Here is a 57,671-nt window from a genome sequence, read left to right on the forward strand (position 1 = left end):
GTGGTTTGTGTTTATAAATATGGTTGAAAATGTAAACCGCCGTCTCAAATTCTATACGCAGTTCACTTTTCTTTGGCACGCTTCTTATGCACATCCGTGAACATCAGCATGTCTGTGATTCGGTTTGAATTTGCATCATCAAAGCCAAGTGTTTGTTCTCTCTCTTCTGGGTTTACCCATGTACCAAATAACAGATCCAAAATCGGTAATCCGTAATTTTGGGCATGATGTCCATATGCATGATGAACTGTGTGCATTTCTGGTCTTTGAATAAAGTAACCAATCCATGTTGGCGTTTTTTGGTCGCTATGCAAAAACAGATCAAACACTCCTGTTAATACCAGCGCAATTGCTGCAGCAAATGGTGAAGCACCTAGCACCATATAGCTAGAAAATGAACTTATTAGGATGGCGGCAGCTGAATCTAGCGGATGTGCAAAAAATGCCGTTAACGCTTCTACGCGTTTTGCACTGTGATGAAGTTGATGAAAAACTCGCCATAAGAAATCAAAACGATGCGTTGCCCGATGCCACCAGTAAAAGATAAAACTGGTTAGCGTAAAACTAGCTAAGCCTACAATGGCATCTGGCCACTGCTTCGCAGCTGTCACTAAGGCATGTTCTTTAATTTGCCCTTCAAATAGATAACCAATGCCCAATGTAGTAAGTACAGTGAAAACCCCCAGTCCGCTAGAAATGATTAACCAACGCCGATCGCAGTAGTTCTTAGATGCAGGGGCAATCACTTCTCTGCAAAAAATGGCAACAAAGATCAATGCGATTAGTGGATAGGTATAAAACTCAATCATTTTTTGGGGAAATAATTACGTGAGATTGGTGACTATTTTAGCGGTTACAAGAAATATGCTGTTGATCTTTTTTGATGTCGGCTTTGGATGAAAACAATCTTTCTAGCACCAATTAGAGAAGACTTTTAATTTTTTATTCAACTAGCCTTCTTCTTGATCCCCTTCCCCTCAGTATCAGCGCGACTAATCAAGATTCTCAGAACAAGATAGATCATTCCTTCGTACGCCTTAGAACTGTGAAAAACAGTTTTTCAAAGATTTAGTATTAGATTTTCTTATGCAAAGTCTGCTGGCGTAGTCAATCTCTAGAATCCTTAAAAAAGGAGCGAGAACCATGCTTGACGTATACAGCATTCACAAAGCAGCACCAGTGCGATGGAAAAATGGCTTAGGAAAAACCAGATTACTCTTTAGTGGTAATTCTAGTCAATCGACCAGCGTCAGAGTCAGTCTCGCATTCTTTAATAAGACCGTTGAGTTCTCTCAGTTTCCAGGTATTCACCGGACAAGCATCTTGCTGAATCACAGTGATATTCAACTTGATTTTGAAGATGGTGAATCTGCAAAGCTCAATTACCTCACTCCCTTTCGCTATAAAGGTGATCGAGCATTGTTGGGTAATGTGATATCTGGTGAACCCAATATTTTTAATGTGATGTCGGAGTCAGAAGCGATTCGGACAGACGTTATCACCATTGAGAATGTTGGTTCGCTCGGCCCTGGGAAGTTCGTTTGTATGACATTAAATGACATTGAAGTGAACTGTGATGGAGAACTTAAGCAAGTGACGGCAGGCAATATGCTGATGATTGAAACTAATCAAACCGCTGAGATTAGATCAATTGAAGACAGTAAAAAATCACGATTGATTGTTGTGACCATTTAAAGGATTACAGAAATGAAAGTTCTGGTTTGCGTTAAAAAGGTAGTGGATTCGAACGTTAAAATTCGCGTTAAGGCCGATGGCTCTGGCGTGGATGTGAATGGCGCAAAAATGAGTATGAATCCATACGATGAGATTGCTATTGAAGAAGCCGTTCGTTTGAAAGAAAAAGGGATTGCAACTGAGGTGATTGCGATCACTTGTGGTGATCAAGGTGCGACAGAAACATTACGTAATGCTCTCGCCATTGGTGCGGATAGCGCAATTTTGGTGGATTCTGGAAATGATCTTCAGCCATTAGAGATTGCTAAAACCTTATCTAAAGTAAACGCTACTTTAAACGCAGATCTGATTTTCTTTGGTAAACAAGCGATTGATGATGACTCTAATCAGACAGGCCAAATGTTTGCTGCATTAAACGACTTCCCACAGGCAACCAATGTGTCTGAAGTTTCTGTTGCGGATGGATTCGCGACGGTTAAACGCGAAGTTGATGGCGGTATTGAAAACGTCAAACTTCAGTTGCCAGTCGTATTAACCAGTGACCTACGCCTAAATGAGCCTCGCTTTGTTACGTTGCCAAATATTATGAAGGCGAAAAAGAAAGAAATTAAAGTGATTGCGGCGGCTGATGCTGCGATTGCTAGCACCCCTCGCCTAACGGTGAAAAATTATTTCGAACCGAAAGGTCGCGAGCCAGGAATTATCTTGTCTTCAGTGGAAGAGCTGATCGAAAAAATCAAGAAATCCTAATTTTTATTCCGAGTCGAGGTGAAAAAAATGAATGCTTTAGTTATTGCAGAAGTAAAAAACAAAGAAGTAAAACTATCAACCCACGCTACGATTAGTGCTGCACTAAAAGTTAGTTTGCAAGTGGATGTGTTGGTGATTGGTGATGATGTTGCTTCAGCCGCCTCTTCTGTGGCTGCTTTGGCTGGCGTGCGTAAAGTACTTACCGCTACAGACGGAAAGTTTAAGCATTTGCTAGGTGAAGACGTTGCTGCTGTTGTGGTTTCTGTTGCCAGTAATTATCAATATATTTTTGCGCCAGCGAATGTATTTGGTAAAGACTTTATGCCACGCGTGGCGGCTAAACTTGATGTTAGCCAAGTTTCTGATGTGGTCGAAATTATTGATGCAAAAACCTTTGTGCGTCCGATTTATGCAGGTAATGCATTTATTACCGTTGAATCCAATGATGCGATCAAATTAATTACTGTCCGTACAACGGCTTTTAGTACTGAGTTGGCTGCAGGTTCTGCAGCAGTTGAAGCGATTGCCATCCCTACCCTATTTGCTAAAAAAGAAATTATATCGATTGATGAAATTAAGAATGATCGTCCAGAGCTAAATACCGCAAAAGTGGTGGTATCTGGTGGGCGTGGGCTAGGTTCTAAAGAGAACTTTGATGGCTTGTTGCTTCCGCTTGCTGACAAGCTAAAAGCGGCATTAGGCGCCTCTCGTGCGGCGGTAGATGCCGGTTATGTTCAGAATGATTTACAGGTAGGTCAAACCGGTAAAATTGTTGCGCCAGAGCTTTATATTGCGATTGGTATTTCTGGTGCGATTCAGCACTTAGCGGGTATGAAAGATTCGAAAGTGATTGTTGCGATCAATAAAGATAAAGATGCGCCAATCTTTTCAATTGCAGATTATGGTTTGGTTGGTGACTTGAATGAAGTCATCCCTGCCCTGACGGCCAAGCTGTAAGGAGCATAGCATGAGTGAGGTAATGGAATATGATGTAGTGATTGTGGGGGCTGGTCCTGCGGGGCTTGCTACTGCAATTCGGCTAAAACAATTAGCAGAACAGCAGCAAACCGATATCAATGTTTGTATCCTTGAAAAAGGCTCGGAGCCAGGAGCGCACATCCTGTCTGGCGCCGTTATGGATCCTCAAGCATTGACCGAGTTATTGCCTGATTGGGAGGTTCAAGGGGCGCCTCTCAAAACTAAAGTATCTGCTGATGAGTTTCATTTTCTAGGCCAAAAAGGATCATACAAGTTACCTCACTTCTTGCTACCAAATTGCTTTCATAACGAAGGTAACTTTATTGTTAGCTTAGGGGATGTGACCAAGTGGTTGGCAACCCAAGCGGAAAATCTGGGTGTTGAGATTTTTTCTGGCTTTCCAGCACAAAAAATTGTGTATGGAGAGCAAGGTGAAGTAATTGGTGTGGAAACAGGTGCTTTTGGTATTAATAAAGATGGTACTGAAAGTGATGCATTCCAGCCTGGCATGGAAATTTATGGCAAATATACGGTCTTTGCTGAAGGCGCGCGCGGCCACTTAGGTAAAGAACTAATCAAGCAATTTGCGCTGGATAAAGACGCTGATCCGCAAAGCTATGGTTTAGGGATTAAAGAAGTTTGGGAAATTGCGCCAGAAAAACACCAAGAAGGTAAAGTGATTCATACGGCTGGCTGGCCGCTAGATCGTCATACTTACGGTGGTGCATTTTTATACCATGCTGGTGACAATAAAATTTTCATTGGTATGGTGGTTGGGTTGGGGTATGAGAACCCTCACCTTTCTCCATTCGAGGAATTTCAGTCACTAAAAACCCACCCGATGATTGCGAAGCTGCTTGAAGGGGGGAAACGAATTAGCTATGGCGCAAGAGCAATTGCAGCAGGTGGTCTAAATAGTTTGCCTAAGCTGTCGTTTCCTGGTGGAGTGTTAGTAGGATGTGATGCAGGCTTTTTGAATGCCTCTCGTATTAAAGGGAGCCATGCAGCCATTAAGAGTGGTTCGATGGCAGCAGAAGCCATTGCCAGTGCGTTAAGCCAATCACGCCAACGCGACGAACTAAGCGACTATGAAACCAGCTTTAAGCAATCTTGGCTTTATACCGAGCTTCACAAGGCTAGAAACTTTAAACCTTGGATGAATAAAGGTTTAGTCATTGGCACGCTAATGGTTGGCCTAGAGCAAAAGGTTTTGGGCGGTAAATATTTCTGGACGATTCACTCCCGGACAAAAGACGCTGCAAAACTCAAAAAAGCGTCCGACTTTGCCAAGATTGAGTATAAAAAACCAGATGGCAAACTCACCTTTGATCGATTGTCATCGGTGTATTTATCGAATACCAACCATAATGATAATCAACCGGTACATTTGCGACTGACTGATCCTAAAATTCCGGTCATGCATAACTTAGCGCATTACGCTGGCCCTGAAAGCCGTTACTGTCCTGCGGGTGTGTATGAGTTTAGTGAAGAGTCTGGTGATAAAAAATTGGTGATCAATGCACAGAACTGCTTACACTGTAAAACCTGTGATATTAAAGACCCTCTACAAAATATTACTTGGGTAACGCCAGAGGGCGGCGGCGGCCCGAACTATACTTCAATGTAAGTCTAAAAGCTGGATAGCGATAAAAACGCCTTGGTGTATGTTGCCAAGGCGTTTTGTATTTAGGGAAGTATCTAGATGATTGATAGCGATTGTTGGGCAGCTTCAATCAATAACTTAAGTGTGCGTTTCACTGATGGCGCTAAGGTGGAATTGAGTGCATAAGGAAATTGTTCACTCATATAGATTCGCTGGCTCATTTCCAGTTGTATCGCATGAATATTGTTTTCTGGTGATCCGTAGTTTCTGGTAATAAATCCACCTTTAAATCGCTGATTGGCTACGTAGTCTAGGGATAGTTCTTTTGCCATGTCTAAAACAGATGCTAAAACCCTGCCGTCGCATGACTTTCCATCCGCAGTGCCAAAGTTAAAGGCCGGTAATTGCCCTTCAAACAAAAATGGAAGCTCACTGGCAATAGAATGTCCTTCCCATAATAAAACATGGCGATGGATGGATTTTAAGCGATTCAGCTCGTCTTGAAGGGCTTGGTGGTATGGGGTCCAAAAATCATAGATGCGAGATTGGATCTCGCCTTCGGTCAGGATCGATGCATCTTTATACAGCGGTGCCCCCATAAAGGTGGTAGCAGGACATAAACCCGTTGAGTTTTTTCCTGGATAAAGGTTCTCGTTCTGATTGCTGCGGTTTAAATCAATCACATAGCGCGAATAAATTGGCGTAATGATCGAGGCGCCAATTTCTGAGAAAAAGTCATAAATCTCGCCTAAATGCCAGTCTGTATCCGGTAGGTATTTTGCGTCATCTGTTAGCTGTTCGCGGATTTCATCGGTTAACCGCGTACCAATATGCGGCAATGAGATGAGAATGGGCGCTGTGCCTTGCGTCAAATGGTAGCTCTTCATGGTTTCCTCCAAAAAATAAGAATTATTGTTTTGAGGGGGGCCAGAGGTCGCTGCATAAAGTTATCTTTAGTTTAGGATAAGCTTTGCTTATGCAGTCGGCCTAAATACAAGGTAATCCTATGATGGCACCAATCTAATAGGAGATTGGTATGAACCAGAATTACGATTACATTGTGATTGGCGCAGGGGTGATTGGTACTTCTACCGCTTTTCATTTGGCAAAACTTGGAGCAAAAAATGTACTGCTGATTGACAGAGGCCAAGTGGGTGAAGGAACAACCTCTCAGTCTTCTGGTATTTTAAGAACTCACTATTCAGTGGTTCAGAATGTGGAAATTGCTAAGCATTCTTGGAATGTATTTAAAAATTTCAGCGAATATCTGGATGACCCAGAAGCTTCTTGTGGATTAGTGAAATGTGGTTACATGATCACTTCTCCTGATAATGACAAATTATCTCCTTTAAAAGCTGCGTTAGAAGCCCAGCGCAATATGGGTATTCAAGTCGATTTTCTTTCGCAAGATCAGGCAAAAGAACTACTACCAATTGCCCAGTTTGGCGATTCAGCTCTAATTGGTTATGAACCTGAAGCCGGTTTTGCGGATGCGTATTTGGTCGCTAGCTCATTTGCTGCCGGTGCTCGCAAGCGTGGTGTTCATGTCAAACAAGGCGTTGCAGTGACTGGTTTGATTAAGCAAGGCAATAAGGTGGTGGGGATTAACACGACCGAAGGTGATTTCTTTGCTTCGCACATTGTTAGTACACAGAATATTTGGTCTGGCGTCTTGAAAGAATGGACAGGTATTGATATTCCGCTTGTACCAGAACGCCATGCTGTGATGTCGCTAGAATGTTCTGGCGCAGCATACACCTATGACATGCCGGTTTATAAAGATTTGGGTTCTACAGGTATGCTGTATTGCCGAAGCTATGGTGGTAACCAGATGCTAGTGAGTGAAGGTATTGTTGGGGATTCACTCAATAATCCTGAAACAGAACAGGCTGATATTCCACTCGATTACGTGGTTGAGGTGGGCGCGCAAGTGGCAGAGCGTTTCCCAGCATACGAAGCCGCTGGTTTAGCGTCTTCTTGGACCGGTGTTTATGATGTAACGCCAGACTGGAACCCTGTAATGGGATTCTTGCCAGGCATCGAGAACTTTACTTGCGCATTTGGCTTCTCTGGTCACGGCTTCAAGTTATCACCGGGTGTGGGTCAATTGTTAGCGCAACAGGCAATGGGTCTTGATACAGAGATCGATCTCGCACCATACGCTTATGATCGCTTTGCAAAAGGCTCTTTGTTGACTGGTAAATATGGTTTAGGTGCAGTTTCTTAATCAGCAATTCTCTCCTTACTCTGCTGATTGTGCCCGGGTGTCGTACTCCGCCCGGGCATTTTTTTATGCTTAATGCACTTTAATCTTTTTAATGGCTAAAGAATGTTGATAAACGACATACACGGTTGGAAATAGCAATATAAATTCTGCTACTTCAACATCTACTTCTACGCCTAAATGATGTAGTGCTTTTAAGCCGACACCAATCAGGTTAACGATGTAATAGCTAATTGCCGCTACTGACAACCCCTCTACAGCTTTTTGCATGAGTAGTTGCGAGGTTGCCGTCTTATTCATCCCTTCTAGCAGTGAGTTGGTTTGCTTTTCTTGCACCAAATTCACTCTTGTTCGTAGTAAATCTGCCGCTCTGGAAACGTTCTTCGCTAATTGTTCGTGTCGGACGACAATCGTTCTGCAAGTATCGATGGCGGGTTTTAACCGGCGATCCATAAATTCGCCAACGGTTGGGTAGCCTTCTATGCGCGTTTCTCGCAACTCTTGAATCCTGGAACGAACAATATCATCGTAAGCAATAGAGGCAGAAAAACGTGAGCTGTGATGGTAGTACTTATGAATTTTTGCAGAAAGACTGGTTAATTGGATGAGTAGATCAGCATCTGTTGTGGATTGTCCAGAATCAATGAGTGAAATAAAGTTAGATAATTCAGATTCTAAATAGAATAATTCTTGCGCCATTTCTCTTGCAATTGGTAAGGCCAATAGCGCCATCATTCGATAATCTTCAATCTCTAATAAACGTTGTACGGCTCTGCCGAGCTGTCTTTCTCGGAAATCAACATCGTAAACCACCATATTGGAAAATCCATCTGTATTGACTTTCCAATCACAAAGTACCTCTCCTCCACTCAATATATGCGAGTTCACTAATAAGCGGCCATTAAAAATCGAATGAATAAGGGCCTCTTTATCCGAATGGTCAGATTGATTTAAAGCAAAGACTCTTACAGCACTGATAAGACTTGTTTGAATTGAGTTAAACCAGTCGGAAGGAAGCCAATCTGAGAAATTGCCCTTAAATGTACTCGAAGAACTTTCCTTTAATGGGAATACAAAAGAGAAACTAGAAAATTCTGTATGTCTTGACCACTTTATCGTGAATGCATTGGTTTCAAAGAAAAATGCCGAATAAATAATAGGTGGAGGAGTAATCGATAGAGAAATACAGAGTTCATCTAGTAAGCGTCGATGCACTTCTGGGTTCTCTGAATTAAATATTCCTAAGTGAATGATGACGGAACGTTGAGAAATTTTTAGAAACGGCCTTGCATGGACTTCATTGGCTAATTGCAAACGAAGTGGATGATTTTTTTGTGAGGATAATTCCATGATTCATTTCGAAGGAATGTCTCTTGTGTTTGTTATGTGACGATTGAGGAAATGTAGGTAGGTAAAACAGATGGAGATTATTCGATGCCCTACTCTCTCATTGGTTTGTATTAAACAAACTAATACTAAGTATAAGTACGCATTGCTCTGAGGGGTTTCAAAATAGCGGTGATCTATTCTACGCAAGAGCTAAAAACCGATCGTACTTGAGCGTGGTTTTTTTAAATATTTTTGTTTGTTAGTGGAGTAATTATGAACTCTGTACCAACTATCCCATATCCTAAAAATGACCCGGAACTTTCTTTCAAAGAAGGCCTACCACAAACGGTAAAGCTGAAAGAACAGTTAGCCAATACAACGGTTGTCGATATCCCTGCCGTGATTGGTGGCGTGAAATACTTCTCTGAAGACATCATCGAGGTTCGCCCTCCGCATGATCAGAATCGCGTGATTGCACGTATTCATCGCCCTAACAAAGAGATGATCGAAAAAGGGATCGCTGCATGTGCAGATGCTTCTAAAGAATGGGCAAACACATCATTTGCTGATAAAGCTGCCATTATGAATCGCGCAGCTGAAATCATCGACAAGAAAAAGCGTATTGAAATTGCTGCGGCAACCATGTTGGGCCAAAGTAAAACCATCGACCAGGCAGACCCAGATAGCGGTAATGAACTGATCGATTTCTTACGCTTTAATGCGTACAACGCACAGCGCGTATATGCAGATCAGCCACTAACAGTGCCAACCGCATTAAACCGTATCGACTGGCGCCCGCTAGAAGGTTTCGTGTATGCAATCTCTCCATTTAACTTCACTGCTATTGGCGCGAACCTAACAACTGCTCCGGCCATGATGGGTAACACCGTATTGTGGAAACCAGCAGAGAAGGCCTCTCTTGCTAACTACATTTTCTATCAAGCACTAGAAGAAGCTGGTCTACCACCTGGCGTGATCAACTTTATGCCTGGTAAAGCAAGTGAAGTGTCTGCTGCAGCATTAGGCTCTAAAGATTTGGCTGGTATTCACTTTACTGGCTCATCTGAAGTGTTCCAAGGCTTGTGGAAAGGTGTTGCGGAAAACCTATCTCGCTTCAAGAGCATTCCTCGTATTGTTGGCGAAACCGGCGGTAAAGACTTTGTCCTTGCTCACGCTTCTGCTGATGCTGATGTTGTTGCTATCTCTCTCGTTCGTGGCGCTTTTGAATATCAAGGTCAGAAATGTAGCGCGGCATCTCGTGCTTATGTTTCTGAATCGCTATGGCCAGCAGTGAAAGAAAAAATGCAGGCAATGTTGGCCACACTAAAAGTGGGCGATGTTGCAGACCTATCAACTTTCATGGGCGCGGTGATTAGCAAAGAATCTCACGAAAAGCTGACTGCACGTATCCAGAGCGCAAAAGACGATCGCGAATGCAAGATTGTTTATGGCGGTAAAACATGGAAAGAGCCCGGCTTTTTCGTTGAACCAACAGTCATCGAAGTCAGCAATCCAAAGCACAACCTCATGGAAGAAGAGCTATTTGGCCCAGTGCTCACCGTGTATGTCTTTAAAGACGAAGCATGGGATGACGTATTGCAACTAGTAGATAGCACTAGCCCATATTCATTGACTGGTTCTATTTTCTGCACCGATCGCTACAAGCTGGTGCAAGCAGAAAAAGCGCTAGTAAATTCAGCCGGCAACCTCTACATCAACGACAAGCCAACCGGCGCCATGATTGGCCAACAACCATTTGGCGGTACTCGTGCAAGTGGTACGAATGACAAGGCTGGCTACTGGCTGAACCTAATGCGTTGGGTGTCTCCACGTACCGTAAAAGAGTCTTATTTTGTCGATCCAAACTGGGTTTTTGGTCAATAACTAGTAGGTACAGAAATGACTAATATCGTCTCGTTCAAAAGTGTCCAGAAGACATACGACGGAGAAACTCTCGTTGTAAAAAATCTGAATCTGGACATTAAACGAGGGGAATTTCTCACCATGCTTGGCCCTTCGGGGTCTGGCAAAACCACTTGTTTGATGATGTTGGCGGGATTCGAGACCGCCACTCATGGTGAGATCCTCTTGGAAAATCGGCCAATTAACAGAATCCCACCAGAAAAACGCAATATCGGGATGGTGTTTCAGAGCTATGCGCTATTTCCACATATGTCGATTGCCGAAAACTTAGCGTTTCCACTCAAGCTAAGAAAAGTTTCTAAATCCGACATCGACAGCAAGGTTAAGCGTGCACTAGCGATGGTCAATATGGACCGTTTTGCTTCTCGTATGCCAGGCCAACTCTCTGGTGGCCAGCAGCAGCGTATTGCGGTTGCTCGTGCATTGGTGTTTGAACCATCGATTGTGTTGATGGACGAGCCATTAGGTGCGCTAGACAAGCAACTACGTGAACAACTGCAGTTTGAAATTAAGCGTATTCACGAAGAAAGCGGCCTGACAGTAGTGTATGTCACCCACGATCAGAGTGAAGCGATGACCATGTCAGATCGCATTGCGGTCTTTAACAATGGTGTTATTCAACAGTTAGCAACGCCAGCGAAGTTATATGACTCACCTGAAAATGCATTTGTCGCCAATTTCATTGGTGAGAATAACGACATTACTGGGGTTGTTCGCCGTATTGAGTCAGGAAATTGCATCGTAGATTTAGATGGCCACGGACAAATCCATACAGGCAATTTTTCTAGTGTCTCAACAAATGAAAAAGTCTCTATTTCTGTTCGACCTGAAAAGGTGTTGATTGGATCAGATATGGGGTCTGTTTCAAATCGTTTTACTGCAAAAGTCACGGATCTTATTTATTACGGAGATCACACACGCGTCATTATGAATGCATGTGGAAAAGATGGCTTTGTAGCAAAAATTGCCAATAACGGTAACCCAATTAATTTCGGAATTGGCAGTTCAATTGAAGTAGGTTGGTCGGTTGATGGTTGTTGTGCTTTGAAGTAGTTATTTACTTGATAGAGGAAGAGTCATGAAAAATAGCGGCTTAGAAAAATTCTTGCCAACTGTATCTGACAATCAAAAAAGTACTTTAAAGGTTGATCCTCTTTTCTGGGCTGACAATGCAGGCGCACTGAATCAGAAATTTGCGGTTTGGCTTGGTCGTAAGTAATTAAATACTAATTGAGGGGGGCGGTGCCTACCGCAAAACTGATGAAGATGATTGATAGTCCATTAGCAGAAAAATTATATGCATCAGAAGCTAAAGTGCTTAAGAGGAACCTACGTAGATCTGAGCGCTTTGGATTGCTTAGGGCACTGCTTCTTATTTTTCCATTGTTTGTCTTTTTATTACTGACCTTCATTCTTCCGATTGGCAGTTTATTAATGAAGTCGGTGACCGATGATGTAATTCCGACCGAGTGGCCAGCACTAACGCAATCGCTTGGCGCATGGGAACCCGCTAAAAAGCAATTGCCAGACAACCAGACCTATCTGAATCTGGTGGCTGACATGAAAAAGTCAGTGGATAACGATGGGAATAGCCGTGTAGCTAGTCGGCTTAACTTCCAGCAATCTGGCATGCGTTCATTAATCATGAAAACGGCTAGACATTTAGATAGTTTAGACCTGACTAACCCCAAACAAGCGTTGATCGATACCGATGAACGCTGGGGACAAGTCGGCACTTGGACCATTATCAAGTTTTCATCTCGTAGCCTAACGTTTGATTATTTCTTAAATGCGTTTGATTACTCAAGAGATGAATTTGGCAACGTGGTTCACAACGCACCTGCTGACAGTCTTTATCAAGATGTCTTTGTTCGTACCATTGTAGTGAGTTTAACCGTTGCTGTGTTGTGTGTGCTTATTGCTTACCCTGTGGCTTCATTTTTAGCCGCATTGCCAAGCAAATACAGTAATCCACTCATGATCTTGGTGTTATTACCGTTCTGGACTTCGTTCCTTGTACGAACCACCGCTTGGATTGTGATGCTTCAAACCAACGGGCCAATTAACCAGTTCTTACTGGAATTAAGTCTCATCGCCAAGCCACTAGAGCTGATCTACAACCGTTTTTCAGTACTAGTTTCGATGACTCATATCTTACTACCCTACTCTATTTTGTCGCTCTATAGCGTGATGAAGGGTATTTCGCCGGTGTATGTGAAAGCTGCTCGTTCACTTGGCGCGGGCCCTATTAAAGCATTTTTTAATGCGTACTTTCCTCAGACCCTACCAGGGGTGGTTGCTGCAGGTATTTTGAGCTTTATCTTATCGATTGGTTATTACATTACGCCAGCCCTCGTCGGTGGTGCGGATGATCAATTAGCCAGTTATTACATCGCTAACCACGTCAATACAACACTGAATTGGGGCTTAGCTAGTGCACTTTCTGTACTGCTACTAGGTGGGGTGATGGTGCTTTATATCGTCTTTGTCCGCATGACTGGCGGCAAGGGCCTGAAACTAGGATAAGAACATGATGAATTTTCCTGCGTATACAAATTTCTGGGGAAAGCTAGCCAAGTACCTACACGTTATCTATGCCTTGTTGGTGTTGGTATTTTTGATTATCCCCATTATTGCGATTATTCCTTTGTCGTTTAATTCGGAGCCGTATTTTACCTATCCAATGCCTGGGTTTAGTTTGAAATGGTATGAAGCATTTTTTACCAGCCCAATTTGGATTGACTCACTAAAAAATACGCTGATCGTTGGCGTTATTTCAACCTTGATTGCCACGGTACTGGGGATTATGGCTTCTTTAGGTTTAATGCACCCAAGGCTACAGCGCCTCGCATGGCTTAAAGGGGTGCTGATGTCCCCAATGATTGTTCCACTCATCATTACAGCAGTTGGGGTCTACTTCGCCTTTAGTCCAATTGGGCTATCAAATAGCTTAACTGGCTTGATCTTAGCGCATGCGGCATTAGGTGTTCCGTTTGTGATTGTGACCGTTACCGCGACGTTAGCTGGTTTTAACGAGACGTTATCTCGTGCTGGCCGGATTTTAGGGGCTACACCACTCCAGTGTTTCTTCAAAGTGAAATTACCTTTGATTGCTCCTGGGGTAATTTCTGGCGCACTGTTTGCCTTTGCCACCTCGTTTGATGAAATCGTTGTAGCGATCTTCTTAACGAGTGCAGATCAACGCACGGTACCACGCCAGATGTGGTCTGGTATCCGTGAGCAACTTAGCCCGACGATTCTTGCAGTAGCGACCATCTTGATTGTGATGTCGACCATTATGTTGATCACCCTAGAGCTACTCAGAAGACGTACCGAACGAATCAGAACCGGCAGCCTGTAATTGATTAAGGATTGATGATGACTATTTCTGCAATGAGCAACGGCGCCGAGCTTGGTTTGCTCAAAGGTAAAATTGCTTTCGATAATGCTCAAGAAGAAGAGCTGATTATTAATCGTTTAATGAAAGAAGCAGAATTTTCTGCTGATGAAATTACCGATATTCAACTATTAGCAACAAAGCTGGCAGAGGGTGTGCGGGATGCTCGTACGACTGCTGGTGGCATTGATTTGCTGACACAAGAATTCTCGCTAGATAGCAAGGAAGGGATTGCGCTGATGTGTCTAGCGGAAGCAATGTTGCGCATCCCTGATACGGCGACGCGCAATAAGCTGATCCGCGACAAGATTGTTGATAACGACTGGAAATCCCATCTAGGCAAATCGCCATCACTGTTTGTCAACGCGACCGCATGGGGCCTATTGGTTACCGGCAAATTGCTTAAGAAAAATGACCACGCTAAATTAGCTGAAGCGCTGACTAGTGTGATTCGCAAAGGTGGAGAAGCGGCAGTACGTGCCGGTGTGGCTTACGCGATGAAGCTATTGGGTAACCAGTTTGTGACTGGTCAATCCATCGAAGAAGCCATTAAAGTGGCTAGCAAACGCGAAGAGCGTGGCTACAAGTATTCTTACGATATGCTGGGTGAAGCTGCCCTAACGGTAGAAGATGCAGACCGTTATTTCCGTGATTACTACCACGCTATCGAAGAAATCGGTAAAGCGGGTGGTGGTCAAGGCCCGATTGAAGGCCCTGGGGTATCCGTCAAAATTTCTGGCTTGCATCCACGCTATGAAGTAATGCAGCACGAGCGCGTCATTGAAGAAATGTACCCTAAGCTGCTTCAACTCGCGCAGTTAGCAAAGCAATTTGATATTGGCTTTCACCTAGATCAAGAAGAAGTGGCTCGTTTTGATCTGACCCTAGAGATGCTAGAACGCTTAGCCAATGAACCAAGCCTTGCAGGTTGGAATGGCTTGGGGATTTCTTTACAGGCGTACCACAAGCGTGGTCGCGCAGTGGTTGATTTTATCATTGCATTGGCGCGTGCTTCTAAACGCAAAATCTTAGTTCGCTTGGTGAAAGGCGCTTACTGGGATTCTGAGATCAAACGCTGCCAAAGCGAAGGATCCGTAAACTACCCCGTGTTTACCCGCAAAGTACACTCTGATGTGAGCTATGTTGCTTGTGCCCGTGAGTTATTAAAGGCGCAAGATGCGGTCTTTCCTCAATTTGCTACACACAATGCGTTTAGTATTGCTGCCGTATTCAGATTAGGCGCAGGTAATCAGTTTGAATTCCAATGCTTACATGGCATGGGCGAGAGCGTTTACGACCAAGTGGTTGGTAAAGATAAACTGGGCAAAGCTTGCCGTATTTATGCGCCAGTTGGTCCGCATGAAACATTGCTTGCCTACTTGGTTCGCCGCTTATTAGAAAACGGTGCAAACTCCTCATTCGTTAACCAGATTGTTGATCCTGCAGTCTCTATTGCCGAGATCGTTGCTGATCCAGTTGAAAAAGCAAAACGTACTAAAGGGTACTCACATCCTAAAATTGTGATGCCGCCGAATATTTTGCCGGGGCGCAAAAATGCGAACCCGCTTAATTTTGATTCTCCAGAATTTAGCGATGCATTTAGCAAACTAGCATCTGGAAAACGTTGCTTCAATTTTTGTGGTGAAGGTTCTGCTGCGAGTACTGTTGCTTTCAAAGCACCCAATTCGCTACAAAATATCGCTTATGAAGTGGATATCCCTTCCGCTGAGATTAGCCTTAGCCAATTGAATCAGTTTGTTAGCGAAACCAGTGTCGAAAAATTATCGTTAACGACAAAATCTGAAATTATTCGCCGATTAGCTGATGCGATTGAATTAACACCAGAAGTGCTAGGTAGCATTCTTGTTCATGATTTTGGCCGTACCTTAGCAGATGCTGCTATCGAGGTAAGAGAAGTTATCAATGTAATGCGCTTGCATGCGACACAAGCCGCCACTGACCAACAGTTGGTTACGCAAGTCTCTAAAGAGGCAGTGAGTGTGGTTTGGGCTTCTTTATCAGAAGCAGGATCATTATTTTCAGATCTTAGCCGTGCCTTCCTCACCAATGCAAAAGTGGCTTTATTGACAACGCCACAGTTAGTGCCGCTGGTAGACTATATCAATACCGCACTAATTGCGCTTTCGGCTGAAACGAAAAGCTTAGTGAATGTCGTTTGCATTCCTCGTGAAGGTCTAGCTTCAATCGTGCCAACTTTACGTGCAGACCGTGTAATTGTGAATGCCACAGATTTAGCTAGCTTAAATGCAATCAACGAATCGCTCAAACAAAGCCAAGGCCCAAGTCTAATTCAAAGTTTGATGACTAGCGCTAATGCAATGATTGTCGATAGCACGGCACTACCAGAGCAGGTGATTTCAGATGTGATGGTTTCGGCTTACGACTTTTCTGGTCAGCATGCCAATGCTTTGAAACTACTATGTATTCAGTCTGAGACAGCCGATAGCATTATTGCTATGCTGAGCAGCATGTTAAATGAGCGGACGATTGGTGCTTCAAACCAAGTGTCTACAGACATTGGTCCTGTCAGCGACCCGCAGACAGTTGTTGAATATGATGCGTATATTGATCATCTTAAAAAACGTCGCTTTAACGTATACCAAGCTAAAAGATACGACGCAGCTAAGTTAACAGGTTATTTCTGCAATCCAGCGATTGTAGACCTTGGCAGCATAAATGATCTGAAACAGGCCAATCTTAATTTGCGTGCGCCAATCGTACATGTTGTGCGCTGGCAATCAGAACAGTTAAACGAACTGCTTGATGTACTGAATCAGTCACTCAACGTGAATAGCATCTGTATTCATACGCGGATTAATGAAACGGTTGGGCAAATTTTATCTCGTTCAACGGCTGCATCCGTCTTTGTTAACCGGAATATTTCTCGTCGTGTTTCTGGTATGCAATTAAGTGGCACCGCTGGCAAACATAGTACCGGACCAAGCTACAACGGACCATTCGCGCTCTCTTCATTCGGACAGTTCCAACACTCAGAATGGGTAACTGACTCGTGTTTTCAGCGACCTACCATCATGAATAATGATAAATATTATGAAATGCCTCATGTGGATGAGAATGCAAAACTCACACCTAAGTTAACAAAGCTATTAGAAAATGCTGAGTCGCGTAAAGCTCGTTTAAATGACCTTTACCAGTTCTCCTTAAAGTACATTGGTTTTAACAATGTCTATCGCCAGTACTTATCCCAATTGATTGCAAGGCTATATCACTTTGTTGATAGCTCAACCCCAATTGCGCTTCCTTCCTTAACCGGTGAAGAAAATACACTGGAATTTATGCCAAAAGGCAAGGTCTTGGTAATGAGCGGCAATGAAGCCAGTCAGATGGGGCTGATTCTTAGTGCCTTTGCATTTGGTAATAAAGTCTTTGTTAAGAAGGGGTCTCTCTCTGAGGCGGTTGCCGCTGTACTCAAGTCATCTGACATTGTCTTGCTGGATCAATTGAATGAAACATCGGTGAACTTTGCAGAAATAGATTCTGCATTGATGATTGCTGGTGAACAAACAGATAGTGGGTTAGTCAGCCGACTTCGGATTGCTGGGTGCCCTGTGTTTGAATGTAGCCAAGACACCTTTAGTGTTCATCCATTTGTCAAAGAACGGGTGGTATCTATTAATGCGAGTGCTTCTGGTGGCAATACGCAATTGATGATCTTGTCTGAAACACCATAAAAAAGTAAGAGCCATGCAATGCATGGCTCTTACTTTTCTCTATCAGACCAATTCCCCCATATTAAAGGCCGCGTTATATGAACATCTGCCCTCCTCTAGATTTATTGCAGACGTGGGTGACTGTGGTTGAATTAGAGTCTGTATCAAAGGCGGCAGTACAGCTGCGTGTCTCGCAAGCAGCGGTATCTCAACATGTTAGATCATTAGAAGAAGTGATTGGCGTTGCATTATTAGATCGCTCTTTCCGCCCTGCTCGTCCTACGCCTGCCGGTATGCGCTTGTATCAAGATGCTGGATTGTTGATTGAGCATGCCAGTCAATTAATTAGCAATGCAAGAAATGTCATGCGGGCAAAGGGAACCACCGTCAAAATAGGCTGTGTCGATTCTTTTGCCGCCACCATTGGCCCTCAGTTGGTGAAAGGGCTGTCTAATTCATCGCTCAAAATTACCTTATGGACGGGTATTACCCCCGTTTTGGATGAGCAGATGAATAACCGTATGTTAGACGTGGCGATTACTACAGAAGGCTCAACGAAACGCGCGGGTATTAGCCGACAAAAACTGCTGACAGAATCGTATTTTGCTGTTTTTCCAAAAGATTTTCCTTTGCAGCCAGTAGAGAATCTGATTCAGTTATCCCACCGATTGCAGTTTATCCGCTATAGCGCACGCTCTGTGATTGGCGCACAAGTGCAAGCCTACTTAGACGGTTTAGGGGTAGAAATTGAACGCAATTTTGAATTTGATGCTACTGACCCCCTACTTAGTCTCGTTGCTGCAGGGTTGGGCTGGGCAATTACTACCCCGCTTTGTCTGTGGCAATCCAGACATCACTTAGAGAATGTAACGGTGATTCCTCTTAGTAGAATTCGTTCTCTGGGTAAACCCTGCCCTCCGCTTGAACGTAGCTTTTATATGCTTTGGCGAAAAGAAGAACTTCAAAAAATCCCTAGTTATGTAAAAGAAATTGTCTCTGAAGTTGCTGCTAGACAATTAACAAAAGAGATTGCTAGCACTTTAGGATTAGATGCTGATTCCATTTTTACATTTGATTAAGTAATTAGGTAGGAAAGAATAAACTGACTCATTGGGGTAATGTTTCTATCTTTATAAATAATTTGCCTCTAGAGAGAAATATCCTTTAACGTCTATATCAACAAGAATAATTAATTGAGGCGATAAATTATCGCTTATTTAGGAAATTGGTAATTATCATGCCTCATGTAGTGACGATTAGTTTAGAAAAAGCCCAAAGTTTATGTATCCAAGCAGCGATTTCTGCTGGTGCATCTGAGGCAGTTGCAAAATCCCTTTCATTTGCCACGGTTGCGGCTGAAGCACGTGGGCAAACCACCGTTGGTATCTTGCATTTCTTTGATTATCTAGATGCGATTAAAGATGGCCGCTTAAATGGTATCGCCTCGCCTAAATTTAGTTATCCAACCAAAGCGGCTGTAGTTGCCGATGCCGATGGGGGTATTGCGCAACTTGGTTTTGATCTTTCCTTAGAAAAATTAGTGAATATCACTAAAGACATTGGCGTTTCTATTTTTACCCAGGCAAATGCTTATACCTGTGGTGCGCTTGGATTCTACGCTGAACAACTGGCGGTCCGTGGTTTTATCGCATTTGGATTTGGTAACTCTCCTGCGTTAATGGCGGCAGGCGGTGCAAAGCAACGTATCTATGGCACCAATCCGTTTACGTTTGCTGCGCCTCAAGTGGATAAAAAGGTGCTATTGGTTGATCAAGCCTCTAGTGCTACGGCTTACGTCAATATTCGTGCCGCTGCAGAGGAAGGTAAAGCTTTACCTGAAGGTTGGGCAATTGATTCTGAAGGTCAACCAACAATTGATCCAATGAAAGCACTTAAAGGCTCTCTCCTTGCATTTGGTGGGCCCAAAGGTGGGAATATCGCATTGATGGTAGAAGTAATGTCTACTTTATCTGGGGCAAATTGGTCGATCGATGCACCATCCTTCTTAGAGGGAAATGAATCTCCACGTGTTGGTATGACAGTAATAGCCATCGAACCATCCCTCATCAATGAACACTTCACCCAGAGGCTATCTGATCATCTCTCGACGCTATCGACAACGTTTGGTGTATATATTCCAGGCGCTGAAAAGTCCAGTAAATTAGCAGAATCAATGGCGAATGGTATTAACATTGATTCTGAAATATATGCACGGCTATCCAACATTAAATTAAGTAATTAAAAATTAAATGAATAGTTTTTTTATTTTGATACGCATGTCTTATCAAATACGTCCATAAATAGGCTTGATTAATCTTAATTAAACCAAATAGACACCCTGCATTTTCATCAATTAGTATGACTTTTTTAGCTATTTTTTTATTGGATTGAGTAATTTATTATTGGCTTACTATCATCTTTACTTATGCTAAACTTGCTTTCTATTCCTCGAGATAGGCTGCTTGTTGATGAATTCTTGCCCTCCCTTAGACTTATTACAAACTTGGGTGACTGTAGTCGAATTAGAATCCGTCTCTAAAGCAGCTATTCAACTTCGTATCTCTCAAGCGGCTGTTTCACAGCAGGTTAGATCACTTGAAGAAATTATTGGTGTTCCTTTATTAGATCGGTCATTCCGCCCTGCCCGACCAACACCAGCAGGCATGCGTCTATATCAGGATGCGGGGTTACTAATTGAACACGCCAGTTTGCTCATAGGGAATGCACGTAACGTGATGCGAGCAAAAGGAACCATCGTCAAGATTGGTTGTGTTGATTCATTTGCTGCCACCATTGGCCCCCAACTGGTAAAAGGTTTATCCAACTCTTCCCTAAAAATCACGCTTTGGTCAGGTATTACTCCGGTACTAGATGAACAAATGAATAACCGCATGCTTGATGTCGCGATCACTACAGAAGGGTCAACGAAGCGAGCGGGAATTAGCCGTCAAAAGTTATTTACAGAAAACTATTTTGCGGTTTTTCCGAAAGATTTTGCGCTGCAACCGGTAGAAAACCTCATACAACTATCTCATCGCTTGCAATTTATTCGTTATAGTTCTCGCTCTGTTATTGGGGCACAAATCCAATCTTATTTAGATAATCTGGGCGTAGAAATTGAGCGTAACTTTGAGTTTGATGCAACCGACCCATTACTTAGCCTAGTTGCCGCTGGCTTAGGTTGGGCAATCATTACGCCACTTTGCTTATGGCAATCTAGACACCATCTTGATGATGTGACAGTTATTCCGCTCAATAGAATCCGCTCGCTTGGTAAACCATGTCCACCGCTAGAGCGCAGTTTTTATATGCTTTGGCGTAAAGAAGAGCTACAAAAAATTCCAAATTATGTAAAAGAAATCGTCAATGAAGTCGCTTCGAGACAGCTAACAAAAGAAATTTCTGCCAAGCTAAATATTGAAGAAAATCAATTGTTTACCTTTGAATAGTCCACTTTCAATGAGAACAATTGGATGATTAAATGCCCTAGTAGCAATCTAGGGCTATTTAATGTAGTTATAGTTCCAATACTAATTTAGGGGTAACTGGCTTACTACAACAAAGCAAGATAAATCCTTTGTCGATTTCTCGTTGCCGAATACCTCCTTGATGCTTCATTTCTACTTGGCCGCTCACCAATTTGGTTTTGCAGGTTCCGCAAACGCCTTGACCACAAGAAGAAGGTACTGGAACACCTTGTGATTTGATCATCAACATCAAATTGTCGGTTGATTTCACCTCAAACGTTTTACCTGATTTGGTCAATTCAATCTTGCAAGTATCTGGATTGGTTTCTGTCGTGACCGGCGTAACAGTTTCGATCGAAAAACTTTCCTGATGATACTGTTTTGCAGGAAATCCATGATCAAGTAACAATTTGTTTACATAAGACATGTATCCCGCAGGCCCACATACAAATACTTCTCGCTCTGCAAAGTCCGGAATGTGAGTAGCTAAAACCGCTGCATCTAGGCGACCAATTAAGCCATCATAATCACTTTTCTCCCCCGGTTGATCACAAATCGTGACTAGCTTGAAATGTGGGTTCAACTGAGTAAAACGGACTAATTCGTGATGAAAAATAATATCTTTGGGACTACGAGCATTGTGTACAAACACAATGTCTTTTTTGATGCCTAAGTCGGCATACGCTCTAGCCATTGACATCGATGGCGTAATTCCAGAGCCCGCAGATAGCAAAAGTAACTTTTCTGCTTTGATGCCAACAGGCGTAAATTCTCCTGCCGGATCAAAGGCGCCAACTTCGTCATCCACTTTTAGATGATCATGCAACCAATTGGAGATGAGTCCATCTGTCACCCGCTTCACTGTGATTGAAATGGAATGTGGTCGCGTAGGAGAAGAAGAAATGGTGTAACAGCGAGACACCATTTCTCCATTAATTTCTAACGTGAGTGTTAAAAACTGACCCGGTTCAAAGTAGAAACGCGCGTAATCGGGCGTGCTAAACGTAAAGGTTTTTACATCATGAGTTTCCTGCTGCACGGATCGACAAATTAAGGTGTGTCGCCCAGTGGTTTGAGCAGTAGGTAGAGGTAATTCCCAAGTAGCTGCTTGTAAAACTGGGTCAACCTTCGTTGACCCAGTCGCAGCCAAGTGTGTATTCACTAGCTGATTCATCATTCACTTCAAATATTGTGTGCTTCTAGACGACCGGTATACCAGTTTGCAAAACCTTCGACATACTGTTCAGAAAACTTAGAATATGGGCCTGGTTCATAACCTGGATCTTGCGTTCCGCTATGGTTGATCGCAACCAGTGCGGCGTCTTGCGCATTCGTCGCAGTCCAAACAGAAATTAGATTGTTCACATCGTAATCCACGCCTTCAACGGCATCGGCGTTCACCAACCATTTCGTACGAACAAGTGTTTTATCTGGAGAAAGTGGAATCAGGTACGACACCACCGCGTGATCGCTCATCACATGGTTCCAGCCACTATGTGTCCATAGGTGTGTATCACCTTGGTCTTTACGTGTCGCATTACCTAGTAATTTAGTGCAAGCCACTTTGGTGTCTGGTGTTTGGCTTTCGCCATGCCCTGCCATTACCAAGCGTTGGGTACGGAATAAGGTGGCTACATCGGGCGTTAACTTTTCCACTGGTTCACAGATCAGGCCATCTTTTTCCCAACTTGCTTTGTAATCTGCATTTTTCTTGCGATAAGACGCTAACGATTGTTGGCCTGCTTCGTCTAGTTCTTCTTCACAGTAACCAAAGTCTTCTGCGAGGAAGGTGGTGGTCAGTTCAGGATGTGTACCAGCACAGTGGTAGCACTCACGGTTATTCTCCATCACCAGTTTCCAGTTACCATTCTCGATAATCTCAGCTTCATAAGCGATTTTGGTATTCTCTAGTTGGTACGGAGCCAACCTTGGCAACATGGTTTCTTCTAGTGTTGCAATATCAGCAGGCGCTTCGTTGGCAAGGCAAATAAACACCAAACCTCCGACCACTTTGGTATGTACGCTCTTCAAACCTTTACACTTGTGATCAAAGTCTTTTCCCATTTGCGCTGCATGGAGCAAATCGCCATTTAGTTCATAAGTCCATTGGTGATAAGGACAGACTAATTTACCAATGGTGGCTTTCCCTGCTTCTTTGATACGTGCACCACGGTGGCGGCACACGTTGCGGAATGTGCGGACTTCATTGTCTTCATCGCGCACGATAATGACTGAAGATTTACCGATGTCGACAGTACTGACATCACCTGGTTCTGGGACATCTGCACTCACGCCAACTAGAATCCAATGTTTATGAAAAAAAACATCTACATCGTTTTCAAAAACATCTTGGCGGCTGAACAGCTCGCTAGGCATGGTATAGCCTGGCTGTCTGCTACGTAGAAGTTCAGCGTGGGATTTCACTTTAGACATCTTTCTCTCTCCTAAATTAACAAGCAACACAGATGGCATTCATCGTGTAAGCATTATTAGGAGCGCCTAAAAATTCCGTCAACGCGCTTTATTCTCATGTGACATTCGCTCAGGTAATGCGAAAGCTAAATAAGAAGGATTACTCTTGCTTCAACCAACTCATCACGTCATGAATAGTTTGGGTGATTTCTTGCCCGTTGGGTACGACTAGGTAATAGCTATCGTCTACCTTGACGGAATGTGGTGTTACTCTGACAAGTTTGCCGGTGGCAAGAAAATCTTCCACTAGCCGCCCCCAACCCAATACCACCCCTTGCCCATGTAATGCTGCTTGAATAGCATCGGTGTACAAACTACAACGCAAAGTATAGCGAAGCTTAGGTACGGAATAGTCATTTAAGTCGAACCATTGGTTCCACCCCATCCATCCTTCTAACGTTGAATCGTAGTCAATCAAGTCTGTTGAAGCTAACTCCACTAGTGAAGTGATATGCGGTTGATTATTGAGCCAAGAAGGTGAACATACAGGAAAAACTTCTTCATCAAACAGAAAGTAAGATTTTCCATCTGGCCATGTGCCATCTCCATAACGCACAAATAGATTCACCTCATCAGGATGTAATTCTGATGTAAACATTAGGGTTGCTAACCGTAGATGTATTTCTGGATATTCGGCTTTTAGTTCGGACAACCGAGGCAGCACATGGAAATGGGAAAACGCTGCTGTCGTACCGAGTACCACTTCTCGTTCATCTGCTTCTAACGCGAATTTATCAAACACACCAGAAATTTTCTGCAAAGCTGAGGCAACCACTTTGTTTAATTCTTTACCGGCATCCGTTAATTGAATGCTGCGATACCGCCGATAGAAAAGCGCCACGCCTAATTGCTCTTCCAGCGCTTTAATTTGTCTACTGACTGCCGCTTGGGTGACGCCCAATTCATGACTTGCTTTTGTAAAACTCGACAATCTGGCTGCAGATTCAAACTCAACTAATGCAGTTAAAGAGGGTAGCAAACGTCGATATCCTTTCGGATGAATTGAACCCTTCATGATGCTTACCCCTTTTGAATTAAATGCAGAGTGAAAACAATTATCAGCATCCCTGCATGACAACCTACCCTAATTTACATAACTGGTTGTGATGTAAACCATTAGATTTCGTTGAGTTACTGTGGTTGTTAAATTTGATGAACTACGCTGCACACTGAGTTTAAAGCAGAAATCTGCCCTAACTTTTACATGAAACGGATGCTAGATCATATCAATTTTTCAATTGAAATCTTGATACAAAGTCCTTCATAGATAGTTTCATTTTATAGGAGATGAGTCATGAAACTACAGAAAAGCACGTTGTCGATTATGTTGTCAGCCAGTGTATTTGCTGCTGGAACAGCCACTGCAGGTGAACTTACATTTACCTCTTGGGGCGGTTCGTATCAGGATGCACAAGAAAAATTAGCCGTAAAACCGTTTACTGAAAAAACCGGTACAAAAATTAAAATTGATACCTACAACGGTGGTATTGCACAGATTCGTGGCCAAGTTCAAACCAAAAATGTAACTTGGGACGTTGTCGACATGCAGTTAAGTGACATTATTCGTGCGTGTGATGAAGGTCTTTTAGAAAAGATTGATCCAGCAAAAGATTTAGCTGCTGGCCCAAATGGCGTGAGTCCAAAAAATGATTTCTTGCCAGGCGGTCTTAATACTTGTATGGCAGGAAATATTTCTTGGTCTACATCACTTGCTTACAACAAAAGTAAGCTTGCAAAAGCCCCAACCAAAGTTGCCGACTTTTTTGATCTGAAGAATTTCCCTGGAAAACGCGCACTGAGAAAATCTCCAGAAGGTGCTTTGGAATGGGCATTGATTGCAGATGGCGTGCCTGCTAATCAAGTATACAAAACCTTGCTAACTTCTAATGGTGTAGAACGCGCATTTAAGAAATTAGATACTATCAAGTCATCGATTGTTTGGTGGGAAGCAGGCGCGCAGCCGCCACAATTATTATCAGATGGCGAAGTGGTAATGACATCTGCGTATAACAATCGAATTTATTCAGCCATTACTAAAGACAATAAACCATTTGAGTTTTTATGGGATGGTCAGTTGCAGAATGTAGAAGGTTTTGCGATTGTAAAAGGCTCTAAAAATCTTGCTGAAGCAAAAGCCTTCATTAAAGCAGCAACAACACCTGAAGCATTGGCCGTTTTTGCAAATGAAACGGCTTACGGACCAATCCGTAAATCCTCTTTGCCTTTGTTAGACAAAAAAATCGCAAAATATTTGCCTACAGCCCCTCAAAACCAAAAAGGAGCACTAGCGGTTGATACCTTGTTCTGGGCGGATAATGGTGATGCATTGAATCAAAAGTTTGCAGTATGGTTAGGCCGTAAATAATTATAAATTTCCCCACTTGAATACCGATAACTAGTCTGGCCTCCCCTGATTAGTTATCGGTTTTTTCTTTTAAGACACATAGGATGTCTACTAAGAAATCTCTTGCTAGATAACTATTTCCTTTCGCTACTGCCCAAGATTGCATCTGCCCTTTATAATCTACGCCTCGATACGTCCTCAAATTTCAGGAGATAGCCTTGTCTAAGTGGTTGTTTGTCAAGTTGCAGCATATTTTACCCAAATTGCTAATCACTCAGCTGTTCGGTTATTTTGCTAGCCTGAAAGCGGGCGCCCTCACCCATTTTGTTATTCGCCGTTTTATTAAACAATACAATGTGGATATGAATGAAGCGCTGGAAAGCAAGCCAAGTGCGTTTCCTACCTTCAACCAGTTTTTTACGAGAGAATTACGTCCTGGTCTTCGCCCATTAGCTAATGCCGACCTTATCTGTCCAGTAGATGGCCGTATTAGCCAATTTGGTAAAATTCAGAAAGACCAAATTTTTCAGGCAAAAGGCAAAAGCTATAGCTTGAATGCACTATTAGGCGGCAAAGATAAAACGGCTGTTCAGTATGAAAATGGCTTATTTGCAACGGTTTATCTTAGCCCAAAAGACTATCACCGTATTCATATGCCCTGTGATGGAAAATTAGTGTCTATGTCGCTTGTGCCTGGCGCGCTGTTTTCTGTGAACCCTACCACCGTAGAAGGCGTAGATGCGCTTTTTGCAAGAAACGAGCGGCTAGTTTGCCATTTTGAATCACCGAATGGTCCATTTGTGCTGATTTTAGTTGGCGCAACCATTGTAGGCAGCATTGCTACGGTTTGGCATGGTGTGGTGAATCAAAAACGTGGAAGTGAAGTAAAAACCTGGACGTATGAAAACCAAGATATTTCTCTGAAAAAGGGAGATGAAATGGGACGCTTCTTACTCGGCTCGACTATTATTTTATTAACACCACCGAATACCATGGCATTTAACCCTAGTTGGGAACCAATGAAATTGGTTAAGTTAGGCGAAGAAATGCTCAATATTAAATAAGTAAGTCAACATACTTATTCAGAGCAACTTACCATCCAAATCGGTGGGTTGCTCTTCATCGTACCTTCCTGCTTCCCTATCTCATTCACCTCCCCGCCAGTAACGATTAAGCATGTTTGAGGCGCTGTTAGTTTTTTCTCCCGACTAATTGCTTAAGCAAAGAACCGTTTATCTCGTAGCATAGGAATGCTACCTGCATACCCTTTTCTTGTGCGCATAATGGTTGAACGATCAGCCTGATCGTAACAACAATCATTCGAGGAGATATCATGGCTGCAAAGAAAATTCTTATGCTTACCGGTGACTACACGGAAGATTATGAAACCATGGTGCCCTTTCAGGCGCTATTGATGGTCGGCCATTCTGTGGATGCGGTGTGTCCAGGCAAAAAAGCCGGCGAGTTTGTTCGTACCGCTATTCATGATTTTGAAGGAGACCAAACTTACAGCGAAAAACCTGGCCACAACTTCACCCTCAATGCTAGTTTTGATGAGATTAATCCAAGTAAATACGATGCGCTGGTTATCCCTGGTGGTCGTGCGCCGGAATACTTAAGGTTAAATCCAAAAGTGATTGAAATGGTTCAACACTTTGCGCATGAAAACAAGCCAATTGCCGCCATTTGCCACGGCCCACAATTACTAGCGGCGGCTGGTGTCTTAAAAGAAAAAGCGTGCTCTGCTTACCCTGCCTGCGCACCGGAAGTGAAAGCGGCTGGAGGGTCGTTTGTTGACATTCCTGTCGATAAAGCACACATTGATGGCAACCTAGTCACCGCCCCTGCTTGGCCTGCGCATCCTGATTGGTTAGCAAAGTTTCTACAAGTACTAGGTACTCACGTTTCACTGTAGCCAAACTCGAGGACGGTAATGGTTGTTATCGTCCTATTCCTTACCAGGAGGAAACGATGTGTGAAATCTATGTGAAAGCAGATCCTATCTTATATGAATCACGTTCTCGCTCTTTGCGAGTGCAAGGCGTGGTTACTAAAATTCGTTTAGAAAATCTATTTTGGGACATTTTGGCCGAGTTAGCTGGTTCTGAAGGGATGACTACGAATCAGCTTATTTCAAAGCTCTATGGTGAGATTATCGATTTACGTGGTGAAGTGGATAATTTCTCTTCATTTCTACGGGTTACTTGTCTTAGATACCTCACCTTACGCCACCAAAAACCAGGCGAACGCCCTAGCCTTGCGGTAGTAGAAACCATGCCAATTTTGCAGCCAAAACAATCCGAGCGAAGAATATAAAATCTAATTGTTTGATTTAGCACTGTATTTGCATGTGTAAAAAATGTTTAATATTTGGGAAATAAGATGACATAAAAATAAAGAGATGGAAGAGGACGCGACAATGGTTGAGTATCATCCAGACAATATAACGATTCAAAATGAGCAAAAAAAGCAGTTTTTGATTGCCCTAATTGGCTGCTTAGTGGGATATTTGCTTGTCCATTTTGCCTATTACTCCGGCAGACCCACAGAGATTGGTCAGTGGTCTGCTCTCGGCTTAGGTGGTTTTATTCTTTGCATCAGCCTTTATATGGCGATTGCCAATCCTAAACAAACCGTCAAAATTGATTTAAAAAAACGATTGATCCACGTGAAGACGCAATCTAAATTTGGTATGCGTAATCAGTTCATTTCGTTTTCAGATATCCGCGAAGTAGACGTGGGGGAAATTGGGGATCGCGAGGGAGGCAGCATTATTTACTATGTTGATCTGACCTTAAAAAACGGTAAGCATCAAAAGTTGTTTCATGGCGCTTATGAAGGGAATACTCAATATTCCACCATGCACCAATACTGCAAACTGATTCAGAGCAAGCTGATCTGAATCAGTTTGTTATGTCATTTTCTCTTTTATCTTCATTATTAAAATTTAATGCGTTGTATGTTGAGTTGTTCTCGATATTAATTGTTTAACTAAATACTTCATATTTTAAACATCGATATGTAGTTATTTAGTTGGACGACTTTTAGTCTATGTTGCATAAAGCATAAATAATTTTATAGTCTATTAAATTTTATTATAAATCTGATTTATCTCAACAAAAAATTGACCAAAATCTATAAAAATGCCCCGAAATGGTGCGTTTATGTATTTGAAGCTACAAAATTTAGGGGTCAAATTGTATGAAGATCAAAGGTAAACTTTGGTTGGTGTTTTCTTTTAATGTATTAATTGCAATCGCTTTATTGGTTTGGTTATTAATACAAAATCGATCAGATTTATATCGTGAAAGAGAGTTGAAGACCAAGCACTTGGTAGAAAGTGCATATTCTTTAGTCGATTATTACCAACAGTTAGCTTCACAAGGGAAAATGACTGTATCTTCTGCTCAACGAGCCGCAATGGACTCGTTAAAAGCTTTAAGATATGGAAGCAATGATTATTTTTGGGTGAATGATTTTCAAGCAAAGGTATTGATGCACCCATTGAAGCCTGAACTTGTTAATCAGTCAGGCTTAGATATCAAAGATCCTGATGGTGTGTATCTATTTAGAGAGTTTGTCAAAGTTGCAAAAGAAAATGGCGAGGGTGTAGTGCATTATCGCTGGTCTAAACCTGGTGGTAACGAACCATTATCAAAAATTTCATTCGTAAAGTCTGTCCCTGAATGGCAATGGGTAATTGGTTCTGGGATTTATGTAGATGATGTAGATGCAGTTTTCTGGAGCAAAGTAAAAAGTTCTACACTAAGCTTAGTCATTATTCTTTTACCTGTGCTGGTATTTGTTTTACTCATTATTCGTTCTATTACTAGTCGGTTATCTATTCTTTCAAATGCAATGTCTGAAATTCGCCAGAAGAATGACTTAACATTACAAGTTGGATTAAGAGGTAAAGATGAACTAACAAGTCTTTCAACCGATTTTAATACGCTTTTGGTTTACTTCCGCGATGTTGTTGGGAAAATGAATGTCGCATCGAGTCGCTTAACAGAAGAAGCCCACCACTTAGCGGATACTGCAAGCCAAGTGAAAAAAAGTACGGCTAATCAGTCTGAATCTGCGCATGCAATGGCATCGGTAACGGAAGAGATTTCTGTTACCGTACATCAAATCGCCGAGCATACGAAAGATGCTGAAACTGTAGCGAATGAATCGGCCAATAGTGCGCAACATGGTGCAGAGGTAATTCATGATGCAGTAGAAGAAATTATGACAATTTCTTCAAAGGCAAATGGAACAGCTCGTTATGTAGAACAAATGTTGGCTCAATCTGAAAAAGTATTTGATGTCGTTAGGGTGATTAAAGAAGTTGCTGATCAAACCAATCTTTTAGCACTCAATGCAGCAATCGAAGCGGCTCGAGCTGGTGAGGCAGGTCGTGGTTTTGCGGTGGTCGCCGATGAAGTGAGAAAACTAGCAGAACGCACCACACACTCTACAGTGGAGATTTCGACGCTAGTGACCGAAATTCGCGAAGGTTTTGCATTAGCAGCAACTGAAATGCAAGGCGTTGTCGATAGTGTAGAAAAAGGTGTTTCTCTTGCGGATAAAGCTGCTATCGCCATTACTGATATTACCGATGGGGCAAAAGAAGTTATCCGCATTGTAAGCGAAATTGCTGATTCACTAAACGAACAGAGTTCTGCTATTGGTGATATTGCATCCCAAGTAGAGCGAATTGCAGATGAGTCCGCTCAGATAGATAATCAAGCTGTTACCTCCTTGTCTGGTGCAGGGACAGTTGATCGTATGGCAAAAGAGCTTCAATTGTTAGCTGCTAATTTTAAAGTCGCGTAGTTGTACTTCGTTCAAAAAAAACAGCCCAAAGATAAGCCTTATCTTTGGGCTGTTTGCTTTGCACATTAAGCACTTTTCGGTTTTGCTTGAGAAACAAAATAGACGCCCGGTAAAATTAATAACGCAGCTTGTAAATGAAACGCATAAAGATGCTCATCTAACAGTAACCAAGCAATTAGCGCCGCATACAATGGACCAAGATAAAATGTGATGGCTACTTTGCTTGCCCCAATTAACTGTTGCGCCCAGCTATAGACGAGATAAGCCAAGATGCCGGGAAAGATAGCGGCGGCGGCGGCTAACATCACTCCATATAATGATAGCGGCGGTGTATTTGGCTGAAATTGTTCCCAAATGGCGCCAACGATTAGCATTGGCAATGCTGCACAGGTAATCACGGCTAACCTCGCATTGCCACTTAATGAGCTTTTCCATAATTTTTGAAGAAGGCTATATGTTGCCCATGATAGGGTGGCCGCAACAATCCATGCATCACCAATCACAAACTGCACTTTGCTAAGCGCGCTCCACTGCCCTTTTACAATGACATGTAGCACCCCAACTAAAGCAATGACTACCCCAATCATTTGGATGGGCCGAAATTTTTCTTTTAGCCAGATAACAGACCCCACCGCAATTAGAACGGGGGCCGCAGCATAGATAAGGGCGATATTCATCGCGGTTGTAGACTTTGCGCCTAAGTAGACCCATGCGCCGCAGACGACCATCCCGCAAAAACCAAAAATAAAGAATTGATGGAGATTCTGTTTAATCTCTTTTTGATGCGCTTTAATCTCCGCAAACGATAAGCTGGTTAACACAACCCCTGCCAACCCCCATCGAATCAATGTCAGCATATAAGGGGCAATAACCCCCGGTGCTTTTCTTGCAACGTAATAGTTGACTGACCACAGTAAGGGGATAAGCCAAATAGAAGCTTTGGCTAAGGTGGTGGATTGTAATTTAGACATTTGGGTTGATGACGCTTAAACCAGAAGTGAGATAAAAAATCATCAACCATAAAGGGTGATTGACTGCATATTAAAAGCAATATGCGAATAACCGTTAGGCTATTCGCGACAGGTTTTGCCCTTAACCATCAACAGGTTCTGTTGGGGTTGGTAAGGTAAGTTGGTAAAAAGCCAAATCTAACCATTTTCCAAATTTGAAACCAACTTCGGGCAGGGTTCCAACGTGTTTGAATCCTAGTTTTTCATGCAAGAGAATACTGCCATAGTTACTGGCATCTATGCCACCAAGCATGGCGTGAACATTCCTTTTCTGTGCTTCAATGATGAGTGAAACCATCACTTGCCGACCAAGCCCTTTGCCTCGATGATCTTTGTGAACATAGACAGAATGTTCTACTGAATATTTGTACGCTGGCCATGCTCTGAACGTTCCATAACTGCCAAAAGCAAGTAATTCACCAGCAGAGTTTTCAATGCCAATTACCGGGAAGTTTCCTTTCTCTTTGTTTTCAAACCAAGGCTTCATACTTTCTAGTGTTCTTGGTTCGTAATCATAGAGCGCTGTTGAGTTGACAATCGCTTCATTAAAAATCGCCAAGATGGCTTCGGCGTGTTGTTGATAGTTGCAATTAACTAAACGATGTGAACTCATGATTTTCCCTATTTCTGATGGCTAGCGATGGCAGATAAATATTTGGCAGTTGTTTTTCCTGGGTTATGGAAAGTGATCTGAGTGGTAAGAGATATGGATAAGCAATCGCCTTTGCTTAACAACCAAGTCTGCCCTTCTTGGCTTATTTCTATTTCCCCTTCCATCATCCAGATTTGTTGGAAAATCGTGATGCTTCGTAAAGGGTTATCGAAGATGATTTGCTGGTTCGGAGGGAAAGTCACTTCCGTTAATTCAATGGGAGCATCTTTGATACTTGGGCTAATTTGACGCCGAATGTAACCAGATGCTGGATCTTGCCAAGTGGGTTGGTCGATAAATCGACTGAGTGGTGACGACGCATCGGAAGCGCCTGTATCTGAAAACAGGGATGCCAAGCTAATACCTAGCGCATCAGCAAGTTTATTCAATGCGGTGGCGGTTGCACTGGTTTCTGAGCGTTCGATCAGTGAAATCGTCGAGCGACTCACACCACTACGTTCTGCAAGCTGTTCAAGTGATAACTTGGCAGCTTTACGTAGCTGTTTAATTTTAATAGCGATTAGATGGTCTGCATTCATATTTCCATGATATAGGAAATATTTTGTATTTTACAACCGTGTGAAGTGGTTTTTTCTTGTTTATTGGAAGCGTGTAGGTTTCGAAGGAATCGCTCTACTTAAGACTTTTGTAGTTTTTCCTGCAAGATGAAGACGGCCTCTTGATTTGGCGCTAGTGTCTGTAATGGCGAGTGAGATTCGATCTCGAAGTAAGGTAACGCTGGTGAATTAAATACTTCTAGTGGATGTCCGTGCGCAAAAGGCGCTGTTAATTGGCTTTTAGTTTGTCTTTGATAAAGGTATTGATCATTTTCTAGATGAAAGACAACCGTGATCTCACCATTGTGATTGGTAAAGCCTACTTTAAACTGCTCTGCTTTATCACAACGTAACTGAATATTTTTCGGGTCGATAAACCGTAACACGCCATTGGTGATCAGTTCTTCACTGAAGCCCTTTTCTGGCATCCAATGAATACTATGACTGCCTGCTTGTAATGGAATACTTACTTTGCCGGGGCGTTTTAGCATGAGTACGTCCCAAAGCCCAAAAGTAATGTCAGATTCCCCTAAGTTTTTAGCCGCTTGCGTGATTGTCCACGAACCATCTAAATGTAGGCTCAGTGATCTTGAGAGTTGCAGATTCGTCTTTGGACAAATTGGGCTTTGTACCAAAATACCCAATTCTTCACTATTAGACCAAGCTTCTATGACGTTCCATTCACCACTATCTAACTCTGGATGAGGATTTCCTTCTGGCCAATTGGATTCTGGTGCTAACCAGGTTTTACCGCCCCCCCATAATGGAAACGTCCAATTGCCGCAGAGTGTTTTCCATTGTTCAGTATCACCCGTTGGGGTTTGGCCAAGTAAATTAGGGTTGATATAGGAAAACTCCTCCCCTTCATATTGAATACCCATCAGTCGTCCACCAATACTGGGAACAACATAGAGCGAGATGCTATCTTGCCGCAAGTGATAGGCATCCCAACCCTGAAATGAGGTTTTTTCAATTGAACGAGCCATATTTACTATATCTACCCTACTTAATTGAAGGTTTAGTTAACTCTTGCTGACTGGCTTGCTTCTAAATAAAGCGACAGTCTCTGGCTGTGCTACTTTACATAAGATGGGTGGCAGACCTTTTGCAATCATTTCCGCATCAGCGATCGCTAATTTTCCAATGCGTTGCAATACGGTATGTAACGCACCTGCTTGGTGTGGAGAAAGTAGTACATTTTTTACTGATCTGGCACGGTGATTTGCAGGCAATGGTTCTTCAGGGAAGACATCCGTTGCGACACGAATTTTACCGCTGTCTGCTGCGTCTAACATTGCATCAAAATCAACTACGCCTGCACGGCTGACCAGAATAAGTGCCGCGCCTGGCAGCATGCTTTCAAAAGACTCTTTACCCAAGAAACCTTGGTTTTGAGACGTTACTCCAGCCACCACAAACACCACTTGGCATGTACTGAGTACGTCTTCTAAACTGGCAGGTGTTACCCCAAAGCTGGCAATGTAATCATTGGGCAACCATGGATCGTAGATTTTTACTTTAGGATTAAATGGTTTTAATAGCGGTAATGTTGCTTTGCCTAAATCACCAAATCCAATGAAACCAACGGTTTGATTAAACAGTGAGAAAGCGCCTTCGTTCGCTTCTAAACCGTAAGTTTCTTCATGAGAGCGGAAGGCACGATCTGATTTTGAAATATGTCTGGCAAGATCGATCGCCATCCCTAATGCGGCTTCTGCGACAGGCTCAGCAAATACAGGGCTAACATTTAAAACGCGAATCCCTTTGGTTAAGGCGTAGGCGTAATCGATATTCGGTAAGAAATTACCTTCTACGTTAATGATTGCTCGCAGTTGTGGTGCTTTTTCTAGCCTTGTATGCGGTAAGTCGATTTGCCCAATGACGATGATGAGATCGGCAGCGATATCATTAAATTGAGCATCACTTAACGGTGTGTCTTCATCATGAATGACGAGTTCGCCCAAGGCTGCGAACCGGCTTAAATCATTCTCATCAAAAATATCATTCACTTTACGTGGTGACGGTGCGATCAGGATTTTTTGCTTTGTAGCCATGAGTGTCTCTCTTTATTGATTTTGGCAAACAAGTGTTAGAAAAGGTGAATTAAGAACAATTACCCTAGTAATCCGATGGACTTCATATAAGCCACCGTTTTTTCTGCAGAGGTGTGGTGAATGGCATCCCATCCAAACGCTTTCGCCGCATGAATATTGACTTCGGTATCATCAATAAAAAACACTTCTTCCCGCTTTAAGTCTGGATAGTGTTTTTCCATTTGGCTTTGCATACGCTCATACAAAGCGAAGTCTGGTTTCACCATGCCTTCAATGCCAGAGACGACGATCTCTTTAAATCCTTGCAGAAACGGATAATTGGCAATTGCGTATGGCCAAGTCTCTGCTGCCCAATTGGTTAGAGAAAAGACCGGTACCTGATTTTGCTGCAAGGTTTCAAAAATCTGCATGCCTTCTGGCAGTGTGCCTTTGAGCATGAGATGCCAGTGCGGATAAAACTGTCGTATCAGCTGCTCATAAGCGGGATGCGCAGCAACAAGCTCTTCTGTTCCTTCGCTTAAAGGCTGACCTGCATCTTGTTTTAGACGCCATGCGCCATTGCAAATTTGGCTAAGAAAGTGCTGACGTTCTGCTTCATCTGGAATAATCGATTGGTAGTAATAGTCGGGGTGCCAATCAAACAACACCCCGCCCAGATCAAAGACAACCACTTTGATGGCCATGGGATTACTTGCTCCGGCCGAAGAATTTATCCATCGTTACCGCACCAATAATCAACGCACCCATCACGATTTGTTGGTAATAAGACTGCACGTTCATGATGTTAAGGATGTTATTAATCACCCCGATAATCAGACCACCCACTACCACACCGGTAATCGCACCACGTCCACCAAAGAAGCTTGTTCCACCAATAATGGCAGAGGCAATTGCAAAGGTTTCAAAACCAGTACCAGCATTAGGCTCTGCCGCACCAGTACGTGCAACGGTTACTACACCAGCAACCCCAGAACACACACCAGAGATAATGAACACAATTAATGTATTAAGACGGATGTTAATGCCAGAGAACCAAGCTGCTTGAGCATTACCACCTAGCGCGTAAATATTGCGGCCAAGTTTGGTAAAACGGGCTAAGAAGTACAAGAACCCAGCGACGACAGCTGCAATAATGACGGGTACAGGCACACCAAAAAACTCGCCAGCAACCACTTGGCTAAACTGAATATCAAATCCGAAGACAGAGCGCGCATCAGAAATAATCAGGGTTAAACCACGATAAATCGCCATCATGCCAAGCGTAATGATGAAGGGGTGTAGTTTGGTGACATTCACTAATACACCATTAATGGCACCTAACACCGCGCCTAGTACTACGCCACCTAATAAGATGGCAACACCAAAGGGTACGCCCGCTACCATTAATTGCGCGGTAACCATGCCACTTAACGCGAGCATAGAGCCAACAGATAGGTCGATACCTGCAATCAAAATAGTAAAGAAGACACCGCAAGCTAGCAAAATCATTACCGAGCTTTGCAGCAAGACTTGCAATAGGTTGTCTTTAGTTAAGAAGTACTCTGGAGAGATCACACTGCAAGTAATTAGCAATATGATCAAAATGCCTAAGGTTCCGTATTTTTGCCACAGCAAACTGGCACTTACTTTGGGCTTGATGGTGTTGGCCTCATTTAATGCGGCACTTGTATTTTGCTTTGTCATCTCTTGTTTCTCCTGAATGTCAGCATCTTTTCGAAGGTCGTGTTTTCGTTATCTGCGTGACACTAGACTCATGCGGTAGCAATTTGCATGATGGTTTCTTCTGAAGCATCTTGATTATTTAAGATAGAAGCAATGCCACCATCTTTATAAACAGCGATACGGTCGCAAACACTGAGTAGCTCTGGCAATTCGGATGACACCACCAAAATTCCCTTTCCAGCGTCTGCTAGCTCTCTCATGATTTGATAAATTTCACTCTTGGCACCAATGTCGATACCACGGGTGGGTTCATCAAAAATAAACAAATCACTGTCTGCCGCTAACCATTTCGCAATAATGGCTTTTTGCTGGTTACCACCAGAGAGTTCCGTGATGTTTTGCTGAGGAGAGGCACAACGAATTCTCAGTTTGTTTTTGTATTCATCACCGAATTGGCGTTCTTGCTCAAAATCTAACCGCTCGAGCGAAAGCTGATGCTTGGCTGATTTCACAAATGGCAAGATAGAGATATTTTCTGCAATCGAAAAATTATGGAAAAACCCCGTATGGCGGCGATCTTCTGTCACAAATGCTAAGCCGGCTTTCACCGCTTGGTAAGGGGATTTAATTGAGACCGTTTTGCCGTTGAGTTCAACCTCACCAGTCGCTTTTTTACGCGCACCAAAAATGACTTCCATTAATTCGCTACGGCCAGATCCAATTAACCCCGCAAAGCCAAGAATCTCGCCTTTGTGTAACTGAAAACTAACGTCTTTTACTCGTTGATCTGTACTAGACAAATTCTTTACCGCAAAAACGATTCGCTCTTTTTCTACGCGTTCGCTATTTGGTCTTTCGTGAGAAATCTCTCTGCCTACCATCGAAGCCACTAGCTTTTGCGGTGGTGTCGTTTTGGCATCAAAGGTGCCAACGTAGCTACCATCTTTTAAGACAGAGACTCGATCCGCAATAATTGGGATTTCTTTCAGCTTGTGAGAGATATAAACAATACCGATGCCTTGTGATTTCAATTCGTGAATCACAGCAAATAGATGTTTTACTTCTTCATCGGTTAATGAAGAAGTCGGTTCATCCATGATGATAATTCGTGCATCGCTCGCTAGGGCTTTGGCAATTTCTACCTGCTGTTTTTCAGAGATAGAAAGCTCGCTCACTAAGAGTGAAGGATGGCGATTTAGCCCTACACGCTTCATGGCCGTAAGTGCAGTTTCACGCATGTACTTTTTGTCGAGTATAGAAATCCCCATGACTTTTTTCGTAGGGATATTGCCGACAAATAGGTTTTCTTCAATGCTGAGATGGTCAATCACACTTAATTCTTGGTAAATCAAGCGAATGCCATAGGCTTTTGAAATACTTGGGGTGAGTGCAGAATAAGACTGCTCACCCAATTGAATGGTGCCAGAAGTTGGCTCATAAATGCCGCTAAGAATTTTCATTAGGGTTGATTTACCCGCACCATTTTCACCTAACAGTGCATGTACTTCCCCTGCTTTAATATCAAAGCTGACGTTTTGCAGGGCAATCGTGCCAGGAAAACGTTTAACTACATCGCGGACAGCAACAAGTGTACTCATTTGTATTCAATCCAATCAAAGACTAATTGGCAGGGAGTGCCGAAGCCTTCCCTGCCCCTTGGCTGAATCAATTAGTTCTTTGTAATCACTTTAGATTCGATTGAAACCATTTCAGGTGCTGCATCAAACTTGATTGGTGCTTTTGCTTTTACTTTTTTCACTAAGATTTCTAGTGATTTTGCGCCCAATGCGTGTGCGTCTTGAGCAACGGTCGCTTCTAGTTCACCACGTTTTACAGAATCAACTGCTTCAGGCACGCCATCGGTACCTACCACAATGACTTTGCCTTGTTTGCCAGCATTTTTCACCGCTTGCTGAGCGCCAAGCGCCATGGTGTCGTTCGCTGCATAGAATGCTTTTAGATCTGGGTTACGTTGCAATACGCTAGTTGCAACGTCTAGTGCTTTAGAGCGATCCCAATCTGCTGGTAGGCTAGCAACGATTTGTACGTTTTTCGCTGTGCCTAGTGATTTTTTCACGCCATCACGACGTGCATCACCACTTGAGTTACCTGCTTTACCTTCGATGATCGCTACTTTGCCGCCAGCTGCACCGATCTTTTTCAAGATGTATTGGCCAGCTTTTTCACCGATTTTCATATTGTCAGTAGACAAGAAAGCTTCCACTTTACCGCCGCTCGCTTTTAGCTGAGCCATGTCTACTTTTTCATCCATGTTCACTACATAGATACCTTTTTTGCTTGCAGAGGTAATTTGTTGAACAAGGTTGACTGGAGAGATTGGTGCTACACCAACCGCTTTGTATTTTTTGTTGATCACGTCTTCCATTAGACGTTGTTGGCCGGCAATGTCGTCTTCGCTATTGGCAGCAAATACGTCTACCTGTACACCTTCTTTTTTTGCCTGAGCTAACACGCCGTCTTTCATGGCTACCCAGTATGGGCTAGCTAGGGTTTTTAAAACAACAGCGTAGTCTGCTGCTGCGGCTGTACCCATGCTACCCATGGTCAACGCTGCAGAGCCAGCAATCATCAGTGCAATTTTTTTCAAATTCATTTGGGTTCCTCTTTATCTGAAATTATTGTGTTTAAACCAAAGTGTACTACTGCTTTACGACTAACTTGATGAAAAGTAACCACCCTGCCTTTTCATCAAGCAAGTTGATTCAATTAGGGGTCAATGCTGACCCATTGTTTTGTTTTTGAAGACTGCAACATGCCATCAATTAATTTGGCAGAACGCACGCCATCTTCAAATGTGGGTAAGCCATCTGGTGTTTCACCTTTTACGGTGGCGTATGTATCAGCGACAAAGGCTTCAAAACAATAACTGTAGCCTTGCGCATGACCAGAAGGCAGCATAGACAGGCGTTTTTGCTCACTAGAACCAATCGATGGGTCTCTTACCAATAGTTGCATTGATTCGCGGCTACCTACCCACAGTTTTTCTGGCTCTTCTTGGTCGAACATCACGCTTTGTTTGGCGCCATCAATCTCAAACCACAAGCGATTTTTTCTACCTGGGGAGACTTGGCTGGTCGTTAATGTGGCCGTTGTTCCGCGAGAAGTGGTTAATAGCGCAGAGGCAATATCTTCTGTGCCAACATCGGTATACGTTTCTTCGCCTTCAGCAGCGGCTTGGAAAGTTGCACGGGTTGCCACAGGGCGTTGATTAAACACGGTACTAAAAGACGACACTAAAGAAACAAAGCGTTCGCCTGTTACCCATTCGATCAGATCACACCAATGAGAGCCGATATCTGCAAATACACGAGATGGACCACCTTGTTTGTTATCTACACGCCAATTGGTGTCTTGTTGGTTCAGTAACCAGTCTTGTAGATAACTACCGTGAATCAGGTTTAATTTGCCAAGTTCGCCATTTTGAATTTTTGCACGCGCTTCTCTCACCATTGGATGGTAGCGGTAGACAAAAGGAATGGTTGCGACAAGCTGTTTTGCTTTGGCTAAGGCTGCGAGTTCCTGCGCTTGTGCTAGACTCGTTGCGAGTGGTTTTTCACACACCACATGCTTGCCCGCTTCTAATGCTAATTTAGCAAATGAGAAGTGAGTCGCGTTTGGCGTGCAGACATGTACCACATCTATTTCTGGATTAGACAGTAAGTCTTCAATAGTGGTGTAAGCAGTTGCTTGCCACAATGTTGCATATTCTTCAGACTTGGCCGCTGTCGAACCAAGTACTCCAACAATTTTAGCGCCAGCAAGTTTGGCTGCGCGTACATGTACATGACTAATCATGCCTGTACCGATCATGCCGATACCGAGTGATTTACTCACTTGTGTCTCCTTATTTTTTTATTGAGTGTATTAACACCGAACTCAAGTGAGAATTTTGTAATATTTATGACGGATTTCGTTATAAATATTTTAACTATTACCCGAAAATCATACTTGTTTCCTACTTTTTTCGGGATTAAGCTATAAAAAGACAAAATAAAATCCGGTATAAAAAAGATGAGCACTTCCCGCTTTGCTAGTCCATTGCAAAAGAAAGATGAATTGCTACTAAGCGATGGCAAATTGCAGATTCAAAGTCAGATTGCCCAATTGATTACCAAAGATCCTGGCATTAGCCGTGCGGATCTAGCAAAAATCACGGGTTTAGCTCGTTCGACGATCGCGGAATACCTACAACCGCTGATGGACTGTGGTTTAGTAATTGAGCAAAGAGGTCATTATTCTGGCCGTGGCAGGCCTTCTAATGGCCTAACGCTCAATTCAAAAGCAGGCGTTGTGCTAGTTGCTGACATTGGGGTAACCCATGGCCGCTTGCTAGTTTCTGATTTAGCGGGCACTTGGTTAGCAGACGAATACTTCAAACCAGATCTTACCATTGGGCCCGAAAAGCTATTAGATGAAATTGTTGATAGATTTAATCAATTAGTCATCCAATCTGGCTCTGCCGAGTTAGCGGTTAGGAGTGTCACCATCGGTATTCCTAGTCCTGTGGACTTTGAAAAAGGGATGCCAGTTAGCCCACCAGTGATGCCGGGCTGGGATAATTTCCCTGTTGCAAAGTACCTAAAGGAACGTCTAAAAGCCCCCGTGTTGGTGGATAACGATGTAAACCTTATGGCATTAGGCGAGGCAAGTTCCAGACCCATCTCACAATCCCCTCTTCTGTTTATCAAGGTAGCAACGGGGATTGGCTCAGGCATTGTTACCAAAGATGGTGAATTGCACCGTGGAGCGGATGGTGCCGCTGGTGATATTGGCCATATTCGGGTCACAAAAGATACTGCCGTTATTTGTCGTTGCGGTAATGTGGGCTGTATTGAAGCGTTGGCTTCTGCCAGTGCCATTATGCGGCAATTGCAAGAAATTAAAGGTGCTGACTTTGATCCGAATACCGAATTAGCTACGCTGATTTCAACGGGAGATGCACAAGCAGTCCGGCTGCTTCGTAATGCTGCATCTGAAATTGGTGAAATTGTCGCGATGCTAGTGCATATCTACAACCCAGCCTCTATTATTCTGGGCGGAAAGTTAGCGCATATGAGTGATGATTTGTTAGCGGGCATACGTGCCGTGGTGTATCGCCGTGCCTTACCACTTGCGACCAGAAAATTGCTGATTGAAAAGTCTGAACTTAGTAAAGATGCAGGGTTAATTGGTGGGGTTTCGTTAGCGACCAGTAAAGTGCTTTCCCCTGCTGGTATTCGCGATTTAATCAGCTAGCCCACTTTTTTTGAAGCGGGCTAGCTTTTAGCTGTACGAAAATTAGCTAACTAGCTGCAGTAATTCAGCAAAAGCATCTTCAAATTGCTTCAAACCATCGTTTTGTAGCTTTTCACCAATTTCGTCTAGGTTAATGCCCAATTCAGCTATTTGCTGAATCACTTGGTGCGCTTCATCCATTGCAGATGTTAGCGTAGATGCTGCTTCGCCGTGATCTGCAAATTTTTTCAGTGTCGCTTCTGGTACGGTATTGACTGTATCTGCACCAATTAATTGCTCGACATAAAGCACATCGCTGTAAGCCAAATTCTTAGTACCAGTGCTTGCCCATAAACAAAGTTGTGGCTTACCACCTTGTTTTTCTAATGCAGCAAATGATTCTCCCAAGAAACGCTTTTGCCAGCTGGCATAAGCTACTTTGGCCGCAGAAAGCGCGACTTTTCCTTCTAGGCTTGTTTTTTTACCTTCAAGCAGCGGATCTACAGTAGAGTCTACACGGCTAATAAAGAAACTCGCGACCGAACGAATATGATCAATTGCCAACCCTGCTGCTGCGCGTTTGCTTAATCCATCCACATACGAATCAAATACCGCATTTAATTGGGGTTGATTAAAGATTAATGTCACATTGACGTTAATCCCCGCTTCAATCGCAGCGGAGATTGCCGCCATTCCCTCTGTCGTTGCCGGGATTTTTATCATGGCATTAGGACGATTAATTTCTGCCCATAAGCGTTTTGCTGCCGCAATGGTGCCCGCTGTGTCACGAGACAGAGCAGGTGAAACTTCTAGGCTGACATAGCCTTTATCACGCTGACTAGATTCATATAAAGGCAAGAACGCATCACAAGCCGCCTGAATATCTGCAATCGCTAGCTTTTCGTAGCGACGCTCAGGATCAGATTCTGTTTGTTTTAGGGCTTCTAGCGCCTCTTTGTATAACGGATCTTTCTTTAGTGAAGCAAATAAAATAGCTGGATTAGATGTCACGCCTGCAACGCCATCTTCATCAATCAAGCGAGTTAATTCGCCAGTTGAAACCAATTGTCTGGATAAGTTATCTAACCAAATTTGCTGACCAAAAGCGCTAACTGCACGAATTCTACTCATTATGTTTCCTCTATAAATGCAGGGGGAATGCGGTGTCCACAGGGCAAAACGTGGTAGTTATAGGCGTTATTCCGCTGAAATCTTGTAGGCAATACTTACGGGGGTGCCGCTAGTAAAGTGAATGCCATTGCGTCTAGACAATGGATGAGATTTCGGTGGTTCGACTACGCGTGTCAAATCAAAAAAACTATTACATGGCTCAATACCCAGTGCGTAGTGTTTACCGCCCCATGGGTAATGCGATCTTCCACCATTGCTTATCCAAATCAGTGCATCAGGTAAATGGGGGGTATCCCAATCTAAATGAACATCCACTTTTGCTTTGTGATAACGAATAGATAATCTACCGGTACAGTCTGCTAACTGTAGAAGTTCTTCAGTTACTTGTTCTAATGGCAAATGTGTCAGATCCAGATTGCCTTGCTCACTTGGCACTGCTTTTAAACTGCCGCAATGACTGTTTGGCACCAACTGTGAAACGCCGGGTTCAGGCGAGTACGGATAGGTATGAACTAACTCAAACCCTTTATCGATTATCTCTACCTCTTCCCCTTCTGTGCGGAAAGTTGGATGCAATGCAAATGGCAGGGTGACAGATTCTTTGGCGTAAACCATTGTATTCACGCTGATTTCTGCCGCCATTGGGTTCACAGAGAAGGTTCTGACCAGTTTTTCGATGACTTGATTCTCTGGGTAAACGATCGCTATGCTTAGTTCATGGTCGGTTTGGCTAAGCAACTGCCATTCATGGTTTGCACAATAGCCATGATCCCATTCATCCGATAATGGTTTTTTTAGCCAGTCAGAAGGAATTTGGCTTGGGTGGCATGCAGGGCCATAAGGTAAGCAAGCCCATTCGCCTCTTAGCCGACGCATAATGCCAGATAAAGCTGGGTCATTTTGTTCTCCCCAAAAAGCAGTATGCAGGGGAGAGATAGAACGGCCATCAGGAAACTGAAAAGTAACGGGGGCTAACATGCCACCTAATGCTTGAACATTGGCTTCGCCAAATGCCCATTGAAGTTGCCAAGTAGTGCTCACAACAAATACCTTCTGTAAACCAGACAACTAGCAAGCATTGCTTCCTAGTTGTCTTTTGGTTTAGTGGATTACCAACTAAAAATAACGTCAGCACGGCCTTTGGTAGCTTCGATCAAACGAGCATTTGGCTCGTCTGTGACCTTCACCCATTCAACCGCTTCCTCTTGCGTTCTACCAAATTGCATGTGTCTTTTGACTAAGCGCTCTAAACGAAGTGCTTGGTCAACTTCTACATACCAAACTTCATCCAGATAACTAGTCGCCTTCGCCCAATGCCCTTCTTCTAACAGCAAGTAATTACCTTCCGTGATCACTAACTGCGTATCTGGGTGAACTGGAATCGCGTTTGCAATTGGCTCTTCAATTTCACGGCGAAACTCTGGCGCATAGACAATTTCATCTTTGGCTTGATGTCTGAGACGGCTTAGTAAGGCAATATAGCCAGCGCTATCAAAGGTATCTTGTGCGCCTTTACGCCCTGCTTTACCGGTTCTGGCTAATTCCACATTGGCTAAGTGATAGCCATCCATTGGCACCACAACAGATTGCGTCGGGAATAGCTGGTGCATCGCTTCAGCTAACCAAGATTTTCCAGAGCCAGGAGGCCCTACAATCCCCAGTACTTTACGACCACCGTCAGCCAGCAAGGTGTTAAGGCGAGATTGATATTCTTCTTTCATCATGATCGGATCTCTAGCCTATGCTTACTTCACTTTTCCCATATGAGCCGCTTCAATTTGACCTTTGATAAAGGCATTTGCATGAGTTGCTAGGCCCATCCCTTCGTCCCAAAGGTTACGCCATACAGCGAGTGCGTTAGATAGGTTTTCTGATACCACAGCAGATGAGAAGCTTTCGAAGGTCATTGGGCCTTGGTAGTTAATCATCGATAGCGCATGGAAGAATGAGGTGAAATCAATGGTGCCAGAACCTAAATAACCACGGTTGCTTTCACCAATATGGACATAACCCAAACGGTCGCCACATGCTAAAACCGGCTGAACAAAGTCTGTTTCTTCAATGTTCATGTGGTAAGTATCTAGGTGAATCACCATGTTTGGTGCATTCACTTCATCTAACATCGCCAACGCTTGTTTAGCGGTGTTAATCACGTTTGATTCGTAACGGTTTACAATTTCGATACCAATGGTGACGCCTTTTTTATCGGCAAAGTCTGCCAAGCGTTTCATCGATTCGATCACATGCTTGCGGCCTAGCGGAGTAACTGGATGGTTATATTTTCCTAATGCGCTATATGGCACGCCACCAAAGTATGTACCACCTAGTTCAGCCGTAATGGTCACTGCTTCTTCTAGCAACGCCATGCCACGAGCAACAGATGCTGGGTCTTCACTAGAAACGTCTGCATCAAATGTTAAACCGCGAGAGCAAGCAATACCTAAATCGTATTCTTTTAATAGTTCGCGTGTATAACCTAAATCCATTACTTTAGGTTCGTGCAAAGAGAATTCCACTAGATCAAAACCAGCTTCTTTGGTTTGGCTAATAACTTTCTTTGCTGATTCTGGAGCCAAATCGCCAGCCCATACTAGTGCGTGAATACCTAACTTGTTCATCTGTGAAATCCCCTCTTTGTGTTGAGCTAAAACTGTGCAAAAATGAAAGCACAATCGATTGTGCAAAAAGTATAGGTAGGTCAAAATAGGGCTGTCAAGGAATTAAAAACGGCGGATTTACGATTGTTTTCGGCATAAATACGGCAAAATATGCAAGCTTTATGTCAAAAAAATGAGAAAAGATAAGAAAGACAAGTAGATGCCTTTCAGTACAAAAAAAATAACCACTATTTATGATTTAGCACAGATAGCAGAAGTCTCCCCTTCTACCGTCAGTGCCATCTTAAATGGGACATGGCAGAAAAGAAGAATTAGTGAAGAAACCGTTAAGCGCGTATTAGCGTTAGTCGATACGCATGGGTTTTCAATCAACCGACAAGCAAGCGGACTCAGGAAAAGAAAATCCGACATGATTGGCATGCTCATCCCTGAGCATCAAAACAATTTCTTCGGGTCGATGGCCAATCGATTTACGAAATTAGCGCGGGAAAGAAACTGGTGCCCGATTGTCGTTAGTACCCTACGAGATACAGAAACAGAATTAGCCACAGTAAAAACGCTGATTTCTTATAAGATCGACTACTTGGTTGTTACCGGTGCGACAGACCCAGATGCGATTAGCAGTATTTGTAAAGCAAATCGGTTAAAGCAAATCAACGTCGATTTACCTGGCCATAACGCCCCATCAGTGGTGAGTAACAACTATACCGGGGCTTATGATCTAACCAAACACTTAATCCAAAAAGCAAAACAAATTCAACATAAGGCAGCCGTGAAACCGGAGATTGTGTTCTTTGGTGGCAACAAGGCAGACTTCGCGACAACTGAACGCTTAAAAGGCTTTTATGCTAGTTTGAAAGACAGTACAGAAAGTGAACTGACACATAAAGAGATTATTTGCGGATATGACGCTATCTCTGCCTTTGAAGCGATTGCATCGCTACATCAAGCCAATCATGCCCTACCCGCAAGCCTGCTGATTAATTCTGCCAGCGTCTTAGAAGGTGTCTTAAAATATTTAGGACAGTTACCAACCGAAGTATTAGAGAAATGTGTTCTCGGTAGCTATGATTGGGAGCCTTACCAGCAGTTTTTTAAACAACCCATTAGTATGGTAAGACAAGATACCGATGCCATTTTAGACGAAGTATTTCGCATTATTGATGAAGAAGACTTCTCTGACCTGCGCGTCACAGAAATTCCACCAGAGTTACTCTTGGTCTAGGTCTAGCGCTACTGGTGAAATGGCATAATGCGTTAAAAACATAGTAACGGCAGACAAGGCTATTTTTTCACGCATTTCTGTTGTTGGAATCGGCTGTCCCATCGTTACTTGTGGCCAAAAGGCAAAGCTTTTGACTAGGCCTTCCAATTGCATCGCGGCAAAATCTACATCGACAGGCTTTAATTGCTGATGCTCAATTGCGCTACGAATCCAGCCACCTAAACCGCCCTCTTTTTCATTCATTCTGCACACAATTTCTTGTGCACGATCTGGGCGGTGAATCAACTCTGCCATGGCCATTCTGGCAAGATCTAAAAAAGTAGTATCGGCTAGAAAGTTCAGTTTATTCAATAGCATAGCGTGTAGCTGCTTGGCTAAAGATACGGTTGGCTGATACTGAAAATCGATACTCGCTGCACTTCTTTCCCATAGGTGCATCAAGATTTCCGCAAATAGTTTTTCTTTACTAGGAAAATGGTTGTACACCGTTCTTTTAGACACATTCGCCGTCGCCGCGATTTGATCCATGCTGGTTAATTCATAGCCCTGCTGACGAAAAGTATCAATCGCCGCATCTAATATCGCTTGGTGCTTCTTGTCTCGAAGTCTGAGTGTCATGTTGTTCTGCAAATTAGTATTGCGATTATTTTACACTAATGAGTTTACTTTTTATCTATCGGGAACTACACTGTGTAGTGTAATTTATTGCTAATCATACTCGGAGCGTGATCAACATGGATAAAATAAATCAAACAAATAACGGTCCTCGCCCATCCAAACGTATTGATGCAAAGTACCAAAACTTCTACACAAAACCATCTATTGGGGGATGGGCGACGTTAAAGCTACTTTGGCAATTCTTTAGAAAACCAGCGTATACCGTCCCACAAGGCCAAATCCCAGTTACCCCACTGACGAAAGAACAGATTGAGCAAGCACCAGAACTCAGTGCGTTCCGGCTTGGACACTCCACGATCTTACTTAAAATTCAGCAAAAATTATGGCTGACTGATCCCGTGTTTAGCAAACGAGCCTCCCCTTTTGCTTGGATGGGGCCAAAACGCTTTCATCAACCGCCTATTTCAATAGACGCCCTACCCGCTATCGAAGGCGTGATTTTGTCCCATAATCATTACGATCATCTCGATAAAGAGGCGGTACTCGCCTTAAACAAAAAAGTGAAATATTTCCTTACCCCAATTGGCGTTGGTGATCATTTAGAGAAATGGGGCATCGAAAAAGAAAAAATCCGCCAGTTAGACTGGTGGGAGAGCATTCATTTGTCTGGTGTGGCATTCCATGCAACCCCTGCGCAGCATTTTTCAGGCAGAGGGTTGTTTGATGGAGACCAAACCCTTTGGTGTTCGTGGTCTATTTTTGCAGAAAATACGAGTATCTTCTTTAGTGGCGATACTGGTTATTTTGATGGCTTCAAGGAAATTGGAAACCGCCTAGGCCCATTTGATCTCACCATGATTGAAACCGGCGCATACGATGACCGTTGGGCATTTGTCCATATGAAGCCAGAACAAACGGTACAAGCCCATCTCGATGTAAAGGGAAAAACCCTGTTACCGATTCATAATGGCACTTTTGATCTTGCCCTGCACCCATGGCAAGAGCCGTTTGAGCGAGTGCTTGTCGCTGCAAGTGAAAAAGGCGTTGCGCTTAGTTTCCCTAGCATGGGTGAACAATTTAGCATCACAAAGCCAAATATGGGGTCTTTTTGGTGGCGGATAGTGGATCAAATAAAAGAAACGAAAGTTCCTTGTCGATTGAGGCACGCTTTGTGTAAACGCGGGAATTAAGCTTTGTGTGCTGGTAGTCAACTATCGGTTGTAAGTAAAATAAGCCGCAAGGTTTGTTAAGATCACACATCAACAATAACAATGGTTATTACGATGTTTATTGGCAAACTAGCCGCGTTAACCGGCGCATCCCCCAAGGCGATTCGTCTTTATGAGTCGATAGGCCTTTTGCCTCCTGCTAAGCGGCAAGGGAAATACTGGCTTTATTCAGAGCAAGATATTGTTTTAGTACACATGATTCGGCGCGGTTTGGCTGTCGGTTTTACCCTGAAAGAAATGTCTGCGCTAATTCTTCATCGTCAAGAGACTGGACATTTTTCATTTCAAATTGGAAAGCAATTAATCTTGGAGAAAAGGCAAAAAATTGCAGAGGAAATGAATAAGCTAAACATGCAGGACGCAGACTTAATTGCTTTGCAAGAAGAAATAGAAAGAACTTTTGGTCAGCCGGCTAGTTGACTCTGCCCTATAGGACAAGGTTTACCTTTGGTATTTATCGCTTAGTACGAAAGGCAAATCATGATTTCTATTTCCATTCTCTACCCTTTGCAGTCTGACGCTTTCTTTGATGTTAATTATTACCTCCAACAGCACATGCCGATGTCTGTGAAATTGCTTTCTGCTCATCATGGCTATAAAGGCGTGATGGTTGAACAAGGTGAATCTGGCGTTTCGCCAGATGTAGCCCTATCTTTTATCGCGATCTGCCGGTTTTACTTTGCTTCAAAAGATGATTTTCTAGACGCGTTTATGCCACACGCTGCGGTGTTACAGTCGGATATGAAGCATTACACCAATATCAGCCCAATCATTCAGTTTAATACGGTTTGTCTGCAAGAACCGTCTGTTGGGTAATGTCGTCCCTTGAACCTATCTTGCGTTTAATACTAACAAGCAAACCATGCCCGTCATAAATGGAATCCAAGTTTGGCGAAAGAGGAAGACGCTAAGAATGGCGACAAGCGTGGCGATAGATTCGTTACTCATTAGTGTGACTTGACCATGCTTCATAAAGATTTCAGGGGCAACGATGCTGGCTAATGCCGCTGTTGGTGCATAACGCAGATATTGTTGAATCGTAGGAGGGAGCTGAAAACGTTTTCCTCCTACGATAAAGCTGCTGCGCATTGCAAATGTCACTATCCCGACCACCAAGAAGCAAGACCATAGATAAACTTTATCTTCAATCATTTACGTTTTCTCTCTAGCGTTTCGAATAAGGCCCCGGTCCCTAAGCCAGCTAAGATGGCAATAAAGAAGCCTAATCGCATTGGTAATTGGATCAGCAGGCAGGCGGTGAGTCCACTCACTAAACAGACGGCAGCGGCTTTCCATTGCTTGAGAGCTGGCGCAAGCAAGATGGCTAGTGCAATCGTCGCCATGAATTCAAAGTGATATTCTTCAGGGATTTGCTGGGTAAAAACAGCGCCAACAACGGTGCCTAGCATCCATGTCATAACATTAAAGCTACTGGTGCCAAGGTATAAACCGGTTCTACTTTCTAACTGGGGATCCGCTAAAATTTTCTGGCTATACGCAGCAATGACACCATCACTCATTACATAACCAGCCCAGATTTTCACCTTCTTATTGCAGCCTTCAAATGCAGGCGCCATTAATGCACTAAAGATGAGAAAACGGAGTGCTAAGGCAATGGTTGTCAGTCCAACGACAAAGATAGATGCGCCAGACACAATAAGTGGCAAAGTACCTAGTTGTGCACTGCCACTATAGACAATCAATGTCATACCTATGCATTCCCAAAGACTAAAACCAGCAGATTTCATCGCGACCCCAGAAGCCAATGCCCATGGAAGTTGCCCTAAACATAGTGGCAGGTAGTCTTTAATGCCGGAAATGGCGGATTGTCTAAAAGTGGTTGTCATGTTTGTTTAGCATCTACACGTGTTGAATGTGTAAGTTGATGAGGCCTATTTCATTAAGTGGTTATTATTTTTTCGTATTGGCAAGCGCGTTGTTTGTAACGGTGGCTAATAACTGGTTGAGGGCGCCAAATAAATGGCTCTGCGTGTCAGCATTCAGAAATGACTTTGCCATCCGTTCATTTAAACCACCTGGTGTAGAGTATTCATCTTGCAAATGCGCAAAAGAGGTGGGTTGTTTAGCGATATGACCTAACTCGTTAAATAAATTGGATAAATACAGTTTTGCATCGCCCTCTTCTACCCCTTTTTCTTGCATCCAAAGTGATAAGTTATCAAGCAATGAAAAATACGTACCCATCATGGCACTAGCTACCGTAAAGACATTGAGTAAATTAATGTCTTCAATCTCAATGATTTGGCCTAGTCGGTTGAATAAATCCCGACAGTGTGGCGTTGCTTTTGGATAAACCAGCGTAGTGTCTCTTTGGTTTTCTACAAATGGGAGGGGAACGGCTCTATTGAGTGCGACTGGTACTTTAATTAATTCTTTTAATTGCTCGATAGATAAGGTAGCAACAAGACTAATCACAATCTGATTTGGCTTAAAGCAAAGTTCACTTAATACCTCTGATACGATTTGTGGCCTAACAGAAATGACGATGGTTTCACAGTGATCGATGATTTCTTGATTGTCCTTGGCTATTTCAACATGTGCATGTCTAGTTTTTAATGCTTTTGCCAAAATTGCATTTCTAGGAGAAATCCAGACTTGATCTGTATGTCCAACTGTTTTTGCCAGACCGTCAATCATGGCAGCAGAAATTCTGCCTGTTCCAATAAAACCAATCGTACTCATATTGACCTTTTCTCATGGGCCACCAGCCTCATTTCAGTGAGGCCGTGGCTTTTTTGCATGGTGGGGAATTATTTAATATACCAGCCCCACGGTGCTTCGGTCTCGTAAGTCGTAATTTGCTTGGTTTCTAGGTAGTTGTTTAGACCCCATTTACCTAATTCGCGGCCAATACCGCTTTGTTTGTAGCCACCCCATGGTGCTTCGGTAAAGGTGGGTTGCGAGCAGTTGACCCATACAATCCCCGCGCGTAATGCTTTTGCCACACGGTCGCAACGGACTTTGTCTTTAGACATGACGGCTGCAGCTAGACCAAAGCGTGAGTCATTGGCTAAACGCACCGCCTCTTCCTCTGAATCAAACGCACGGATGCACACCACTGGTCCAAAGATTTCTTCGTTCCAGATCCAGCTATCTGTAGGCACATCGGCAAAAACGGCTGGCTCGAAGTAATAACCTTTGTCGAAACCTTCTGGGCGTTTGCCCCCTACTAGCAGTTTGGCACCTTCGGCTTTTCCTTTTTCTACGGCGGCAAGTACTTGATCATATTGGTTTTGGTTGACTAATGGCCCTAGCAATACGCCCTCTTCCAAACCATTGCCGATTTTGATCTTTTTGGTTTCTTCCACCAGGCGGTCTAGCAGTGGTTGGTATAGGTCTTTTTGTACAAGTACGCGCGAGGTTGCCGAGCATACTTGGCCTTGGTTCCAGAAAATACCAAACATGATCCACTCGACAGCCGCCGCAATATCGCTATCGTCAAACACGATGAAGGGAGATTTGCCACCAAGTTCCAGGCTAACGTTTTTAATATCGTTAGCGGCAGACTTCATGATCTGGCTACCCACAGGCACGCTACCAGTAAAGGCTAATTTATCAACCATCGGATGATCACAAAGTGCATTACCAGCATCACGACCTTTTCCTGTAATGATGTTAAGCACACCAGCTGGTAGACCGGATTTTTCTACTATTTCACCTAACTTTACGGCGGTGAGCGAGGTCACTTGAGATGGTTTTAGCACCATCGAACACCCTGCAGCTAGGGCGGGTGCAACTTTCCATGCGGCCATCAATAATGGGTAGTTCCAAGGGATGATTGCACCAGCGACACCAATCGGTTCTTTGATTGCTTTAGAAGAAAAGCGATCATCAGCTAAGGTGATGGTTTCTTCGTTATTGCTATCTAGTTCTTCCGCAAGTCCTGCGTAAAATTCAAAGCATCCCGCTGCATCACCGATATCCCACATGGCTTCTGGTAATGGTTTACCGTTATCACGCGTCTCCAAGGTGGCAATGGCTTCAATATTGTCACGAATGCCCGCTGCAATATTACGCAAAACCACTGCACGTGCTTTACCACTCATTTTTGGCCAAGGGCCGTTATCGAATGCTTCGCGCGCAGCTTTTACCGCAAGGTCTACATCTTCTTCTGTACCCGATGCTACTTTCGCAATAATTTCTTCGCTGCTTGGGTCGATCGCATCAAAAGTTTGAGATTTGACTGGCTTTACCCATTGCCCATTGATAAATAATTTGTCAAAAACGAGCATTTATTTTTCCTTCATTGAAACGTCGTGATAAAAAGTTGGTTAGCCCTGACAGGGCTATTTTCCATACACATTGAAAATAAAATAGTTGTACATAATTCTTTGATAAGAGCCATCTTTTATAATTTGGCTAAGAGCAACGTCAAACCGCTTTTTTAACGCTGGATTGTTCAAGTTCACGGCGATCCCCTCCCCATCTCCCATGTATTTAGAGTCGCGTACAGGAGAGCCAACTAGTTCATACCCTTGCCATTCCTTTTCTTTTAAATGGCCTTCGTAGGCAGAGACAATATCGTCTAGTGCAATATCAATTTCACTGTTTTTTAGCGCAGCGTACATATCTGCTGCAGAGGGGAATTCTGAAATGTGAATTTGAGGGTCATTTGCGTATTTGGCCGCAACATAAGCGCTATAAATGGTATTGGCCTGAACGCCTAAGCGTTTGTTTTTAAGATCAAAATTGGTGACGTAAGCAGTGAGAAACTTACCTTTCTTGCCAATGAAACTGCCTGATACTTTCGTATATGAAGTTGAGAACAGTACTTTTTGTTTTCTGGCTTGGGTGATGGTGATTGAGGCAATTGCTGCATCTATCGTTTTATTTTCAACCGATGGAATGAGTGCGTCCCATTTGGTAGGTACAAACTTGCATTCAACTTTCATTACTTCACATAAGCGATTGGCAATATCCACATTAAAGCCGGTTAACTTGCCTTCTTTCATAAAGTCATAAGGAGGAAATGTGCCTTGTAATCCAATTTTCAGCACTTCAGCTTGTGTACTACTTGCTATCAACAAGCCAATTAAGCTAATCCATTTGGATTGCATAACTATCTCCTTTGCCTGCTATCTAGAAAAAAATGGGGTCTGTACTTTTCCCCTTTGTACAGACCCAAACCTCTTTAGAGAGGAGAGAAATTTTCTCAACCCTTTATTGAATACACTCTTAAATTCTTTTATGTATTCAACAATGTATACATATACTACGTGATAGATTTTTGACGTGTCAATAGCATTGATAAAAGAAAAAAAGAGAGGCTAAAAAAAGAAAGAGATGAAGTTGCTATGAAAATGTAAAATAAAAAATAAGCATATATATCAATGATATATATGCAGTATTTGAACTAGAAAATTAGTACTAGTTTGTCAGAACGTGCGAAAAATGGGGAGCCTCAATGATTGAAGCTCCCACTCTCCAACAACTCATCTTCGCCGGATGAAGAATGAGAAGAAGAACAATTCTTCAGGAGAAAAACTCTTTGACATCAGGCCCCCAAGTATCTGAGAGGGCAAATCCATTCTGAAATGGGTCTCGAGGGTCTAGACGAAGATATTCAATGCCATATATCCAACCACTACCAGTGATTTTTGGGATTACCGCTGGTTTGTTACCAATAGTGGTCTGATTGGCAAACTCAACTGAAAATTGTCCACCAATAATTGAACGGGAAATTTGTTTTTCCCCTTGCTTGATTTGACCTCTGGCTTGCATGGTAGCCAAGTTAGCCGAGCTCCCAGTTCCACAGGGTGATCTATCTACTCTACCCGGTTTTAATGTGGTGCAGGTTCTCACTATCCCGTTCGGTTCCCATTCCCTAAACATGACATAGGCAATGCCTTCTACACCTGGTAATTCTGGATGACAAATGGTGACGGCCTGATTGAGCTTGGTTTTTAGTTTCATGCCGGCATCTGCAAGCAATCGTGCATTTTCAGGGGCAATGGTTAAACCAATTTGCTGAACATCGACGATCGCATAAAATACACCACCAAATGCAATATCTGCTTTTAGTGTACCCCACTCATCCGCATCAAATTCGTAATCCAATGTTTCCGAGTAGCAGGGAATATTTTGTAAGGTAACTGAAACACAGCGCCCCTCTTCGCAGTGAGCAACTGCTGTAATTAAGCCCGCAGGGGTTTCTACTTTGACAATGGTTTGCGGTTCTAGCATTTTCACTTTGCCAGTTTCAAGCAAGGCGGTGACGACACAAATGCAGTTACTACCCGACATCGCATGGGCTTTGTCTGCTTGAAGTACAATAAATGCCGCATCCGCATCTGGATGAGAAGGCTCAACAAGAAGATTAAAAGACATTTGTACAGAGGCTCTAGGCTCGGCGGTCACAAATTTTCTTAAGGCATCATCTACTTGGTTGATATGGTTCATTTTTTCTAGCGCAGTTTTACCCGGTGTTTCAGCGGCTCCGCTAAAAATCACTTTACCAATTTCACCTTGGCAATGCACTTCGACAATTTCTAAGGCATTGAACCAACGGTTCACAATTGCTTTATTCATTTCATATACCTGCTGTTTATTCTTATGTTGTATAAAGAAATACTACCAACGACCACAACGATAAGGCCTCATATCAATCGCGTTTGGTTGATTCACAATGAGATCAGTCATTAATTTGGCTGCAGTTGCGCAGTAAGTTAAGCCCAAGTGACCATGACCTGATGAGTAAAAGACGTTTGGCATTTTTTCTGATCTGCTCATGACAGGAACCGTGTCTGGTAAGGCGGGACGATGTCCCATCCATTCTTGGGCATTCGTTGTGTTTAATGTTGGCAATGCAATTTTTGCACGCTTCACTAAAATTTTTGCCCGTTTAAAATCAGGGTCAGCATCCAAACCGGCCATCTCAACAGAGCCGCCAATTCTAATTCCACCTGCTGTTGGCGTAACCATGAATGCCTTTGCAGGCCAGATGAGAGAATGCTTAAGTTCCACGCCACTTTGCTGAATCTGTGTGTGATAACCACGTTCGGTTTCTAAGGGAATAGACTCATCTAATAAAGCAGAAAGCCTAGCTGTATAAGCACCAGCGGCAATAATCACTTCAGAACAAGCGATAAAAGGTTTGTTTTTTAAATGGACAGACGATACCTTTCCATCTTGAATTTCAAACCCGACAACATTCCCTTTTTCTACACGACCACCCAATTTTTCAACCTGTTGAATCAAGGTTTTAACGAGTAAATACGGATTACTAATAGATTTATTGAGTGGAAACAGCACTGCCTTTTGGATCTGATTAGAAATAGCTGGCTCTAGCGCTTGAAGTTGCGCTTGATTTAGTACGGGACTTTTAATCCCCATACGTTCAATCATATTTAAATGATCTCTATCTGCTTTAAATTCAGCTTCTGATGCATATAAGCTAAGGCACCCTTGTTCTGAAAGTGCATTTCTCATGCCAATTTTGTCTAGCATGGGTAAAAAATCATCGTAGACCCGTTTGCATAACACCATTCCCGCATCTTCTAATTCACGAACTTTTTGAGGCCGACCAGCCCAAAGAAACCGCATTAACCATGGGGCTAGTTTAGGCATATAAGAAGGGCGAAAACGTACAGGTCCTTCAGGATCTAATACCCAGCCAGGCACTTTTAGCCATGTATGTGGGCGGGATGCAGGCATAAACTCAGTGACAGCAATACTGGCCATATTGCCAAATGATGCACCTTTGCCTGGTTCCCCTTTATCTACTAAGACAACTTGTTTTCCTGCTTGTTGAAGCTCAAATGCAAGCGCGGCACCAATGATGCCTGCACCAATAATGACCGTTGGGGCGGTTTGGTTGGAAATCATATGGTTTCCTTATCGTAGATTGGAACTAACTAGAGAGACACCCCCTCATATCGTGTCTCTCTAGCAGCCCAAAAAACTTTTTATGTATTCAATTATGTGTACAAACTTTATTGGGGTAAATAAAAACCGTGGAACTACACCACGGCTTTTATGAATGTCTAATGTTGTTTAAACAGAAATATCTCTAGTGCTGTTTTGTCTCAAATAATCCAGAAAACGTTTCTGAAACAACACGGTATGTTCATGGGCAAGTTTTTCTGCCAAATCTGCATCTTTCATTTCAATTGCTTGGATAAGATCAATGTGATCACCGCCTAATTCATCATCCGAACTATGTTTAACCAAATAATCGAAATGTAAATGCAATAAGCGTTGGCCTTCTCCTAGTAACCTCTCATAGTGCATGGTTAAGTATTGGTTACCACCCGCTTTTGCAATCAGTAGATGCAAGGTTTTATTCGTTTCTGACATTGCTTGATAATCACCACTTTTTACTGCTTTTCGGTAAATGTCATGTGCCGAGTTAATGGCTTTTAAATCTTTATCTGATCGTTCTAAGGCTGCCAGCCGAGTAACAGAACGCTGCAATAGGTCTAAAGCAGCCACATATTTTGGAAACTCATCAATTTCAAATGGAGTAACTAATGTGGTGCGGTTTGGCAAAATAGTCACCAAACCTTCGCTTACCAATCTCGCTAGCGCATCTCTCACAGGAGAGCGAGACAAGCCAAACTGTTCAGCAAGTGAAATCTCATCTAATGGCGTACCAGGTTTAAGTTGTAGCGTTAAAATTTGTTTTCTTAACTCTTCATAAATATAGCGCCCGCTATGTCTTTTAGATGATGATTCTGCTTTCGTCTCTTGCTCGCTCATTGCCTAGTTCCTTACTACCAATTTTTTGCACACAGAAGAGTATACATAACTGGTCTAGCCTATGTAAGACGTCCGATTATGCAAATATGGTGAGTAACCTTATTTGGACATCATTTACATAAACCGAGTGGCACTAAAAGGCGCAAGATTAACCGGAGATGGATTACCACATGCCATTTCGGCGATGATCTTGCCCGTTGTTGCGCCCAACGTTAGCCCGAGTTGCCCATGTCCAAACGCAAGTAATACATTTTTGTACTTGTTTGAACG

The 57,671-nt window shown here is 43.1% G+C and carries 55 protein-coding genes (1 of these 55 running past the window's edge); 25 read left to right on the plus strand and 30 right to left on the minus strand.

Going from position 1 to position 57,671, the window contains the following annotated elements; translation table 11 throughout:
• Positions 1-62: 62 nt before the first annotated feature.
• The gene (locus LIN78_RS15535; protein WP_227181779.1) at positions 63-746 is read right to left on the minus strand and encodes a sterol desaturase family protein; all 684 of its coding nucleotides are present in this window, start codon (positions 744-746) and stop codon (positions 63-65) included.
• A gap of 397 nt (positions 747-1,143) precedes the next feature.
• Here LIN78_RS15535 and LIN78_RS15540 point away from each other — a divergent pair, with 397 nt between their 5' ends.
• Genes LIN78_RS15540 through LIN78_RS15555 form a run of 4 tightly spaced genes read left to right on the plus strand, consistent with a single transcriptional unit; the run spans position 1,144 to position 5,050 of the window.
• A complete protein-coding gene (locus tag LIN78_RS15540) occupies positions 1,144-1,695 on the plus strand; it encodes a HutD family protein (RefSeq protein WP_227181780.1) in 552 nt (183 codons plus the stop codon).
• 12 nt (positions 1,696-1,707) lie between these two features.
• The gene (locus LIN78_RS15545; RefSeq protein WP_227181781.1) at positions 1,708-2,445 is read left to right on the plus strand and encodes an electron transfer flavoprotein subunit beta/FixA family protein; all 738 of its coding nucleotides are present in this window, start codon (positions 1,708-1,710) and stop codon (positions 2,443-2,445) included.
• Between the two features lie 27 nt (positions 2,446-2,472).
• Positions 2,473-3,402, plus strand: a complete 930-nt coding sequence (locus tag LIN78_RS15550; protein WP_227181782.1) for an electron transfer flavoprotein subunit alpha/FixB family protein — start codon at positions 2,473-2,475, stop codon at positions 3,400-3,402.
• A gap of 10 nt (positions 3,403-3,412) precedes the next feature.
• Positions 3,413-5,050: an electron transfer flavoprotein-ubiquinone oxidoreductase gene (locus tag LIN78_RS15555; RefSeq protein ID WP_227181783.1), complete on the plus strand. Its 1,638-nt coding sequence runs from the start codon at positions 3,413-3,415 to the stop codon at positions 5,048-5,050.
• 71 nt (positions 5,051-5,121) lie between these two features.
• On the opposite strand, the gene hutG is transcribed toward LIN78_RS15555, so the two are convergent.
• Complete coding sequence (gene hutG / locus LIN78_RS15560) at positions 5,122-5,913, minus strand: N-formylglutamate deformylase (protein WP_227181784.1); 792 nt, start codon at positions 5,911-5,913, stop codon at positions 5,122-5,124.
• A 149-nt stretch (positions 5,914-6,062) separates the two neighbouring features.
• Here hutG and LIN78_RS15565 point away from each other — a divergent pair, with 149 nt between their 5' ends.
• On the plus strand, positions 6,063-7,253 hold the full coding sequence (locus LIN78_RS15565) for an NAD(P)/FAD-dependent oxidoreductase (RefSeq protein ID WP_227181785.1): 1,191 nt from the start codon (positions 6,063-6,065) through the stop codon (positions 7,251-7,253).
• Between the two features lie 69 nt (positions 7,254-7,322).
• On the opposite strand, the gene LIN78_RS15570 is transcribed toward LIN78_RS15565, so the two are convergent.
• On the minus strand, positions 7,323-8,600 hold the full coding sequence (locus LIN78_RS15570) for a DUF3422 family protein (protein ID WP_227181786.1): 1,278 nt from the start codon (positions 8,598-8,600) through the stop codon (positions 7,323-7,325).
• Between the two features lie 252 nt (positions 8,601-8,852).
• On the opposite strand from LIN78_RS15570, the gene pruA reads away from it, so the two are divergent.
• The 9 genes from pruA to LIN78_RS15625 all read left to right on the plus strand — a co-directional run bounded on the left by pruA (position 8,853) and on the right by LIN78_RS15625 (position 21,040).
• Positions 8,853-10,463 carry an L-glutamate gamma-semialdehyde dehydrogenase gene (gene pruA, locus LIN78_RS15575; RefSeq protein ID WP_227181787.1) on the plus strand — a complete coding sequence of 537 codons (1,611 nt, stop codon included), beginning with the start codon at positions 8,853-8,855 and terminating at the stop codon, positions 10,461-10,463.
• A 120-nt stretch (positions 10,464-10,583) separates the two neighbouring features.
• Entirely contained in the window at positions 10,584-11,555 is a 972-nt protein-coding gene (locus LIN78_RS15580) for an ABC transporter ATP-binding protein (RefSeq protein WP_373307776.1), read from the plus strand.
• A 25-nt stretch (positions 11,556-11,580) separates the two neighbouring features.
• Positions 11,581-11,721 carry a hypothetical protein gene (locus LIN78_RS15585; protein ID WP_227181789.1) on the plus strand — a complete coding sequence of 47 codons (141 nt, stop codon included), beginning with the start codon at positions 11,581-11,583 and terminating at the stop codon, positions 11,719-11,721.
• A gap of 23 nt (positions 11,722-11,744) precedes the next feature.
• Complete coding sequence (locus tag LIN78_RS15590; RefSeq protein WP_227181790.1) at positions 11,745-13,028, plus strand: ABC transporter permease; 1,284 nt, start codon at positions 11,745-11,747, stop codon at positions 13,026-13,028.
• 4 nt (positions 13,029-13,032) lie between these two features.
• The gene (locus LIN78_RS15595; protein WP_227181791.1) at positions 13,033-13,863 is read left to right on the plus strand and encodes an ABC transporter permease; all 831 of its coding nucleotides are present in this window, start codon (positions 13,033-13,035) and stop codon (positions 13,861-13,863) included.
• A gap of 17 nt (positions 13,864-13,880) precedes the next feature.
• Positions 13,881-17,612, plus strand: coding sequence for a proline dehydrogenase family protein (locus LIN78_RS15600; RefSeq protein ID WP_227181792.1), 3,732 nt, complete (start codon positions 13,881-13,883; stop codon positions 17,610-17,612).
• Between the two features lie 77 nt (positions 17,613-17,689).
• Complete coding sequence (locus tag LIN78_RS15610; protein ID WP_264474651.1) at positions 17,690-18,670, plus strand: LysR family transcriptional regulator; 981 nt, start codon at positions 17,690-17,692, stop codon at positions 18,668-18,670.
• Positions 18,671-18,828: 158 nt separating this feature from the next.
• Positions 18,829-19,833 carry an Ldh family oxidoreductase gene (locus LIN78_RS15615; protein WP_227181793.1) on the plus strand — a complete coding sequence of 335 codons (1,005 nt, stop codon included), beginning with the start codon at positions 18,829-18,831 and terminating at the stop codon, positions 19,831-19,833.
• A 226-nt stretch (positions 19,834-20,059) separates the two neighbouring features.
• On the plus strand, positions 20,060-21,040 hold the full coding sequence (locus tag LIN78_RS15625; RefSeq protein WP_264474652.1) for a LysR family transcriptional regulator: 981 nt from the start codon (positions 20,060-20,062) through the stop codon (positions 21,038-21,040).
• A 67-nt stretch (positions 21,041-21,107) separates the two neighbouring features.
• Here LIN78_RS15625 and LIN78_RS15630 read toward each other — a convergent pair whose 3' ends face one another.
• The 3 genes from LIN78_RS15630 to LIN78_RS15640 form a co-directional block, all read right to left on the minus strand.
• A complete protein-coding gene (locus tag LIN78_RS15630; protein ID WP_227181794.1) occupies positions 21,108-22,232 on the minus strand; it encodes an FAD-binding oxidoreductase in 1,125 nt (374 codons plus the stop codon).
• Positions 22,233-22,240: 8 nt separating this feature from the next.
• On the minus strand, positions 22,241-23,491 hold the full coding sequence (locus LIN78_RS15635; protein ID WP_227181795.1) for an aromatic ring-hydroxylating oxygenase subunit alpha: 1,251 nt from the start codon (positions 23,489-23,491) through the stop codon (positions 22,241-22,243).
• 139 nt (positions 23,492-23,630) lie between these two features.
• Positions 23,631-24,545: a LysR substrate-binding domain-containing protein gene (locus LIN78_RS15640; RefSeq protein ID WP_227181796.1), complete on the minus strand. Its 915-nt coding sequence runs from the start codon at positions 24,543-24,545 to the stop codon at positions 23,631-23,633.
• A 279-nt stretch (positions 24,546-24,824) separates the two neighbouring features.
• Between LIN78_RS15640 and LIN78_RS15645 the strand changes: the two genes are divergently transcribed.
• The 6 genes from LIN78_RS15645 to LIN78_RS15670 all read left to right on the plus strand — a co-directional run bounded on the left by LIN78_RS15645 (position 24,825) and on the right by LIN78_RS15670 (position 30,692).
• A complete protein-coding gene (locus tag LIN78_RS15645; protein ID WP_227181797.1) occupies positions 24,825-25,895 on the plus strand; it encodes an ABC transporter substrate-binding protein in 1,071 nt (356 codons plus the stop codon).
• 197 nt (positions 25,896-26,092) lie between these two features.
• Complete coding sequence (gene asd / locus LIN78_RS15650; protein ID WP_227181798.1) at positions 26,093-26,938, plus strand: archaetidylserine decarboxylase; 846 nt, start codon at positions 26,093-26,095, stop codon at positions 26,936-26,938.
• Between the two features lie 269 nt (positions 26,939-27,207).
• Positions 27,208-27,789: a DJ-1/PfpI family protein gene (locus tag LIN78_RS15655; RefSeq protein ID WP_227181799.1), complete on the plus strand. Its 582-nt coding sequence runs from the start codon at positions 27,208-27,210 to the stop codon at positions 27,787-27,789.
• A gap of 56 nt (positions 27,790-27,845) precedes the next feature.
• Positions 27,846-28,190 (plus strand): ribbon-helix-helix domain-containing protein, encoded by a 345-nt coding sequence (locus LIN78_RS15660; RefSeq protein WP_227181800.1) that lies wholly within the window; start codon positions 27,846-27,848, stop codon positions 28,188-28,190.
• 103 nt (positions 28,191-28,293) lie between these two features.
• Entirely contained in the window at positions 28,294-28,776 is a 483-nt protein-coding gene (locus LIN78_RS15665; RefSeq protein WP_227181801.1) for a hypothetical protein, read from the plus strand.
• 299 nt (positions 28,777-29,075) lie between these two features.
• Positions 29,076-30,692 (plus strand): methyl-accepting chemotaxis protein, encoded by a 1,617-nt coding sequence (locus tag LIN78_RS15670; protein ID WP_227181802.1) that lies wholly within the window; start codon positions 29,076-29,078, stop codon positions 30,690-30,692.
• Positions 30,693-30,757: 65 nt separating this feature from the next.
• Here LIN78_RS15670 and LIN78_RS15675 read toward each other — a convergent pair whose 3' ends face one another.
• The 10 genes from LIN78_RS15675 to LIN78_RS15720 form a co-directional block, all read right to left on the minus strand.
• Positions 30,758-31,663 (minus strand): DMT family transporter, encoded by a 906-nt coding sequence (locus tag LIN78_RS15675; protein WP_227181803.1) that lies wholly within the window; start codon positions 31,661-31,663, stop codon positions 30,758-30,760.
• A 121-nt stretch (positions 31,664-31,784) separates the two neighbouring features.
• Positions 31,785-32,315 carry a GNAT family N-acetyltransferase gene (locus tag LIN78_RS15680; protein ID WP_227181804.1) on the minus strand — a complete coding sequence of 177 codons (531 nt, stop codon included), beginning with the start codon at positions 32,313-32,315 and terminating at the stop codon, positions 31,785-31,787.
• An 8-nt stretch (positions 32,316-32,323) separates the two neighbouring features.
• On the minus strand, positions 32,324-32,893 hold the full coding sequence (locus LIN78_RS15685) for a helix-turn-helix domain-containing protein (protein ID WP_227181805.1): 570 nt from the start codon (positions 32,891-32,893) through the stop codon (positions 32,324-32,326).
• A 98-nt stretch (positions 32,894-32,991) separates the two neighbouring features.
• On the minus strand, positions 32,992-33,897 hold the full coding sequence (locus LIN78_RS15690; RefSeq protein ID WP_227181806.1) for a DUF4380 domain-containing protein: 906 nt from the start codon (positions 33,895-33,897) through the stop codon (positions 32,992-32,994).
• Positions 33,898-33,933: 36 nt separating this feature from the next.
• A complete protein-coding gene (locus LIN78_RS15695) occupies positions 33,934-34,965 on the minus strand; it encodes a hydroxyacid dehydrogenase (protein ID WP_227181807.1) in 1,032 nt (343 codons plus the stop codon).
• 59 nt (positions 34,966-35,024) lie between these two features.
• Positions 35,025-35,648, minus strand: coding sequence for an HAD family hydrolase (locus LIN78_RS15700; RefSeq protein ID WP_227181808.1), 624 nt, complete (start codon positions 35,646-35,648; stop codon positions 35,025-35,027).
• A 4-nt stretch (positions 35,649-35,652) separates the two neighbouring features.
• On the minus strand, positions 35,653-36,648 hold the full coding sequence (alsC, locus tag LIN78_RS15705; protein ID WP_227181809.1) for a D-allose ABC transporter permease: 996 nt from the start codon (positions 36,646-36,648) through the stop codon (positions 35,653-35,655).
• A gap of 68 nt (positions 36,649-36,716) precedes the next feature.
• Entirely contained in the window at positions 36,717-38,225 is a 1,509-nt protein-coding gene (locus LIN78_RS15710) for a sugar ABC transporter ATP-binding protein (protein WP_227181810.1), read from the minus strand.
• A gap of 71 nt (positions 38,226-38,296) precedes the next feature.
• Entirely contained in the window at positions 38,297-39,241 is a 945-nt protein-coding gene (alsB, locus tag LIN78_RS15715; protein WP_227181811.1) for a D-allose transporter substrate-binding protein, read from the minus strand.
• A 113-nt stretch (positions 39,242-39,354) separates the two neighbouring features.
• Positions 39,355-40,482: a Gfo/Idh/MocA family protein gene (locus tag LIN78_RS15720; protein ID WP_227181812.1), complete on the minus strand. Its 1,128-nt coding sequence runs from the start codon at positions 40,480-40,482 to the stop codon at positions 39,355-39,357.
• A gap of 177 nt (positions 40,483-40,659) precedes the next feature.
• On the opposite strand from LIN78_RS15720, the gene LIN78_RS15725 reads away from it, so the two are divergent.
• Positions 40,660-41,883 carry an ROK family transcriptional regulator gene (locus tag LIN78_RS15725; RefSeq protein ID WP_227181814.1) on the plus strand — a complete coding sequence of 408 codons (1,224 nt, stop codon included), beginning with the start codon at positions 40,660-40,662 and terminating at the stop codon, positions 41,881-41,883.
• A 42-nt stretch (positions 41,884-41,925) separates the two neighbouring features.
• On the opposite strand, the gene tal is transcribed toward LIN78_RS15725, so the two are convergent.
• The 4 genes from tal to LIN78_RS15745 form a co-directional block, all read right to left on the minus strand.
• On the minus strand, positions 41,926-42,993 hold the full coding sequence (tal, locus tag LIN78_RS15730; protein WP_227181816.1) for a transaldolase: 1,068 nt from the start codon (positions 42,991-42,993) through the stop codon (positions 41,926-41,928).
• 66 nt (positions 42,994-43,059) lie between these two features.
• The gene (locus LIN78_RS15735; protein ID WP_227181817.1) at positions 43,060-44,034 is read right to left on the minus strand and encodes a hypothetical protein; all 975 of its coding nucleotides are present in this window, start codon (positions 44,032-44,034) and stop codon (positions 43,060-43,062) included.
• A 68-nt stretch (positions 44,035-44,102) separates the two neighbouring features.
• A complete protein-coding gene (locus LIN78_RS15740; protein ID WP_227181818.1) occupies positions 44,103-44,717 on the minus strand; it encodes a nucleoside/nucleotide kinase family protein in 615 nt (204 codons plus the stop codon).
• A gap of 21 nt (positions 44,718-44,738) precedes the next feature.
• Complete coding sequence (locus LIN78_RS15745; RefSeq protein ID WP_227181819.1) at positions 44,739-45,611, minus strand: sugar phosphate isomerase/epimerase family protein; 873 nt, start codon at positions 45,609-45,611, stop codon at positions 44,739-44,741.
• A 199-nt stretch (positions 45,612-45,810) separates the two neighbouring features.
• Between LIN78_RS15745 and LIN78_RS15750 the strand changes: the two genes are divergently transcribed.
• The gene (locus LIN78_RS15750; RefSeq protein ID WP_227181820.1) at positions 45,811-46,836 is read left to right on the plus strand and encodes a LacI family DNA-binding transcriptional regulator; all 1,026 of its coding nucleotides are present in this window, start codon (positions 45,811-45,813) and stop codon (positions 46,834-46,836) included.
• Here the strand turns inward: LIN78_RS15750 and LIN78_RS15755 are convergent.
• Positions 46,822-47,454 carry a TetR/AcrR family transcriptional regulator gene (locus tag LIN78_RS15755; RefSeq protein ID WP_227181822.1) on the minus strand — a complete coding sequence of 211 codons (633 nt, stop codon included), beginning with the start codon at positions 47,452-47,454 and terminating at the stop codon, positions 46,822-46,824. The two genes, LIN78_RS15750 and LIN78_RS15755, sit on opposite strands and share 15 nt — an antisense overlap.
• 116 nt (positions 47,455-47,570) lie before the next feature.
• Between LIN78_RS15755 and LIN78_RS15760 the strand changes: the two genes are divergently transcribed.
• From LIN78_RS15760 to LIN78_RS15770, 3 genes are all read left to right on the plus strand, one after another.
• Positions 47,571-48,644, plus strand: a complete 1,074-nt coding sequence (locus LIN78_RS15760; protein WP_227181823.1) for an MBL fold metallo-hydrolase — start codon at positions 47,571-47,573, stop codon at positions 48,642-48,644.
• A 93-nt stretch (positions 48,645-48,737) separates the two neighbouring features.
• Positions 48,738-49,103, plus strand: coding sequence for a MerR family transcriptional regulator (locus LIN78_RS15765; RefSeq protein WP_227181824.1), 366 nt, complete (start codon positions 48,738-48,740; stop codon positions 49,101-49,103).
• Positions 49,104-49,163: 60 nt separating this feature from the next.
• Positions 49,164-49,499 (plus strand): EthD family reductase, encoded by a 336-nt coding sequence (locus LIN78_RS15770; RefSeq protein WP_227181825.1) that lies wholly within the window; start codon positions 49,164-49,166, stop codon positions 49,497-49,499.
• Positions 49,500-49,514: 15 nt separating this feature from the next.
• Here the strand turns inward: LIN78_RS15770 and LIN78_RS15775 are convergent, their stop codons facing one another.
• From LIN78_RS15775 to LIN78_RS15815, 9 genes are all read right to left on the minus strand, one after another.
• A complete protein-coding gene (locus LIN78_RS15775; RefSeq protein ID WP_227181826.1) occupies positions 49,515-49,835 on the minus strand; it encodes an AzlD domain-containing protein in 321 nt (106 codons plus the stop codon).
• Positions 49,832-50,530, minus strand: a complete 699-nt coding sequence (locus LIN78_RS15780; protein WP_227181827.1) for an AzlC family ABC transporter permease — start codon at positions 50,528-50,530, stop codon at positions 49,832-49,834. The genes LIN78_RS15775 and LIN78_RS15780 overlap by 4 nt, the downstream gene beginning before the upstream one ends.
• Before the next feature lie 64 nt (positions 50,531-50,594).
• Entirely contained in the window at positions 50,595-51,386 is a 792-nt protein-coding gene (locus LIN78_RS15785; protein WP_227181828.1) for a pyrroline-5-carboxylate reductase, read from the minus strand.
• Between the two features lie 68 nt (positions 51,387-51,454).
• Positions 51,455-52,936: an aldehyde dehydrogenase family protein gene (locus LIN78_RS15790; protein ID WP_227181829.1), complete on the minus strand. Its 1,482-nt coding sequence runs from the start codon at positions 52,934-52,936 to the stop codon at positions 51,455-51,457.
• A 54-nt stretch (positions 52,937-52,990) separates the two neighbouring features.
• Entirely contained in the window at positions 52,991-53,761 is a 771-nt protein-coding gene (locus LIN78_RS15795; protein WP_227181830.1) for a transporter substrate-binding domain-containing protein, read from the minus strand.
• A gap of 415 nt (positions 53,762-54,176) precedes the next feature.
• Entirely contained in the window at positions 54,177-55,232 is a 1,056-nt protein-coding gene (locus LIN78_RS15800) for a proline racemase family protein (protein WP_227181831.1), read from the minus strand.
• A gap of 42 nt (positions 55,233-55,274) precedes the next feature.
• Positions 55,275-56,528 (minus strand): NAD(P)/FAD-dependent oxidoreductase, encoded by a 1,254-nt coding sequence (locus tag LIN78_RS15805; RefSeq protein ID WP_227181832.1) that lies wholly within the window; start codon positions 56,526-56,528, stop codon positions 55,275-55,277.
• A 168-nt stretch (positions 56,529-56,696) separates the two neighbouring features.
• Complete coding sequence (locus tag LIN78_RS15810) at positions 56,697-57,401, minus strand: GntR family transcriptional regulator (RefSeq protein WP_227181833.1); 705 nt, start codon at positions 57,399-57,401, stop codon at positions 56,697-56,699.
• Between the two features lie 114 nt (positions 57,402-57,515).
• Positions 57,516-57,671: the end of an NAD(P)/FAD-dependent oxidoreductase gene (locus LIN78_RS15815; protein WP_227181835.1), read on the minus strand. It continues 1,107 nt past the right edge of the window; only the last 156 of its 1,263 coding nucleotides appear in the window; its start codon lies off the right edge, out of view — the gene reads right to left on this strand; it ends in the stop codon at positions 57,516-57,518.

This window comes from Leeia speluncae, from assembly GCF_020564625.1.
In the GTDB taxonomy this organism is placed as follows: Bacteria; Pseudomonadota; Gammaproteobacteria; order Burkholderiales; family Leeiaceae; genus Leeia; species Leeia speluncae.

Bases quoted from the DNA above. Each gene is read 5' to 3' on its own strand.
- LIN78_RS15695 (WP_227181807.1), bottom strand. From the start codon at position 34,965: ATGGCTACAAAGCAAAAAATCCTGATCGCACCGTCACCACGTAAAGTG.
- LIN78_RS15745 (WP_227181819.1), bottom strand. From the start codon at position 45,611: ATGAACAAGTTAGGTATTCACGCACTAGTATGGGCTGGCGATTTGGCT.
- LIN78_RS15540 (WP_227181780.1), top strand. From the start codon at position 1,144: ATGCTTGACGTATACAGCATTCACAAAGCAGCACCAGTGCGATGGAAA.
- LIN78_RS15625 (WP_264474652.1), top strand. From the start codon at position 20,060: ATGAATTCTTGCCCTCCCTTAGACTTATTACAAACTTGGGTGACTGTA.
- LIN78_RS15645 (WP_227181797.1), top strand. From the start codon at position 24,825: ATGAAACTACAGAAAAGCACGTTGTCGATTATGTTGTCAGCCAGTGTA.
- LIN78_RS15775 (WP_227181826.1), bottom strand. From the start codon at position 49,835: ATGATTGAAGATAAAGTTTATCTATGGTCTTGCTTCTTGGTGGTCGGG.
- alsB (WP_227181811.1), bottom strand. From the start codon at position 39,241: ATGAATTTGAAAAAAATTGCACTGATGATTGCTGGCTCTGCAGCGTTG.
- LIN78_RS15795 (WP_227181830.1), bottom strand. From the start codon at position 53,761: ATGCAATCCAAATGGATTAGCTTAATTGGCTTGTTGATAGCAAGTAGT.
- LIN78_RS15635 (WP_227181795.1), bottom strand. From the start codon at position 23,491: ATGTCTAAAGTGAAATCCCACGCTGAACTTCTACGTAGCAGACAGCCA.
- LIN78_RS15700 (WP_227181808.1), bottom strand. From the start codon at position 35,648: ATGGCCATCAAAGTGGTTGTCTTTGATCTGGGCGGGGTGTTGTTTGAT.
- LIN78_RS15595 (WP_227181791.1), top strand. From the start codon at position 13,033: ATGATGAATTTTCCTGCGTATACAAATTTCTGGGGAAAGCTAGCCAAG.
- LIN78_RS15580 (WP_373307776.1), top strand. From the start codon at position 10,584: ATGCTTGGCCCTTCGGGGTCTGGCAAAACCACTTGTTTGATGATGTTG.
- LIN78_RS15785 (WP_227181828.1), bottom strand. From the start codon at position 51,386: ATGAGTACGATTGGTTTTATTGGAACAGGCAGAATTTCTGCTGCCATG.
- LIN78_RS15570 (WP_227181786.1), bottom strand. From the start codon at position 8,600: ATGGAATTATCCTCACAAAAAAATCATCCACTTCGTTTGCAATTAGCC.
- LIN78_RS15550 (WP_227181782.1), top strand. From the start codon at position 2,473: ATGAATGCTTTAGTTATTGCAGAAGTAAAAAACAAAGAAGTAAAACTA.
- LIN78_RS15790 (WP_227181829.1), bottom strand. From the start codon at position 52,936: ATGCTCGTTTTTGACAAATTATTTATCAATGGGCAATGGGTAAAGCCA.
- LIN78_RS15755 (WP_227181822.1), bottom strand. From the start codon at position 47,454: ATGACACTCAGACTTCGAGACAAGAAGCACCAAGCGATATTAGATGCG.
- LIN78_RS15630 (WP_227181794.1), bottom strand. From the start codon at position 22,232: ATGAATCAGCTAGTGAATACACACTTGGCTGCGACTGGGTCAACGAAG.
- alsC (WP_227181809.1), bottom strand. From the start codon at position 36,648: ATGACAAAGCAAAATACAAGTGCCGCATTAAATGAGGCCAACACCATC.
- pruA (WP_227181787.1), top strand. From the start codon at position 8,853: ATGAACTCTGTACCAACTATCCCATATCCTAAAAATGACCCGGAACTT.
- LIN78_RS15585 (WP_227181789.1), top strand. From the start codon at position 11,581: ATGAAAAATAGCGGCTTAGAAAAATTCTTGCCAACTGTATCTGACAAT.
- LIN78_RS15660 (WP_227181800.1), top strand. From the start codon at position 27,846: ATGTGTGAAATCTATGTGAAAGCAGATCCTATCTTATATGAATCACGT.
- LIN78_RS15685 (WP_227181805.1), bottom strand. From the start codon at position 32,893: ATGAATGCAGACCATCTAATCGCTATTAAAATTAAACAGCTACGTAAA.
- LIN78_RS15810 (WP_227181833.1), bottom strand. From the start codon at position 57,401: ATGAGCGAGCAAGAGACGAAAGCAGAATCATCATCTAAAAGACATAGC.
- LIN78_RS15750 (WP_227181820.1), top strand. From the start codon at position 45,811: ATGCCTTTCAGTACAAAAAAAATAACCACTATTTATGATTTAGCACAG.
- LIN78_RS15610 (WP_264474651.1), top strand. From the start codon at position 17,690: ATGAACATCTGCCCTCCTCTAGATTTATTGCAGACGTGGGTGACTGTG.
- LIN78_RS15665 (WP_227181801.1), top strand. From the start codon at position 28,294: ATGGTTGAGTATCATCCAGACAATATAACGATTCAAAATGAGCAAAAA.
- LIN78_RS15805 (WP_227181832.1), bottom strand. From the start codon at position 56,528: ATGATTTCCAACCAAACCGCCCCAACGGTCATTATTGGTGCAGGCATC.
- LIN78_RS15670 (WP_227181802.1), top strand. From the start codon at position 29,076: ATGAAGATCAAAGGTAAACTTTGGTTGGTGTTTTCTTTTAATGTATTA.
- LIN78_RS15565 (WP_227181785.1), top strand. From the start codon at position 6,063: ATGAACCAGAATTACGATTACATTGTGATTGGCGCAGGGGTGATTGGT.
- LIN78_RS15680 (WP_227181804.1), bottom strand. From the start codon at position 32,315: ATGAGTTCACATCGTTTAGTTAATTGCAACTATCAACAACACGCCGAA.
- LIN78_RS15615 (WP_227181793.1), top strand. From the start codon at position 18,829: ATGCCTCATGTAGTGACGATTAGTTTAGAAAAAGCCCAAAGTTTATGT.
- LIN78_RS15690 (WP_227181806.1), bottom strand. From the start codon at position 33,897: ATGGCTCGTTCAATTGAAAAAACCTCATTTCAGGGTTGGGATGCCTAT.
- LIN78_RS15740 (WP_227181818.1), bottom strand. From the start codon at position 44,717: ATGATGAAAGAAGAATATCAATCTCGCCTTAACACCTTGCTGGCTGAC.
- LIN78_RS15760 (WP_227181823.1), top strand. From the start codon at position 47,571: ATGGATAAAATAAATCAAACAAATAACGGTCCTCGCCCATCCAAACGT.
- LIN78_RS15655 (WP_227181799.1), top strand. From the start codon at position 27,208: ATGGCTGCAAAGAAAATTCTTATGCTTACCGGTGACTACACGGAAGAT.
- LIN78_RS15780 (WP_227181827.1), bottom strand. From the start codon at position 50,530: ATGACAACCACTTTTAGACAATCCGCCATTTCCGGCATTAAAGACTAC.
- LIN78_RS15545 (WP_227181781.1), top strand. From the start codon at position 1,708: ATGAAAGTTCTGGTTTGCGTTAAAAAGGTAGTGGATTCGAACGTTAAA.
- LIN78_RS15725 (WP_227181814.1), top strand. From the start codon at position 40,660: ATGAGCACTTCCCGCTTTGCTAGTCCATTGCAAAAGAAAGATGAATTG.
- LIN78_RS15675 (WP_227181803.1), bottom strand. From the start codon at position 31,663: ATGTCTAAATTACAATCCACCACCTTAGCCAAAGCTTCTATTTGGCTT.
- hutG (WP_227181784.1), bottom strand. From the start codon at position 5,913: ATGAAGAGCTACCATTTGACGCAAGGCACAGCGCCCATTCTCATCTCA.
- tal (WP_227181816.1), bottom strand. From the start codon at position 42,993: ATGAGTAGAATTCGTGCAGTTAGCGCTTTTGGTCAGCAAATTTGGTTA.
- LIN78_RS15765 (WP_227181824.1), top strand. From the start codon at position 48,738: ATGTTTATTGGCAAACTAGCCGCGTTAACCGGCGCATCCCCCAAGGCG.
- LIN78_RS15770 (WP_227181825.1), top strand. From the start codon at position 49,164: ATGATTTCTATTTCCATTCTCTACCCTTTGCAGTCTGACGCTTTCTTT.
- LIN78_RS15555 (WP_227181783.1), top strand. From the start codon at position 3,413: ATGAGTGAGGTAATGGAATATGATGTAGTGATTGTGGGGGCTGGTCCT.
- LIN78_RS15800 (WP_227181831.1), bottom strand. From the start codon at position 55,232: ATGAATAAAGCAATTGTGAACCGTTGGTTCAATGCCTTAGAAATTGTC.
- LIN78_RS15640 (WP_227181796.1), bottom strand. From the start codon at position 24,545: ATGAAGGGTTCAATTCATCCGAAAGGATATCGACGTTTGCTACCCTCT.
- LIN78_RS15600 (WP_227181792.1), top strand. From the start codon at position 13,881: ATGACTATTTCTGCAATGAGCAACGGCGCCGAGCTTGGTTTGCTCAAA.
- LIN78_RS15710 (WP_227181810.1), bottom strand. From the start codon at position 38,225: ATGAGTACACTTGTTGCTGTCCGCGATGTAGTTAAACGTTTTCCTGGC.